Origin of the sequence: Nocardia cerradoensis NBRC 101014, assembly GCF_000308535.1 — a bacterium.
Taxonomy (GTDB): Bacteria; Actinomycetota; Actinomycetes; order Mycobacteriales; family Mycobacteriaceae; genus Nocardia; species Nocardia cerradoensis.
On the sequence record NZ_BAFW01000386.1, the window covers coordinates 1 to 54,313 of the forward strand.

A 54,313-nucleotide genomic window follows, 5' to 3' on the forward strand; every position below is an offset into this window, starting at 1 on the left:
GCTGCGCTGCCCATGAGCGACGTTCCGCCGGGATCGGGGGTGTATGTGGTCACGCAGCCGACGACAGCACCGCCGGTGTTACTGCCGAGTAGTCCGGCGGGCTGGTTCAAGGGTAAGGACCCGTCGGTGTCCGTCGTGGTGCTGGAAGCGAATTGGGTGCGCGACGAGCCGGTTGTCTACATCGGCAAAGCCGACCTCGGTGCTACGGGAAGACGTGGGTTGCGTAAGCGGCTCGACGAGTATCGCCGGCATGGTGCAGGAGAACCTGTCGGTCATACCGGTGGCCGATATATCTGGCAGCTCGCTGACAGTTCCGAACTGTTGGTCGGGTGGCGCGAAGAACCCGACGCGTTGGCGCTTGAGCAGTCGATGATCCAGAGCTTCAAGGCAATGTACGGCGGCAAACGTCCATTCGCCAACCTCCGAGATTGATCCGGAGCCCCAGCGTCAAAACTCCTTGGGCGGTAGCCGACGCCTTGATAGCTACCGTGCCGACCACCGCACGGGCTCCCTCAGCACGACCTGCGCCGTCTGTGGGTCTGTGAGTCGGCTTCCGATCGTCGCACTGGCGAGTTGGTCCGGTAGCAATGCCGAAAACTTCAGTCCTGCAACAGCTCGCGAGTCGACACCTGGTAGTGGAAGCCGATCGACGTCCACAGTCTTCCTCATAGCGGTCCAAACTGCAGGAGTGAGACCGCTGTCGAGCCGGATCGCGAAGTCATCGGGTCGCTGTGCTGGATCGGCAACAGGTGCCAATGCCGCGGCGAGAGTCGCGTTGGCTCGGTAACCGGCCCAGGTCCACCATCGTGTTCCGGATTCTTCCCGGGTGATGAGCGTGGCATCCCGGGCGACAGTGCCGGCCTTCTCCTGCCGATGGCCGGTGAGAGCCGTCTGTGCTCGCCGAGTCAGGGAGACATCAGGGGCGGAGCCGAGCAGGACTTCTCGCATCGCCCGGCACAGTTCGGCGGACAGCCCCCGGATACCGAGGCTCGACCATTTCGCGATCCCCCCGCCTTCGGCCGGCTCGACGAATGCCCGACGCCGCTGCCAGTCGATATAGGTGACCCGCCAACTGCTTCCGGCAAGAAGGAGTAGTCGAGGGCCGGGACGGTCGTCGGTGAGGACGGAGACATCGGTCATTCCGATCTCCTGTCGCCCGGCGAGAATGGTGAATTGTGGTGGTGCGGTGAAGGAAGCCGTCAGCTCGAGGAAGTTCCTTTTTCCGAAGCGGTGCTCAGCCTGGGGACCGATGAACGCCAGTTCCTGATCGCTGTCGAGGTATCCGGCCTCGAGCAGGTAGGTGAAGATGGGTTCCGCGGAACGGTCGAAAGGGGCGAGGCCGTTCCATTCCTGCGACCACAGCCGTTTTCCGATTGTGCCGTGCTGGAGGGTGACGGCGAGCAGCTGCTGGGCGACCAGATGACGTGGTTGTGGGGGAGCGGTCACCGGTTCGACCCAGCCGCGGCTCCACAGCAGCAACAGACCGGCGGCTTGGAGGAGAGCGTCGGTGGTGGTTGTGAGGAACAGGCAGTTGCGGGTGGTGCCGGCGCGGCGGCCGGTACGGCCGATGCGTTGGAGAAATGAAGCAACGGTGGATGGTGAGTCGATTTGGATCACGCGGTCGAGGTCGCCTACGTCGATGCCGAGTTCGAGTGTGGAGGTGGAGACGATCACACAGTCGCGGGCCTCGGCGAAGGCTTGTTCGGAACGGGCGCGTTCGGATGCGGACAGCGAGGCATGGGAGAGGAATACCGTTACGTCGCGTTCTCGCAGTGCCGCGCCGAGTTGTTCGACCTGCCGGCGCGAATCGCAGAACACCAGGCGCTTTTCGCCGCGGTGCAGTGCTGCGATGACCTTCGCGGCGTTGTCGAGCGATCCCACGTAGTCCAGTTCGACCTCGCCGGCCGGTCGGGGCAGGGGAGGGGAATCTGTGGGAAATCGGGACCCCGCAGGTGTGTCCTGGGTTGCCAGTTCTGGAAGGTCAGGCGCGACAACGGTTCCACGTCGCCTGCCCGAGCCTGAGCCTTGGAGCCATGCCAGCAGCCTGTGTGGGTTGCCGACCGTTGCCGACAATCCGATCCGCTGGATCGGCTGTCCGGTGACACGCTGTAAACGTTCCAGTACCGCCAGCAGGTGCCAGCCACGGTCGTCTCCGGCGAACGCGTGGACCTCGTCGACAACGACGGCGCGGACCGACCCCAGCAAGGCCTGATGATCGGTTTTGATCCCGATCAGCATGGCTTCCAACGATTCCGGCGTCGTCAGCAGGATGTCGGGCGGTTCGCGCCGGATCCGGTTGCGCGCCGACTCACTCGTATCCCCGTGCCAGAGTGCGGCGCTTCTGCCGATCCATTGTGCGTAGGTATCGATGCGGGTTACGAGGTTGTTGAGCAGGGCCTTGAGCGGGCACAGATACAGCACCGAAACTCCCGGCCAATTGCCGGCCGCCATCGCGGTCAGTAGCGGGAAGCAGGCCGATTCGGTTTTGCCGCCCGCGGTGGGCGCGAGCAGGATCGCATCGTCTCCGCGCAACAGCGGGTCGATCGAGGCCCGTTGCAGCGGGCGCAGATCCGGCCAACCCAAGGTGTTCACGATGTGGTGGACGAGCACCGTGTCGAGGCGCTCGATCGGATTGGGAGCGGCCTGCTCGATCACAGCTCTAGATCGACATCGTCGGCGCGCGCCAGATTGCGTTCCATATCGGTCAGTTCTGCCGAACCGACGGTGAGCTTGTAGTGCTGGCGCGGATCGAAATCGGGGAACTGGTCGATGCGGTCCAGCACATCACCGACGAGTTTCTTCAGGAACAATCGTGGTGCGACGCCGACGTTTCCGCCGAGTGAGCCGGTGACCGCTCGTGCAAGGTCTGCGATGTAGGCGTCGTCCGCGATCGCGTTGACTCGTTCACCGTTTTCGGCTCCGGAGGCATAGAGTTCGCGGATCGTCTTGCCCAGCGTCACAAGGGAATCCATGGTGAAACCGGGGAGGCGGATCTGTACCGCGCGCGGATTGTCGAAGCGCGGATCCGTGGTGAAGTCGGTGGCGAGCCGTTGCGCGAGCGGTGGCAGCCGCTGCACGCCCTGCTGTCCCTCGTAGAAGGCCGGTGTGCCGGTGATCAGCAGGTACACGCCGGGGAAGCGTCCGGCGTAGACTTCGTCGATCAGCTGCCGCAACGCGTTGAGGGCCTTGTCGCGGGCATCCGAACGCACCCGCTGCAGGGTCTCCACCTCGTCGAGAACGATCAGCAGACCGCGGTGCCCGGAATCGCGCAGCACTGTCAGCAGGCCCTGCAGGAAGCCGAACGCGCCGAAATGATCGAGTTCGCCCCGCACTCCGGCTGCCCGGCGGGCGGCCGCGGCGACGTTCGGTTGTCCGCCCAGCCAGGCGAGTACCGCGCTGGCGGTGGCCTCGTCACCGGCCAGCACCGCCGTGCGGTATCCGCGCAGTGCTGCGGCGAAAGACGGTGCGTGCCTGGATACTTCGACCAGCCGCGCGGTCATGAGGCGGTCGACGGCCTCGGCCAGCTGGTCCTCGGTGGCTCCTTCGGCGAGAGCGTCTTCCTCCAGTGCGTAGAACCAGGCGTCGATCACGTGCCGGAAGGCGCTGGGTGGTGAGCTGGCGGTGGCGAGTCGCTCGGTGAGCCGCCGATACACGGTCTCCAGCTTGTGCAGCGGGGTTTCCGTCTCAGAGATCTGGATCTCGGACACGGCGAAGTTGCGTCGCTTCGCTCGTTCGCCCAGCCAGCGGGAAAAGAACGTTTTACCCGACCCGTATTCGCCACGCACCGCCTTGAATACCGCGCCACCCGAGGCGACGGCGTCGAGTTCGGCGTCCAGCGCGGCCTCGAAGCGATCGAGGCCGGTCGCCAGCAGGTCGAGACCGCTGTCGGGAACCGCGCCGCGCCGCAATGCGTCGATGACCGCTCGTCGCCGGGCCGCACTCACCCCTGTCGGCTGCACGCTACTCACCGGACCAGTTTGGCATCGTGGCGACGGTGCGGACACCTCCCGTGCCGATCATCGCAGTCCGAATTGTTCGTGAAGCAACCCGACGTGCAGGCGCAACGTGCGGCCGTCGGAGTGAGTCTCCAGTACCTGTTGTCCGTCGACGTTGAGGAGCTGGGTCAGCACGGCCGCGAAACTTCTTGCTCGCGAGGGGAGTTCGCCGATCCGCTGCGCGAGCGCGGTGGTCGTCTGCGGGCCGTCGAGTAGTGCGCGGATGGCCTTTTCCAGTTTGCCTGCCGCCGGTTTGCGTGCGAGGGTCTCGAGTTGGGCGGCGAACGTGTCGGAGTTCAACAGGTCCTTGATCAAGGCGTCTGCCGATCCGAGCGCCTGCTGGGCGGGACGATCCGCTTCCGGTACCACCAGATCGAGTGTGATCTGATCGCTGGCCAGCTCCCGTGCCTTCGTACTCGCCCGTTTGGCGCGTTCGGTGACGGCCTTCTGCTCGGGGACATCGAGGGTTTCCTCGGCGTCGTCGATCCACCATTTCGGCTGCTGGCCGCTGCCCAGCTCCTGCCAGTCACCGGGGTCGGACTCGAACGGCAGGAATGCCAGCACGGGAATGGTCATTTCGGCCAGCGATGCCCCACCGTGGTAGCCGGCTTTCTGAGCGGTGTACCGGGAATCGGCATCCCACAGTGCGACGATCGAGGCGCCCGGTTCCGGCCACACCACACGCGGGCCCCGCAGCGCGATCTCGGAGTCATCCAGCCGATCGTGGGCCGACGTGGGCACTCGATGTCGTGCCGAGGCGACTCCGGCGCCGTCGCATGCTCGGCCGTGGCGGTCGATCACGTGTCCGTGGTCGCTGGTGATCAGCACGGCCATATCTCGCGCCGCGGCCGAGGCGACGAGCGCGCGGAGATCACCGACTTCGCGTGTCTGCCAGGCGGCGTCGTCGAGTTTCAGTTCCTTGGCGAGCCGGTCGTCGATGGTGTTGAGCACGACGGCGATATGTTTGTCCGGATTCGCCAGTGCATTCAGCAGGTCGCTGCCGAAGCGATCGCCCGCCGCACTGCGCAGATCGTGTTTGTGGAACACCTCGGCCTGTTTCGCGCCCCAGAACCGATGGGCGGGAAACAGTCTCGCCTCATCCTTCTGGTCGCCCTTCATCAGCGTGCCCGCGAACAATGACGTGCGCGACACCGCGGTGAGACTCGGCAATGCGGCGACCATCGAACGCCGCCGCACATGCTTGTCGCCGGGCAGCGGGTCGTACTCAGCGAAGGATTTGCGAAGCTCACCGGCCAGTTCGGTCGCGATCGCACTGCTCATTCCGTCGATGACGATGAGCATGACGCGCCGTGTGGCGGCCAGCGGGCGGACCACACGGTGCAGGAAGGTCTCGACGGTCAGCATGGAGCCGGGTGCGCTGCCCGAGGCGGTCCATTGTGCGAGGACGGTGGCGAACTCCCGATCGAATTCGCGCCGTACGGCCCGGACTTTCGTCGCGATGTCCTGATAGGCGATCCGCACCGCGGGATCGTCGTCGCCACCCGCCTCGAGCGCGTCCAGGGCGCGGTCGGCCCAAGCGGTGTCGCGCATCTGCCGGTCGATGGCCGCGGCCACGGTGTCGATGGTGGGGTCGGGTGCGGTCGCCAGCCAGCGAGTCAGCCTCTGCGCCATGCGGATTCGCTGGATACGGACGTGGTGATCCGGTGCCAGCTTGTGATTGCGCAGGTCGGTGACGGCTCGGTCGATGCTTTCGAGCCGGCCGCGACCGAGCGCGTTTCCGGCCGCGGTGATTCGCGCCTCCAGGCCGACGGCGAGGATGGGGCTGCTCGACGCCGCTTCGAGTGCGCCGAACTGGCGGGCGATGGCATCGGCGCGGGAAAGGACCGTATCGGTGATCTTGCGAGCCTGTCGGGCGTGCTCGTCGGCTTCGTCTCCCGGATCGGTCTCGGTGCGCGCTCTGGTGAGCAGATCGCTGATGTAGTCCTCGCAGACCGCACCGAAGGAACTGAGCACCGAATCGAGTGCCTCACCCTTGATCGGGAAGCCCTCACCCAGCCACCGTTCGACTCGGCCCCGGGCTTGATAGACCGGATTGTTCGGTGCGGCATGGCGCCACAGCGCCGCGCACAGCAGGCCGTATGCGACGGCTTCATCACCGTGTCCGTTGACGGCCAGTGTCGTCAGGATTCTGCCGGTGGGCCCGGATTGATCTGTCTCGCTGAGGAATTCGATCAAACCGTCACGTTCGGGCCCGCGCAGGTCGAGCAGCAGTTGCGGGTGGCCCGGTCGCTGCGACCAGATGAGTAGGCTGCGCGCATCGATACGGTCGCCGACGTCACCGAGGTCGAGGCGGCGAGCGGCCAGTGCGGCCAATGTCGGTGTGCGAGAGAGGACATCACCGGCCAGTGCGGCCGGCCAGCGCCGCGCGCCGGAGGCATCGAGAAGCGCTTCGCAGACCCAGGTGATACGCCGCAGCATCGGGTCGATCTCTTTGGTGCCAAAGGTCTCCCGGACGATGTCCCACTGGTCCACGACATAGATGTGGGCGCGGTGGACCCGCGCCAGGATGGCCGGGTCGAGGTCGTGTTCCTCGACATCGGTGATCACCACGAGAACTCGCGGCTCCGGATTGATATCTCTGGCGTGCGCCAGAATCTGTTCGTGCACCGCCAGCGGCGAGGGGGCCGCTTCCACCCGCACCGCGCGGCCGTCCGACAGCGCCAGCACCGGGTCGCCGTCCCACACCGGTTCGCCGCGCAGCAGGATTGTGATGTTGCCCTGCGGTGCGGTGAGGATCTCCGTGAGTTTGTGGTTCGCGGCGAGGTATTGGGCGACCGTGGTTCTCGACAGGCGCATGGCCCCCGCTACGGTCGCGGTCATTCCACGACCTTCCAGGTGATTTCGATGGTGGCGTCGGGTTCGAGCCGGGCGAGCCTGCCGAGTTCCTTCTCGACGGACCGGACCGCCTCGCGGGCGGTGGTCCGGTAGATGTTGGTGCGCATGGACCACGTCGTGTCGTCCCGGTCGGCCGGGGTTTCCTGGTCCGTCGGCACCGCGGGATGGCTGGTGTCCGTGGTGAGCTCGATATTGTCGGCTACCACCGGCCGCGGATCGGGCGTCTCCTCCTCACGGCGCTGCTTGTCCTTGACCAGTCTCTCCTTGGACAGCCTGGTCACTTCGGCATTGGTGCGGCGTAGTTTCTCGGCCAGATCGCTCGACCGCTGATCCGCACGTGCGACCGAACGCAGCGAATCCAGCAGCGCCGCACCCTCCGGTCCCAGATGCTGCGCCAGCGCCAGGTTGTCCCACGCGGCATCGGCGAGTGCGGAGATCACCCGGTCCGCGGACTTGATCGAGGTCGCGTAGCGGTCCGGACTGATATCGGCCAGATCGAATCCGGCGAAGGTCTCCACGGTTCGTTTCGCACCCGCCGATCCGCCGCCGGCCTTCGTGAGTTCATTGAGCAACTGGGCCGCACGGCGCGCGATGGCAAGCCGCCCACCGGGTTCGGTGTCGTCGAGCCGCAGGAACTCACTGTGCTGTTCGAGCTGTTCCACCAGTCTGACAGCAGGATCCAGATACTTCGTTGCCGCGGTGGTGATCTGGCGGGCGAACTGTTGCACCAGCCCACCGCGGCGCAGCGTCGGCGCCTTGTCCCCGAAGATCACCTCGAACCGGTTGCGCGCGGCATCCCACTCTGCCTCACCGGGCAGCGGTTGGGTCCGCAGTGCGTCACCGGCTTGGATCTTGGTCAGCTCCGGAGTGTCGATCGGGACGCCCCCGCGCACCCACACCCGATCGTCCATCTCGGCGAACGAGGCGATCACCAGGTTCGCGATATGCGGCTCGAGCCCGCGCTTGTCGGGCAGATCGGTCCAATCGCCCAGGGAAATCACCGACAGATCGCCGGTGATGCCTTCGTTCTGCGCCGTCAAGCGGAAATGATCGGCCCAGCGCCGGGACAGCTCGAAATACGCTTCCTTCTGCTGTCCCAGCCCGAGCGGTTCGGCGATGCGCTTCATCAGCGGCCGATCCTTCGCCGGCACCTCGACCCGCCCGTCACGCGCTTCGGCGGCGCCGCGCACATGGGTGAGGACGAGTTTCGCGTCCGCGGGCTTCACCGCGGTCCCGGTGCCGGTGGCGTCGAGGTCCGGGTGGCCCGGAAGTTGGTGCGCCAGTAGCTTTCCGGCCACATTCCGCAGGGCGTCGTGCAGCGATTGACCGATGGAGACGGTGAGCCCGTCGAGATCCGGCAGCGGATAGAAATGCTGATCGAGCTCGTCGGTGACATCGGCCGGTTTGCGTTCGGCCAGCCCGTACGCCTGTTTGAAGGTGGCGAGCACTTTGTTGCGCAGCGTTTCGCGCTGCGATTCGAGCAGCTGCTTGGCGCTGGCCCGGTTGTCGGGGTTCAGGTGCTGGGCGTACTGGGTGTCGAAGCGATACGGGTCGGCCAGGGCCTTGGTGACGACCACGAGCCGGCGGAAATCCTCCCAGCGAGGTTTCGTCAGATGCGTCGGAAGCCAGGCGACCGCGCGAGGATGGTTGTCGCCCTGCTGTTCCCGCAACCGCCGGATCCGGTCGAGATCGACGATCGGGTTCAGGTTGTTCTCGTCGTAGGGCAGATCGACGATGATGCGCCAACGACCCTCGATCGACGGCTGCATATCGTGATTCGGTAGCGTCTCCTCATCGGCCACATTGCCGAACAGCACCTCCACCACACGATTCGACCCGCGCCACACGAAACGCAGTTCGTCGGAACCGAAACGGTCATTGGCGCGGTCGAGGCCGAACTCGTCGGCGAGCAGATCGCGCGCCATCGCCAACCGGTTGGACGGATTGTCGTTGACCTGCGCGTTGGCGATCACCGACTCCACATCGACACCGGAAAGTTCCAGCCGCACACCCGGATTGGCGTCGCTACCGGTTTCCTTGATCTCCGGGAATCGCGACGCCCACTCCGTGACCATGTCCTTGATGACACCCTCTTCGCGGCCCGGGATCATGGTGGTGATCGAGCCGTGGTTGAGGGCGCCGAGGCGGCGAATGGTCAAGTCGCGCAACGCCGGGACGCTGGGTGCGAGGGCGGCGAGCAGCACGGTGCAGGCCAGCCGATTCTGGCCGACGAACTTCTTGCAGCGGCCGGCCAGCTGGGCGTCGGTGATGCTGTCGCGCCGATTCAGATAGGTGTCGACATCGTCCTCGGTCACCTCGCAGGTGCTGAGCAGGTATGGGCGCAGCCGGGTCTTGTAGAGCTTGTCGGCGGCATCGAACAGCACCTTCTTGTCGGCGACGAACGGGCGGTCACCGCCCTTGGTCAGCTGCTCGTAGAGGTCACCGAGCGGCACGAGGTCGCCGAGGCGCAATTCGTTGCGATGATCGGCGAGCAGCTGTCCCATCAGCTTGAGGCCGGTGCGCGAACGCTGCAGGGCCGCCGAAATGTGGACGAGCGTGTCCAGGAAGGCGGGGGAGAACGGGTAGCTCAAGCGGAAGGCCGCCTCGTCGGCGCCGGTGGTGCTCTCGTCCGAACCGAGCAGCGTGTCCCAGACCTTAGGGCCGAGCTTCTTCGTCTTCTCGAATGCGGCGTTGATCTGCGCGACCGCGTCGTCGTCACGCGGCCTCAGCAGGCGGGAGTGGGCGATCTGCGGCAGGTTGCGATCTTCCAGACTGATCAGGTCGAACCGGCCCGACGCGTGGTTCAACGCATCCTGGATCGCTGATTCCGCGGCACCGGCCAGTTCCTCTCCGACCAACTCACGCAGATCGCGCTGGCGGGCGATGAAGGACACGATCGGGATGGCGCGGCGGGCATCGCCGCCTTCACGGAAGTTGGTGATCTTGCTGGCTTCGCGCGCCACCCGCTTCTCGTCGTGGATGAGACTGGCCAGCCACAGGATCAACTCGTCGAGGAAGAGCACCAGACCGTCGTAGCCGAGCGACTTCGCATGGGCGGCAATGACACTCAGGCCCGCATCGAGTGAGATGAAGCCGGTCTCGTCCTCAGCGGCAAATTTCGTATAACCGGGTAGCAGTGTGGTGACCGCGTCGTGGAACAGTTTCCGGCGCAGCTCGCGCGGCGCGGTCGGATTGACCATATCGAGCTGACTGGAGTCCTCGGCCTCCTCCGCGGTGAGCGCGGTATCGACCTTGTCCGAGGTCCAGAAAGCCGCCGAATCGCCCCACTCGTCGTCGTCCTCCGCGTAATCGCGGTTGAGAGCGTCCAGGAACTGCTGCTCACCCATGGTTTCGCGGAGGTTGCGCAGATCGGTGAACAGGGCGTCGGTGCGATACACCGCGGGAACGTCGGCGTCGGGATGGCGTTTGCGGACGAACTCGACGTACCCGCCGAGCACCCGCTGCTCCATCGTCTTGGCGTCGATCATGTGATACGGCACCATCAGGAACTTCTTGCCGTCCGACAGCAACCACTCGTGCTTGGTGAGCAGCGGGTCGAAATCGGTGCGCGACCGCACGGCCGTATTGCCCGACAGCAGCGCGTACAGCACAGCCATGAAGTGCGATTTACCGGAACCGAACGAGCCGTGTAGGAACGCCGGCTTGGAGGTGTTGCCGTCGAGCGCCGACTTGATCAGCGACAGCGCTTCGTCGAAGTTGCCGACCAGGCGATCGGTGAGAACGTAGTCCTGCACCGCCTTCGCCGACCCTTCTTCGGTCACCGCGTCGGCGAGGGTGAGCACATAGTCCGAGCCGGCGATGTGCTCCTTGATGTCGATGAGGTCGCGCAGCAGCGGGCGCTGATCCATCAGTTCTCCCCGCGCCCGGAATGCGGGTGTCCGTGCGCTGATTCGTTCGGGTTGCACTCCGGGGATATCGACTCGGTCACCGGTGAATGTTAACTTGCGGGCCGAAGTCCTCACGCTGCCTCTGCGCTGGCAGTGACCTGGGGGCCCGTGGTCGTGGTGCTGTCATCCGGCGGTTGAACGCCGTTCCGTCGAGAACGGCGGCTGCGTGTCGTGTACAGCCCGCGCTCGACCGATCACCGCCGCGTTCTCGACTACAGTGCTCAGCCCAGACCGTCGCCTTCGAGAAGACGCGCGGCCGTCGGTCGGACGTCAGTCGTTTATGTCGTCCGATTCCGACCGGTCTTGCAGGTAGTCCGGGCGGCTCGGCCAATCGGGCGGCGTGACCTGTTGCCCAGTCCACGGATCTATCGGTTGGACATCGAAAATTGAGCGATCGACAATTCCTGTGGGATTCCAGAGAGTGCGATTGTTGAACCGCACCTCTGGGGGGTAATCGTGTGAGTCGGCTCCTATGAATAGTATCCATCCGTTCTTGAACGCCAAACGAACCGCGCCGCTTTTGAATAACACGGCAGACACAATTCTTGCGGCGAGGAACTCTTCAATCTGGAGCCGACTCCAATGGTTGATGCCGTGCCTGTTCGGTGAGTCTTTTGCGAGGGTCTTCGCGGACAGCTCGGCATCGTAGCCGATCAGAATGTGAAAGTTGCCGTCGTCAAAGGCGAGTTCGATGTGGTCCGACTGCCAATTAATTCTGGATACAGCGTGGCCACGCAGAGGTTTGAGCAGCCAACGATCATCATGCTCGATGATCGTTCCCGGCCTGTTCTGGCCTTCCATCAATCCTCCAACTCGTCCAATATGTTGCCGATGCTATCCTCCGATGGCGATCCGTCAGGCATTTTCACGTATACTTCGCCATCGTCCAGATCGACTACGATATCGGGATTTCTGCTGCCGCCGTTGCCCCGCCACGCGCCCTGGGCTTTGATTTTGTGGATAGCGTCTCGCACGGCCTGCGGGGGAACCCCGTAATGGGATGCGATCTTATTGACCTTGGTGGTCATCGTCGCGGTGGTGAAGGCGCCTGTCGGGCTGTCGGGGTTGATGTCCTCCGAATCGTCCAGGAAGACTTTCATGGCAATGATGGCAGCGAGTTTGGCGGCATTTTTTCGAGGTCGTCGACCGGCACGGCCTCGAACGCTTTGACGGTGGCGACGGCGCCGATCGCGAGAGTGGTGACGCCGAGTATCTCGACGAGTGCGCTGGAGGAGAAGGCTTCTTCGATTGCTCCGATGGTGGCGGCGACAGCGGCGGTGATGCCTTCGCCGGCGGCTTCGACGCTCATGCCGACGGTGAAGATCGCGAGGGCGACACCGGCTACGGCGGCCGCGGCCACGCCGGCTTCGAGCCAGTTGATCTTGTTGGCGGTCTCGTGTCCGAAAGAGACTGTGGCAGCGTGGTACTGGCCAGTAGGTGCGGAAATGTTCTGGGCGCCGGTGACTACGTTGTCAGCGCTGCTTTTGAGTGTGGTGAAGTGCTCTTGGAGCTGTTGCCGGTGGGCTGCGTCGTCCATTCCGTCGAACAGCCCTGAGATGGCCGCGATGCTGGCCGAGGCTCCGGTGACGGTTTGGTGGGTGGCGAAGGTGTTCCAGGTGGTGTGCGCTTTATCGAGTTTCGCCGCGTTGCCGTTGGGAAGTTTGTGGAACTTGTTGAGAACTGCGACAACGAGTTTGTCGAAGAAGGCTTTCACGCCACCGTGGTCATCGAATCCGCGGCCCCCGTCGGCAGGGACTGAGCTCGACCCGGACAGGTCGACCGTGTATTCACCGACCTGGCGGATGTCGGGCCGGGGCGGGGGAGGGTTGGATTTGTTGGCGATGCCCCAGTTGTAGCCATGAGCGTAGAGAACCGCGCCGTAGTTGGTGAGGGCATTGGCGAGGCTTGCGGATGCCTGCAGGGTGTGTAGGGCGGATTTGTCGTAGGCCTCGCCCCACTGCTTGCAGCCGTTCGCGTCACCGGCCATTCCTTTGCAGTCGCCTTTGACGGCTTCGTGGACTGGTTTATCTGCTTTGCGCAGTTCTGCGGCGAGATCCTGGCATTTCTTGGCGGCGTCGTAGTAGGTCTGCCAGTCGACGATCATCTATTGCCCACTTCGCAGCATCCGGCCGTTGAGTTCCAGGGCACGGGTGTAGGCCGCGTGCGCCTGCTTTGCGGAGTCGCTCATCTCGCGGACACCGTCGACGAGTTCTTGTGCCCCGCTCACCCATTCGCGGTGTGCGTCGTCGTAGGCGCGGGCCGCCACGCCTTCCCAGCCTGTGCCCTGCAGAGCGGTGACGCGTTGTTCGATATCGGTGAGGTGGTCGGCGATGAAGCCGGCGAGCCCGGCCAGGCGGGAGACGATCTGGTCGAGGTGGTCGAGGTCGACCGAGAATTGCGAACCCATGCTACGACCAGTTCAACTTGGGGATACCGAGCGCGTCGGCACTGGCCTGGTCGACGGTGGCGAATGTCTCGGCGGTGACGCCGAGCTTCTCGGCCATTGTGGTCAGCGCCGCGAAGATCTGTCGCCCACCGTCGTGGACCTCGTCCCAGCCATCGGAGAATTCGTCGGCGTAGTCTCCGGTCCAGCTGCCGTTCAAAAGTTCGGCGACATCCTTGGCCGCGGAATCCAAAGCGCCGGAAAGGGTATCGGCCAATCCGTAGATGTAGGTTCCGACATTGCGTACTTGCTCTGGGACAACCAAAAATTGGCCGGGACCTGGAGCGTTTCCCCCACTCTCACTCATGCCGTCATGCTAAGCGATCAGCCGACTGGCCGTCCAACGTAGGTCCAGGTGCGGCTCTGCCACCGTTGCAGGACTCTCGGTGTGTCGTCGCAGGTGACCCAGCGGGGCGGTAAGCAACTCACCGATCGCCGGGTCACAGGAGCAGGGGAGGCGGCACTGCCCACTCGGTTGTTGGTGACAGTGCGGCGGTGTCTGAAGCGTGGCGTCGCTGCCCCGGGCAAGTCGGATTAGGCTGCCTGCTATTCCGGCTTTCAGCCGAAACTCGGAATAAGAGGACCGCTATTCCGAGTTTCGGAGGAGCTACGGCAGACGCAGGTCGGCCCCGGCACGAGCGCCGCGTGGTCCCGTGGCACCAGTACCCGGAGAATCGAATTGGCCGACCTGACGGCCGCTCACTACGAACTCATGCGGGACGACCCGAGGGACGGCGACTACAGCGCAGCCGCCATGATCGTGGCGCCGTCGATCGCCATGCCCGTTCCTCACCTCGGAAGACGTCTCGGACCGGTTCCAGCTCAGCACGAGCAGTGCTTACGCCGCCATCGATCGGCTGCACGGGGCGGGAGTCCTGCGCCCGCTGACGAATCGGAAGAGGGAACAGGTATGGGGAGCCGGTCTCGTCCTCGACAAACTGGACGCGCTCGGCGCACGAATCAAGAAGGCGGCGACCTGAGCCGTTGTTCACGGAGCCGGCCGCTGCGGGGCACTCGCGGCGAATTATGGTTTGTCTCCTCGTTCCGGCAGCATGACGGCCAGAATCAGCACGGCCAGTGGCAGACCGATCGCAACGACGAGTCCGAGAGTGATCACTGTTCGCGCCCCGTTCCTGGGGTGGAGGCCGGCAGCTTGGGATACTTCCGTGTGCCCGTGATGAGATCGGTGACCTGGGTGATCGCCCACCACGGCGAGTCGACCTCGAGAGTGTCGAGGTGCGGGATCACGACCGCGTCCGCGGCGTGTTCATAGGCGTGTTGGGCGGCGATTAGTGCGGCCAGGACGGCGAGGGCGTCGGTGTGCACGGTGTAGACGACTTCCAGTCGGTGCTGCCGAGTCAGTGTCTCGTATGTGTCCGGGTCATGGTCGCTGTGCAGCAGAACAATCGCTCGCCGTGACGTGCTCGGTTCTTTCAAAGTGCTTGTCCCTCCGCGTATCGACGTGCCGCGATCGAACGGCACAGGCTCGGGCTGGTGGTCAGTGGTGGCCTTCGATGTACTGAGCTGCGAGGCGGAATCGCGCGCAGTTGTGGGTGGCGTGGTCGGCCATCACATGCGTCGCGTGCGCGCGCCCGCGGATGGGAGCGGTGCTCTTGCACGCTGCCGGAGGGCTGAGGTGACGGAGGCCGGCCGCGACGCGCTCCAGGAGGTCGATATTCCTTGTGTGCCAAAGCCGCAACGTGGCCGCCATCGACTGGTTGTGTGTGCGCCGGGTGGGGAGTTTCGGTAGTTGCTGGCCTGAGTGATCATCGGCCGTGTCGGTGCCAGTGGTGGTCGGACCCATGCCGGTCGGTTCACGGTCACTGATTTCAATTGCGGGTCTGGGCATTTCGGTCGGCTCCGGTTCTGTGGCGAAGATCGAACGACACCTTCGCTGGTCTGCGATGATTGGTTTCAGCTTTGCCCTGTTGACGCATTCGAAGGACTCACCGAACTCGTACGGAGCTCGTACTGTGGCGGTACTGCAGCGGAGGGGAGAACGCCGAGAGATGACGATCGTTACCTGGACGGGGCTCGAGGTTGCGGCGTTGAGAGCAGCGTTGCGGGACACGCAGGTTCAGTTTGCCGACCGGATCGGATGCTCTGTCGAGGCGGTTGGCAAGTGGGAACGTAGAGGCTCCGACATCACGTTGGGCGCGAAGTATTCGGAGTGCATGGACACCGCATGCGAGAGGCTCGATGATGAGCAGAGGACGCGGTTCGACGCCGGTCTGCAGGCGCCGATCGACGTCCAGCACGCCGTCGGCACCAAAGGTTCTCCGCCGAGCGGTGCATCGGTTGGACGCGGCGCGCAGGAGGTCGATAACGTGAGGCGACGTGATTTCGCGACTGCGATTATCGGTCTTCCTGCTCTCGCTGCGGGCGTTGCGAACTCGGACCCAACTGCGACACGAGCCGAAGTCCCAGACCTTATGTGCAGCACCCGGGTGGCCCCGGAACTCGTCGACTACTTCCGTTCTCAACTGTCGGGGCACTACACCGCGGACATGTATCTCGGCCCGCTGTATCTCATTCCGACGGTGCGGGCGCAGACGGAGCTGATCGGCTGCCTCGTCGACACGGCTGATACGACGGTGCGGCACGGCCTACTGGAAGTCGGCACTGCGTACGCCGCCCTGCTCGGCTGGCTGTATCAGGACGCAGGCAACCTCGCGACCTCCGCGAAGTGGCGAGACGCCACCTTGTCTTTTGCCCACCGTTGCGGAAACCCTGAGCTCATCTCGTACGCCCTGTCGAATATGGCAATGCTTGCCTTGGACGGTGGTGAGGGACGCACTGTCGTCGATTTCGCGCGGGCTGCTCGTGCGGCTGAGTCGAAGCTGTCCCCGAAGGTTCGCGTAATGGCACTCCAGCATGAGGCACAGGGCCACGCCATGCTCGGCGACCGTGTGACAGCGGAGCGTTTGTTGGATGATGCAGTGCCTCTGATCGACCGCATCGATGATGCGCACCCGTGGGGAAACTCCTGCCGGCGAACCCCGCACCATATGCAGGTGCAACGGGCAACCTGCTATGGGCGCACCGGCACCCGGCGAGATGCCGTGGACGCGGCGACCCTGTGGGACGAGATCATGGACTCCATGCCAGAGTCCGCGCGTCGGGACAATGCCGTGTTCCGGGCCCGGCAGTCGGCTGTGCTGGCCAGGGTGCCAGATCCCGATCGCGCTGTATGGGCAGCAGCGGAGGCGGCGGAGGTGGTGAAAATCACCGGGTCCGCAAGGCTCCGTTGCGAATTGAAGGAAGTTGTCGCTCACGCTCGCGGATGGGCCGACACCTCAGCAGGACGAGAGCTGCGGGCTCTCGTAGGGTCGGTCGCATGACCGAACTGCCAACCCCGTTGACCGACAGCGAGATTGCCGTTCGCCTCGAAGCTCTGCCCGGTTGGGCGCGCGACGGAGACGAGATCACACGTACTTTCGCGCACACCTACCACGAGTGTGTGCACCTGGCGGTGTACGTTGCAGCGAAGGCTCGGGAAGTGGGGCACCATCCCGACATGCTGATCACGTGGCAGCGGATCGAGTTTCGGATCACGACTCACGATGTAGGGCGGAAGCTGACCGCATTGGACTTCGAACTCGCGCGGGATATCGATCGGATCGCGGAAGCTGCGGGTGCCACGTCGGCGGATGAGACGAGATGACCTCGATGGCGAGGTACATCGCGGGAGTCTCTCCAGGTGTGCGATCGCTTTGAGGTACCTCAGTTTCCGAGTGTGCGTCAAAGCGACCGCCGGGGTTTAGGGGAACAGCACCCTTCTTCGATTCTGCACCATCAGTAGCTCAACCATCGCGATCGGCTGAGGTTAACGCTCCAGGCACCACACCGCAGATGTTATCCGCAGCGCCCTCCCCTTCCCGAAGGTGCGAGCTCAGAGCGAACTGATTAGCTGACTTGCCAGGACAGTTGACAGTCTGTACGGGCAGGTCTGCAGGAAGACGGCACTGCGTCCGCTGCCCTGCTGACTGTTCAGGGCGCATGCCTCACGAGTTCAGCAAGCAGGGGTTCCGGCACCTCAAGACAGTTGACTGGTGTCGCGGTGATTGAGCCGCAACCGGAGGTAGAAAGGAGTGAAATCGGAGGTGTTCACTGCAGAGTATGCCATCATAGATACATGGCATCCGCTGACCACATCATCGAACATGCGCTTCCGCCGGTGCGATGGGCCAAGCTTACAGTGTATTATGAGCCGATTGTATTCCAAATAGGGATGATTTCGAACCTTTCACAAAAGTGGCGGGGAAAAAATTACAAGGCCATTCGTCAGCATCCACCGCAAACTCGTCCGGAGGAGTTGCCCTCTGTCGACCCTTTCCGGACTCCATGGCCAATGCCGGCGGTGGAGCAGGCTGGTGAGTCACTGAATCCAGCTCTTTCGTACCAATTTGATCAGATCTCTCTATCTTGGAAATTTCCCTCTGAAGAAATATCTCAAGATAACCGCTATCCAGGATTCGATTCGCTTTCCGAGGAGCTCTTGTCGAGGTTTGGAGATCTCGTCAACTTTGTTAACGAGCAAACTGACGACAGTGTTCGGGTCCAGGGCGCTCGATGCTTCTATACAAACACTCTCGGAAGCGTCGAATCTGTCGAATGGGCGATGGGTTCCCTGTCTAATTGGGAAATGGGTATCGGTTCGCCGAGCCGTAAGAACCTCGGGCTTGAGTATCTGGGCGTTAGCATGCATCGGACCGATGTGAATTCTAATCTGAAGACTAGGCGTTCAGGGTGGGTGAACCTGGATGAGGGAGAGAATCAGCCTGGAGAAATTGATATAACTGCGCTGGTACTTCCAGATGATGGGTTCATATCAGAGGAGGGGGACCCAGTTTCCATAGCGAAGATGTTGTTAATCGACGCCCACGAATATCAAGCGTCTCTGTTTGATGCTAGCTTCAGTGATGAGATGAAGAAGTCTTGGGGCCTGTCATGAGTGCGTCTTCATCGAATTTCACTGCATCATTGGAATTGAAACGGCCGCGAATCTCTTCGCACTCTGCAGAGTTGCGTAACTGGAGCCGCTGGGGAGAATCGGCATGGTCTATGGGGACGTTGAAGAACCACAGGCATGTGAAGTCCCTTACTCGGGATACTTTGGCGACCAACAGAGAATATGGGCTGACAGCGATTGACGCATTAGGTCAAATCCAAGGCCTTCTTTCAAGGAAGCTGATAGATATATCTGTTGCGGGACGTGGAAAGAGTCTGGTGGACTTTCTCTTCACCCCGAATACGATACGTGCCTCTGTAACATCAGTGGATGACGATCTCATTTTCTATTGGACGGCTTTATCGATGTCTATCGAGATAGACGTTTTGTCATACGGTGGGTATTGGTGGTCGGTCAAGGAAATTGCGACGGAAAGCTACTCGGATGAGGGTGAAGTTCTTCCTATTGACCAGCTGCAATACAGTTTGAATCATTTCTCAAAAGAAGTCGAGGCTGCTAACCCGGAGTGGCGGAATCTTATGTGAATATTTGACTAACGGTGAAAGCGGTCTTATGTCGGTAAACCCGCGTGAACGACTGTATCGTCGCGTGATTAAAAATTCAGAATTCCTGACAAAAGATGCCATAACTGGCAAGGAAAAGCCTACTCCCGCTGCGTTCAGTTACAAGGATAGAGATAAACTAGACGGACTTTCGGTGTATGTAGAATATCTTCTTTCCGATCTATCTATTCGCCCCGTCGATCTCTGCGATTGGGATAAGTATGGAATTGCACGTTTTTCGGCTTCTGTAATTATCGACAGTGGAGGCGTTATTGAACTTTGCGAAGATAGCGATGACCCTATACTAGGAAAAGCTCATGCGGCGATCCCGTTCCGGGAAGATTGGACTCGGCGTATTTGGCGGGAAATTCGATCCAAAATATTATCAAGCTGTGAGTATTTCCCAAATGAGTTGGGGGTAGAGTATGAGAACTACAAGTGATGTAGGCCCGTGAGACTGGTAGTACTTGGGGCAGGCGTGAGCTGATGGGCAGGGCTTACCCTGCCCTCGGCATCATGCACAAGTGACTGACTTCCCCGCGGGCGCACGGTCGGCCGGGGCGTCTGGCCTGCCGTCTACAGAGACAGGCTTATCCAGCTCCCACTGTCTTCGGTGCATCCTTCGCTGCTGCGCGTCGACCGCGGACTGGCTGGGGGCGCCAATTCCGTAGGTCGTCGTCGGTCAGTCCGTGTTCGGCCTGTCGTTCTCGGCGGTCGCCGCTCAGGAATTCGGCTGGCGAGATGCCGAAGTCTGGGTCGATGTCGTTGTGCCACTGGTCCAGCCATGGTTGGAGTTCCAGCAGGCCGGCCAGGAATGGGGTGATTTCCTCTGTCGACAGGCTGTGTTCGGCGAGGTGGATTGCGATTGCCATCGCCTGTTCGCGGTGGTCCCAGCCGGCCCAGCCGTAGAGGTCCGGGGTGACGACATTGGTTGCGCCGTAGGAGATGAAGCGTTCCTTCGGGACATCCAGTTTGCCGCGTGCCTGCCAGAAGGATGTGCGCAGGAAGTCGGCATTCGTGTACTTCGGGGGGACGGGGATGGACTTGCTGAACTCGTTCTTCTCGTGACCATCCGGCATCGTGTCCTCTTGGCGCTGCATATCCCAGACGTGCTCCCAGTCTTGCCGCTTCTTCAGGCCGGAGGGCTTGTAGCGCAGGGCGGAGATGAACGGGACGTGCTGGTCGGTGATCAGGTCTGCGACCACCTGTGCAAGGTCGGTGCGGGGGGAGTGCAGGGCGGCAACCGACACGAAATCGTCATCGGTCGCCAGAACGTCGGTCAGGCGGGGAAGGGTGAGAATCCGGGGCTGGCCGTTGTCATCTGACCAGAGTCCGCGGGACTCCATCCGGCTGAGTAGCCACGAACGAAGAGCCTTGTGTTGTAGTGAATCCCAGCCTTCGGTGGCCCAACGACGTTTGTATTGGGGCCGCTCGATCATTCCGATGGCTCGGCTGGACTCGATGATTTCAATGCGGCGTTGGACCGTCCGGCGATAGCCCTCCGGCCAATGAGTCGGGATTTCGGTTATCGGAGTTGAATCGTGACGATCGAACCAGACGGTAGATACCTCACCGGCACCAACGAGGCGTGCCAGGACAATCTCAAAGGCCCGTTCTCCCAAGGAGATCTCGGGGACATCAGCTTCGTCGGCGCACACCTCCTCGTCCAGGAGGTTGTAGAGGTTGTAAGTCTTCCAGTCGAGCTCTTCCTGAAGCGCGATCATGCGTCGTCGCAGTGATTCAAAACGGTCGCGCAAATCTACCAATTTGGCTGCGGTGGGTGTCGCCTCGGTCTGGGTTATAAGGTCGAGACTCGTCAACTGTGTGGCAAGTTCGTCCAATTTCTTCGCCAGTGAGCTTGGGGCTCCAGCAGGGATGGGGAAATCTGCGAGATTGGTTCCTGTGAACTCGAAGAATCTCTCCCATTCATCGTGCATGAATCCACCGGTGCCAGACTGGCTGCCTTTGTCGTGGCTCACCATCTTGAGCCAGAAGCAGGCGGTGGAGCTGTTGAGTAGTCCGAGTAGACGCAGGTGCTCCTCCTCGCTCGCTGCCTCCGGCAACTTGATTACTGGTGCGGTTCGGATGAAGACTTTCTCACCACGATCTAGAACAAAGTGATTGTGTGTTGCCACGAAAGGGAATGCAATCGACAGTGGGATTCGGTAACGATTGCTGAAGAACATCGAGTATTCGAACCATTTTAGCGATCGTTCGATTTGTGTCTTACCGAACGCGGATCGGATTCGAAGCAGTGTGCGATATGGCCATAGGGTCTCAATATCTCGTCGAGAGGACTCGGCCTTCAAGGTGTCTGGGTTGTAAGGCCATAGCGATTGAATTGGGTTTTGGATGGCGAAGTCTCGGACTTCACTTCCTTCGACCAGTGGCTTTTGATGGTCCGGACTGATCCCTTTCCGGCGCAATGCCCCTTCGCCCAACATGTAAGCGTTGTCTTCGCGGGTGACGGCCCCTGTGCCGATGTCGGCACCTATCTGGCCAAGTGTTGTTACGGATGAATTTGCCAGTTGGTCAATCATCTCTAGTCCGCTATCAGCAAGTACCCATGGGTGCTTGCCGAAATGCGATTGGCGGTCAAGGTCGTCGACAGTCACCCACTGGCTCTTGCTGGAGATACTGTCTATCTGATCAATTATTGATCTCCATACCAGCCCGTCCGCTGGACTTATTGGAGATTTCGGTTCGCCTTGGACACTGCGGACAGTGCGAACATGTGTCGCTCGATTGTTTCCGGATCGTCGTGTCCCGATAAGGATAACAGTCGGAGTTCCATGGCCCGGTATGTAAGCTCCTGACGTATCGATAATCTCGGTAAGCTCAACCTTGTTGGCGAAGAACTCCTCGATTAGCTTGATTCCAAACTCACGTTTCAAGAATGAGTTTGCAGTGATTTGCCCGACACGACCGAAACCATCGCCAGTGGAATTTCCCAACTTGGCTAGCTCGAAAAATCTCTGCGCGAATGGCACTGATAGGGCGTACGCTCCGGCGCAGGCGTCGTACAGTTCGCGATAGATCGCATTGAGGTTTTTATCTTTCACCGTAATATACGGCGGATTTCCCACCACTACGTGATACGTCCCCGGCTTCAGAATCCCCGGGTAATCTTGCACATCCTCGGTGGCATAGGAGAATTCGGCTAGCGGATCTGCATGCTCGCCGTCCAGAGCGAGTTCAAGCTGGCGAGCTTTGATCAGTGAGTCACCAACCGCCAGGTTAATGGGCCACTCGTATCCTGCGGCAGTAGCGAGGTTACGAATTCTTGCCGCCGCCATGGCCGCGACCAGAAGCCGGAAGCGCGCGATGGCGATCGCGAACGGGTTGATGTCAACACCGTGCACGGAATCGAGTGCGGCCCGTACGCGTTCGTGACGATCCTTGGCGGGTTTTCCCTCGGCCCAGAGTTTGGTCAGTCGTTTGAACGCACCAAGAACGAAGTGCCCAGACCCACAGGTCGGATCGATGAGTTTTATTCCCTCGTAACCGAATTCGCCGATCGCGGGCGTGAGCGTTCGATCCAGAATGAACTCTTCGACGAACTCCGGCGTCTGCAGCAGGGCGTAGTTCTTTCGGATGTCCTCGGACAGGTCCTGGTAGAGGTCACCGAGGAAGCGGGTGTCCCAGCCGTTGATGCCTTCATCATCGAGTGGGTCGGTGAAGTCATGGATCAGCACACCGGATTCGTCGCGCTCACGCCAGAATTCGATGAGTTCGCGCGCACCGTCGTGAGACAGCGGGATTTGGTAAAGGCCGTTGTGTGCCGGATCGAACAGGAGTTTTCCGGCCTGCCCGGCGCCGAGTTCGGCGAAGGCGCGGTGCAGCCAGCCGCGGTAGGTGGGGTCGGGGTCGGATTCGACGTAGGCCTCGTAGCGGGCCTGGGCGAGTTCGCGGCGGTCGTCGGTGGGGCCGGTGAGGTAGGGCTCGGCGATGAGTTCGTTGTCTTCGCAGAAGCGGACGAAGACGGTGCCGAGGATCCACGCGACCGCTACCTGGGTGACTCGTTCCTTCAGCCAGGCGCTTTCGGTGGCGGCGGTGCGCTTGAGTTTGAATGCCGTCGAATATTCGTCGTGCAGACGGCTTTTCACCTCATCCAGTACGCGCAGCTGCTGGTGGAGATCGGTCTCGGCCGCGCTGACCTGTTTCTTGAGGTCGGACAGTAGGGCGGCGCGGTCGATCATTGCTGGGCTCCTGATTCGGTTGTGGCGGGGGCGCGATGCTTGTTGCTGGTCCACGACTGCGGTAGCGGGATCCACTCGTTGAGGGCGGATTGGTAGGGCACGGCAGTGGGACCCAGATGCGGTGGGCGGGACGGGTCGGCTTGCGGGCACAGCAGCCAGAGGGTTCCGGCGCCGCGGCGGGATCGTTCGGCGAGGCGGGCCAGGACACCCATGGCGTCGTAGCGGGCGAACAGCAGGGTGTCGTGCAACAGCAGCGGTCCGTCGGTGCGGATCGAGGCGCCCAGTTCCTTTTCGACTCGGCCCCACGCGGTGCGGGCGTATTCGGAGAACTTCAGTGCGGCCTTGCTGCCCGATTCGGCGATATCGGCGCGCAGGATCGTCGACCAGGTGGGTTTGCGGCCCGGTGGCACGAGGTCGTGCATATTCGCCAGGAACAGCGCGGTCACCGAGATGGGGTTCGCGCCGAACCGGTCGCGCAGCTCGCGGATGGCGTCCGGCGTGGAGTGCGGGGGAGCGGTGGGGCAGGTGAGCACACGGAAACCCTCGCGGATCGCGGCACCGGCCAGAAGTTCTTCCGCCCGTGCGGCTTTCGCCAGATCGGGATCGTCGGAGTAGGTGTCGGCGAACTGTGAAGTGGTGGCCGTGGACCAGCGCGGGGTGTGAGCGGTGTAGCTGCTGGCGCGGTCGAGATGTTTCGGGATGTAGCGCGGTTCCCGGGTGTCGGCGTTGGTGGCGACGACCAGGTCGAAACCCGCGTCGCACAGTGCCTTGGTCAATTCCGGGGTCGGCAGTTTGCGGTCGCTGCCGGCGATGACGAGTTCGGGGAAGCGGGCGAGAATTCGCTCGAACACGGTTTCTGCGCGCAGTCCGGCCTGCTTCTCGCGGGGCAGGTCGGAGGGGACGTAGAGGCCGGCCTGGGTGAGGCGAATTGCGCGCTCCAGCGGCAGATCACGCGGGTAGATCTCGAGACGCGGGGTGACCGCGGCCGTGCGTGAGGACGCCGCGGCCAGCTGCACCAGGCGGCGCTCGTCGATGGTGGAGCGGCCCGGCGGGCGTTCGACCGTGACGAGCCGTTCCAGCACCACCGCGGCGGTGGGGACCGATTCATGCCGGGCCAGTACGTCGGCTGCCTCACCGAGTTTCAGCGCATAGTTGGTGAGCGCCCGCGCACCCGGAGTATCCGGGTCGGTGTCGTCGCCGACCTCCAACGCCAGGACGACGACGGGATCTAGGCCCTTCTCGCGTTTCTGTGCGACCAGGATCGCCGCCTCGTCGGGGACGAACTGTTCGACCTCGGTGATCACGCGCACTGCGGCCAAACCGAGTGCGCGACGGTCGTTTCGATCGAGCAGGCGGGTGCCCAGCCTGGTCACCAGAGCATCGGCGACCTCGGTGGCGGCCGCGACCCGGCCGAATCCCTCGAGCAGTTCCAGCACCTGTGTACGCAGGTTCTGGACCGCGGGGTCCTTCTTCCAGAGCTGGCGCTGGGCGCGCAGCAGTCGCCCGACCGGGCCGACGTCGAGGTCCAGACTCTGTGCCACCGCGGTCTGGGTGGGCCACATGTCCAGCTCCGGCAGGTCGCCGGAACCCGGAATGCGGAGCAGGCGCGCCACCGCGTTGACCTTGTCGGAGTTCGACTCGTCCTTGTTGAGCTCCGGAACGAACCGCGCGGCGAGAGTGTCCAGGCTCAGGGTGCGCATCAGCCCGGCCGTCGACTCCGCTCGAGCGGCACTGATTTCCGCCTTCGCTTCCTTGCGGGCCTCTGGTGTGAGCGGCGCCGGCTCCTGTTTGCCGAGTCGCTTGGCCCACTCCTTCACCCGTTCCTGAATTTCGCGCCGGGCGCGCACACCCAGGCCGGGGGCGTTGATCAGGCGGGTGCGGCCGTAGTCCAGCAGTTCACCGACTGTCGTGACGCCCAGACCGTAAAGGAACTGTTCGGATGCGGCGGTCAGACCGGCCTGGGACAGGTGCGTGTCGCGGGTCGCCTGCTCGGCGATCAGCAACCGCTGCTGCTCCGGGGTGGTGTCGTCGACATCATCGACCACCGGATGGTCGCTGAGCGGACGCGAGGGCACCGAGCGGGACATGTCGAGGAAGATCTTGCGCCAGGCGTCGCGCATCGGTTTCAGCTCCGGAAACCGTTGCGCCACATCGCGATGCAGGGCCTTGCGGAAGAACGCCACCAGGTCCTCGCGCACTGCCGCGTCGAATGCCTCGGCCGCCACCTGCGGGTACGGAAACTCCTTGGCGTCCAGTTGCCGCGGCAGCACACTTCCGTCGCCCCAGCGCGGGAGTTCGCCCGACGCCATCTCGTGCAGTGTCACCGCGAGGGCGTATCGCTCGGCGTGTGCGTCGTAGGACGAACGCAGCAGGGTGCCGATGAACGGGTCCAGATAGCCGTCGGTCCCCGCGTCGGCGTGCTTGGCGGGATAGCCGGCCAGGGAGAAGTCGATGAGGACCAGTTCGCGAGTTCGATTGGGGCGCACCCGGATCGCGATATTGTCCGGCTTGATGTCCCGATGCCAGACGCCCTCGCCCTCGAGGAAATCGACGGCGCCGAACAGGTAGTCGCTGTAGGTTTCGAGGCGGCCGAGCTGGAGCCGGCCGTTGTCGCGGAGCTCACGAGCCACCGTCTCCTCGGTGCGGCCGTCCGTGTTGTTGTCGAGGCCCTGTTCATTGCCGACATATTCGAGTACCAGGGCGGTGCGGCCGGCGAGCATGATCATGCCCGGATCGACGAGGTTGATCACGCCGGAATGGCGGCGGATGCCGCGCAGGACGGCGGCTTCGCGTTCGAGGACCTCCGTGCGCTCCGGCGCCAGCGCGATCTTCAGCACTACATAGGCTTTCGTGCCGCGCTGTTTGTCCTCGGTCTGCAGATCGCGCACCAGCAGTGCGCGGCTCGTGGAACCGGTGCCGAGACGGCGGCGCACCAGCCACCGGCCGGCGAGAACATCGCCCGGTACGGCTTCCAGAGGGTCCTTGTCGGGCTCGGCGTCCGGCTCGTCCGGGGTGGTGAGCGCGTCCTCGACGTCTTCGAGCAAGTCGAGGAACTCGTCCATCGACGACAGCCGCTTGCTCGGCTGATACGCCGTCGCGGTCGCGACGAGCAGATCGATATCGGGCGCCAAGTTGTCGACCAGTGCACTGGGCCGCAGATCCTTGCCGGCCTCGAACTGGGCCAGCAGCTCGGCCTGACTGCCCGCCGGCGGCTTGCCGGTCACCAGCAGATAGGTCAGCATTCCGAGCCCGTAGACATCCATCGCGATCGGATCGGGGGCGACCGCCTGCAACTCGGGAGCCAGGTACACATCGGCAGACGAACCCAGATGCTGTGCCGACAGCGCTGTGGGGGCATGTCTGGTCATGGTGGCGCCCGTGCCCTGGGAGCGCTGGGTCGCGGTCTGCCAGTCCGAAATCTGGAGTCGCGGATTGCTCCACCGCTGCGCGTCACCACTACCCGGCCGCGGCAGGACGTGAATCGATCGTGCGGCCAGCGCGCGATGGAACAGCCGGGCACCATGCGCGGACCGCAGAGTTTCCGCGAGCTGGCGGACCAGTTCGATCCGATCGGACAGGTCGAGCAGGTGTCCGAAGCGCAGCAGATATTCGTCCAGATGCAGGGTCTCGGGGTGGTACCGGAAGATCAGGGCCGGGCCGGCGGAATGGCCGGACGGGTCGAACAGTTCCAGGCGCACCACACCGGGGTGGGTGAAGCGGCGTAGCACCGACGCCTCACGGCGGGCGGCATCATCGACCGAACGGCGCTGCGCTTCATCAGCGCCGCGCTCGCGCAAGTAGATGCGCACCCGCGCGGGCTCGCGTAGCTCGGTGTGAGTGCCCAGATAGTCCTGCCAGGTGGCACCCGCATCGAACGGTTTACGTTCCAAACGGTAAGGGCCGACCGTGAATTCGGCGTCGCTGCGCCGGATTCCGATCTGCTCGAGCGCGTGCTTGATCGACTTCGAGCGCTGCACGTCGATGCGGTGCCGGGCATCGCGCACCGGGCGCTCGAGTCGGTCGATCAGCTCGCGCACCGTGTGCGTGTTCGCGCGATCGCCCTCCGGCAGCTCGAACCGCAGGTTCGGATTGGTCAGACAGACGGCGTTGCCGACAAAGACCCGCACCCCGTGAGATGCGAGCAGCCCGGCAAGCTCCTTGCTCTTCTGATTGGCCAGATGCAGGGGGCTGCGGTGATACCGGGTTCCGCCGCGCTGGAGTTCCTGTACCCAGTCACCGTTGCGGCTGTGTAGCCGGCCGCTCCAATCTTTCAACTCGATTAGATGCACACCGTTGGGTGCGACGACCAGCAGGTCGACCTCGCGGATATGCCCGGTCGAGGCGGTGAAGGTGAAATTCGACCACGCGAGCCACGGATCGACATCCGGCAACTGCGTCCGGATCGCTTCCAGCCCCCGGCGCTCGTGCTCGAAGCTCGACTCGGTGACGGCCGTCCACCGACTCTCCATACGCGCGCAGTCCTGTTCTCGTCGTCAACCAGCCACCGACCCCCCACCACGGCGGTAGGTTCGTGACGCCCACGGCTGCCGAATGCCTACCGACCGGACGAAGAGCCGCCGGTCCGTTCTCGCCTGTGGTCGCAACATTAGCGCTTGCACATCGTCGAGAATCGGGGACGGCGGTCGTCCGGCCGGTCGGAATCTCCGACGCGGGTGATCGCAGTGGTGGATCGTCGGTGAGGGCGAATATGTTTCGGGGGTTGGGTGCTCGATGGCGGGGCATGCGTGGCTAATCGGTCGAATTTGCTCGGTGTCGGGGCGGACGCGTGGGGGTACCGCCCCGGCATCGATCGCCCGGTCAGTGAGACCGTCGCGCCGCCGGAGAACAGGGAGTCGGCCTCGGTCAGGAGCAATCTCCCGGTTCGCCCTTCTTCACCACCGACAGGACGGCGTCGCCCTCACCGATCGGGACGCCGGGGGCAGGGGTCTGTGCAACCACAACCCAGTTGCGGTCGAGTACCTGCATTCGGCCGGCTCCGGTCGCATCCCTGCTTCGAGAGAAGAACACTCCGGCTTTTTGGATGAGGTTCTGTGCGGCCTGCAAATTCATGCACACCACATTCGGCATCGGCACCGTCGCGGCTTGCGTTGCCGTCGGCGCGCTCGAGGGTGCCAGTGCCTGGGGTGCTTCGGTCGACGGTGCCGGCTGGGTCGTCGTCGGCACCGGGACAGTTGTCTTCGTGTCGGCGATTTTCGGCTGCGTGGTCGACGTTTCCGTGGCTCCGCATGCGGTTGCTGCCCCGATGGCAGCGATAGCGAGGTATGTAGCGATTCTCTTCATCCATGGTCCTTTGGGCGCGAAGTGTGTCTCGAGTCGCCAAAATGTCGGTGAGGGGGTGCGGCGTGTTAGCTGCACATCGGAAAAGACGCGATGGGGATGACGCGCGTGAGGCTGCGTGCTCGGTACCGGGGCGGGCGCGTGGGTGCTCGCCCCGGCGCCGATCACCCGGTCAGCGCAGCGAAACCGTTGCGCCGCCGGAGAACATGGAGTCGTGCAGGACGATCCGGTCCGGTTGAGAATCGGCTGGCAGATCGAAGACGACCTTCGCGGTAATCGTGTTGCCCGGGTTGATGTTTGCGTACATGCTCGTGTCGGCTTCCAGGTTGATCGCGGCCGCGGTGTCGTTGCTGAACTTGCGGTCCTGGGTGTCGTAGAGGTCCTGGTTGCCGGGGGAGAAGCCGTACGGCACCTTCGAGGTGTTGAGTACGGTCATCGTGACGATCGTGTACGCGCCCTGGGCGGTGCGGTGCAGGTAGGGGTTGTCGCCCACTTCCTTGATGCCGGTCTGCACGTCGGTGACGACGAATTCGAATTTGCCGTCGCGAACCGGAGTGTTGATGCCCGGCGGCGGGGCCTTCGTGGCAGGTCCCGCCGCGTTGCCGGCGGCAGTGGTCGTGCCGTGTTGGGAGCCGGCCGAATCCTTACCGCTGATGCCGGCGAGGCATCCGCCGACACCGCACAGCAGCACGATGCCGACCACCACGATCAGTAATGCCTTCGGCAACTTGGACTTCTTCTGCTGCACCACGTACTGCGGCGGCACCTGCGGGTACGGTCCGGGCTGGTAGGTCATGCGGCGGTCCTATTCGGGAGTCCAGGTGCAGCCTTCGACAAAGCCTTGTACAACATGGTTTCAACTCCTGAGTAGTGCCGATGAGGATCAGAGTTCGTACTGCGGGCAGTACGCCTCGATGGCGGCATCGAGGAAGATGTACGGGTACTTCACGGCGCCGCGGGACTTCTCGGCGATGAGGATCTGGTTGTGCGCCGAATTGCCGTAGGCCCGAAGCCAATTGCATTCGGCCTGGGCGAGACGGATCGACGCGTCCTGGCCGCTGCAGGTGTCGTCGTCTTCGGCATAGTCGCGCAGGAAGCGCCGGTCGGCGGAGCTGCGAGGCCCGCAGCTGCTCCCACTGGATCCGGAGGCGGAACCCGTGTCCGGCGTTGCGGAGGAGGCCGGTGCGGCGGCGGTGAGCACGGCGGCGGTGGCGCCGGCGGCGAGCAGGGACGAGATGATGCGGGCGTTCATGATGCTTCCTGACGGTGAATTCGGCTGAGGCCGTGATGGTTCGGACGGCGGCCGGGTTCGGCCGTCGCCTGAGGCGGATGTGGATCTCGGACAGAGGCAGCGTCAGCTGTTGTCCGCAAGCAGGTAGTGGATCAACCAGATCGGCGCCCACAGCCCGCATGTGATCAGCGTGAGTACCAAGTGCAATCCGTGGGGGAAGGAGCGTTTGACGACGACCTGGCCCATGCCGGGGTGGAATTGCTGCACCATCAGCATCGGCGGGACAGGTTGCGAAACACCTTGGGGTACAGAGGTGTATGGGAGGCCGAGAGCGAGCGGATCGAGCTGTTTGCTCGGCGGATATGGCATCGGCTGTGCCGGGGGATGGTGAGGGTGGTACTCGACGAGATCTCCGGCGCTCGGGGGATAGGGAGGCATCTCCACCGGCGGATAGGCATTTTCCCGAGCCGATAGCCGTGCAGTCGGTGGGTTGCCGGGTTCCCGGACGTCGGCCGGTCTGTCGGGTTCTTGATTCATATCGAAGTCCTGGTGCCGGGCGCCCGGCGATCCGGACGGCGTGTGTCGCATGGCTGGTGGGTGCCGCCTGGTTGCGGGATCCCGGATGTCTGAGTGCGCAGTTCCCCAGCGGCCGGCAGTTGGTTTCAACGTTCGTTCCTGACAATGATGCAAACAGTAGAATAGGCTGAAAACATTGTCAATGATGGTTTGGAGATTGATTTTTGCTCAACCGTCCCGCAGGGTGTGAGCAGATCCGCGAGAGGAGGGGTATGCCGAAGCCCGTATCGAAGGTGAGTGCTGCGGAGATCTCGCGGCTCGCCGGCGTCACCCGTGCCACCGTCAGCAACTGGCGGCGCCGTCACGACGACTTCCCCGATCCGATCGCCGGTAACGAGACCCGGCCGCTGTTCGATCTGCACGCGGTGCGTAAGTGGCTGGCGGAGCACAACATCGAAGCCGCGCAGTCTCCCGACGCCGAACTGCGAACACTGGTGCGGTCCCGGGCGACGCCTGACGCGATCACCCGGGTGATGCAGACGCTGCGTCGTGAGGGGGACGAATGGTCGGCGCCGGGCGCGGACGATCCGGAGCTCGCCGCCGAGATCGCCTCGGCGCTGCAACTGGCCGAGACCGCCGACGGCATTCGCACCGCACTCGACATCCTGTCCGAACGTGCGATGGACGACGCAGCCTCGACCGGTGTGTACGTCACGCCGGTCGCCGTGGCGTCGACGATGGCAGCGTTGACGCGTTCGGCGACCACCCCGAACGTTCACAGTGTGTTCGACCCTGCCTGCGGCAGTGGGTCGCTTCTGCTGGCGGCGGCCCACGAAGGCGCCCGCGAACTGTACGGACAGGATGTGGTGCCGGTCCAGGCGGAACGTGCGCGACTACTGATCGAGGCGGAAACAACGGTCGAACCAGAGGTCCGGGCCGGCGACAGCCTGACGTCCGACGCGTTTTCCGGCGTGCGAGTCGATGCGGTGCTGTGTAATCCGCCCTACGGCCTGCGCGATTGGGGCTCCGGCGAACTCGCTTTCGACACCCGCTGGGACTACGGACTGCCGCCGCGCGGCGAGCCCGAACTGGCCTGGGTACAACACGCGATCGCCCATCTGCGGCCAGGAGGGATCGCGGTGCTGTTACTGCCGCCCTCGGTCGCGACGCGGGCGGCCGGACGCAAGATCCGGTCCAATTTGGTGCGGACCGGCGCTTTGCGTGCCGTGATCGGTTTGGCGCCCGGAGTTGCCCAGCCCCGGCACGTCGGCTTGCAAATCTGGGTGGTGCGTCGACCCGAACCCGATGTGGCGGTGCCCGATTCGATGCTGTTCATCGACACCACCGGGGTCGCGGTGCGCACCGACGGTGACCGTGCGGACCGGGACACCGTGGTCGAGATGTGGCGCACCTTCGACAGCGAAAAACCGGACTCCGCAGCGGAATCCGGGATTTCGGCCGTGGTCCGGTTGGTCGATCTGCTCGACGATGAAGTCGATCTCACGCCCGCCCGATATGTGCGGTCGGCGCTGGATTCGAGCGCCATATCGGAGCAAGTCGCCACCTCGCTCGACGAATTGAGCAGAGCAGCTTCGGAGTTGGACACGGCTGTGACGACCGTGCCTGCCTGGTCGGAATCCACCGGAAAGTCGTGGCGCTTCGTTACCGTCGCGCATCTGGCCACCCATGGTCAGTTGCAGTGGTTTCGGGCCGCACCGCAAGGAACCGAGTCGCCGGTCGGTGACCGTCGGCGGGTGCTGACCGCTCTGGACGTCGCCACGGGAAACCGTGCCTCGGGCACCGTGGACATGGTGCCGGCCGATCCTGTCGAGGTGCACGAGGGCGATGTGCTCATGCCGGCGGTGCGCGGTGACCGCCGCGGCGGCCGCAGCGCTCGGGTCGCCACATCGGAGGACGCCGGCGCCGTGCTGGGTCCCCATGTGCACGCGCTGCGCGTCGACCGCGACCGTCTCGATCCATGGTTCCTGGCAGGTTTCCTCACCGGCGCGGAAAACATCTCGGCCACAAGAACATCCACGGTGCGATTCGACGCGAGCCGCCTGCGCATACCCGTACTCTCGCTGGACGAACAGCGCCGATACGGCACCTTGTTCCGGCAACTGTTCCTGCTGCGCAGCGCTGCCCGCCGGGCATCCGACGCCGCCGAAGAAGCCGCCGAACTCATCACCACCGGGCTCACTGCAGCCGCCCTCGAACCGGGTACGGGGCTCGGACAGGGGCGCGACCTGTGAAAGATCCAGCCGCACACGAATACTCGGAGCTGCGGACGGCGCTACTCGAACACCCCGTTGTGGCACCACCGCCCCTCGCCACCGAAACCGTTGCGCACGAAACCATTTCGGTGGAAGACCTGGTGGCGGCCGATGCTCTGAGCGTGTACGAGGCGCCACCCACGGTCGGCCTCGGCGACGGGAACGTGCCGATGTTGTCCGCGAAAGACGTTCGTCTGCGGCGGGCCGCGTCGCGAACGGGTGATGGTTCGGTAGCGGGTGCTGTCGTTGTCAGTGCCGGGGACGTCGCGGTCGTGATGGGCGCGGAGCCCGCCGTCCACGTCTGTGTCGAAGACGGGGTACTGCTGGGAGCCGGAATCCATTTGGTGCGCGGCCAGGCGACGATCATCGACCCCGATTTTCTCGCTGGAGTTCTGCTGGCCGCGGTCGAAGACGGACCCCTCGACCTGTATCGGGTACCGGTGCCGCGGGTGCCGCTCGCCGAACAACGTCGTATCGGGGCCGCATTCCGGCAACTGTGGGAGATGGAGGAGGCGTGGCAGCGTCGGCGCGGCACGATCGAGCAGTTGGTAGGAACCGGTGTCCGGGGCTTGGCGTCGGGCGAGCTGCGACCGGCTACCGTCGACGAGTAAGTTGACGTGTCCGCTGTTCAGTATTCACGGAGGTAGCGGTGGAACGACCGCAGATCGACGGCGGCCGGTACGAATTGGTCCGGGAGATCGGCGCCGGTGGGATGGGGCAGGTCTTCGAGGGGTACGACAGCCACCTCAAACGCCGGATCGCGGTGAAACTCACCCACGCCAATCTCGACCAGGACCCCAACTGGACGAAGCGATTTCTGCGCGAAGCCGAACTGATGGCCCAGCTCAGCCATCCCGGAATGCCCGCGATCCACGACGCCGGCATTTCACCGGGACCGCCCGAACGTCCTTATCTGGTCATGGAATTCATCGAAGGCGTGACCCTGGACGAACTGCTCGCCCGCCGGGGGCCGCTTCCGGTCGGAGTGGTGGCGGCGCTCGGAGCACAGGCGGCTGCGGTATTGGCGGCGACGCATCGCAATCGGATCTACCACCGCGATCTGAAGCCGTCCAACCTGATGCTGTGCGCCGACGGGACGGTGAAAGTGCTCGATTTCGGCCTCGCCGTCACCACCGACACCGATATGACGCGCTACACCAACACCGGAAACACTCTCGGCACACCGGCATTCATGGCTCCGGAGCAGGTCGAAGGGCGAGCGGTGGTGGCGCAAACCGACCTGTATGCCCTCGGGCTGGTGCTGCACGAGCTACTCACCGGTGACCGGGTGATGACCGGCAGCTCGCCATACGTGGTGTGGCAGAACCAAGTTCACTCGGCGCCGGCAGAAATTCGCCGCGAACGACCAGAGGTTCCGGTCGATATGGCGCGGTTGATCATGAGCATGCTCGCCAAGTCGCCCGATCGTCGGCCGGAGGATGCGGTGACCGTGCATACGGTGCTGATGCGGCACGGGAACGGGATCGGCGAACTGCCGGAAGTGGGTGATTTCCATGGTCCGGCACGGATGTACGCGGAAGCGGTGAGCGCGGCCGTCGCGTCGCCGACGGTCATGGCGTCGACCAAGATCATCGCTTCCGAGGAGAAAGTGGCTCCGCCCCCGCGTAGTTCGGATTCAGCCGCTCCGATATCGAGCGGGCTATCCGTCGTGCACGCGACCTCGCCGCGGAATCTCGCTATACACCGGCGATAGCCGGCTTGGAAACCCTTGTGGAACAGGCAGTATCACAGCTCGGCGCACGAGATGCCGACGTGGTCGAGGCGCGCCTGAATCTTGCTGCGCTCCGATTCGACAGTAATGATTTCGTCGGCGCCGCCGAACTTTTCCGCACGCTCATCGACGACCTCACCGCTGAACGCGGTCCCTACGACGAGCAAGTCATGCACTGCCAGCGGCAGTTGGCCGCCTGTGATGTGCAGACGGGGGACATCGACGCCGCGCTGACCCGATTGCGGAGATTGCACGGGCAGATGTCGGTTCGGTACGGGGAGCAGGATCGGCGCGTGGTCGATCTGGTCGACCAGATCAGGTACATCGAGCGCAGCCGGTAGAGCCGCGGGCCGGACTGTGCCCGAGTGGTCGCTGTCTCTCGGTGCGCTGGCCCTGAGCTGGCAGCTGCGGTGCCGGCGAGAGCCACTGGGGTCAGTGCATCGCAGATCCGGACGCAACGCTCGGGTCGGTAGCAGACCGCGGGTTATGTTGCTCTAACCCCTTGTCGGATCCGGGCGGCGCTTGATTGAGTGGTGTGAGCCCGGATCTTTTCCGGGAGCTGCCATTGGGGAGGTAGTGGGATGGATCCGGTGACGGTGATCGTCGCGGCGTTGTCCGTCGGCGCAGCGAAAGGGCTCGGAGACACGGCGTCGACAGCCGTTGCCGACGCCTACCGCGGATTGAAGAGTCTGTTGGTCAGGGTCTTCGGCGGGGACTCGAAAGCCGAGCTGGTACTGACCGAGCACGAGTCGGACCCGGATACGTGGCAGGCGCCAATGACCAAGCTGCTCACCGACACCGGTGCGGTCGTGGACGAGCAGGTGCTGGCTGCGGCCCGGAAGGTGCTTGAGTTGGCCGATTCCTCGGGCAGTCGAGCAGGCAAGTACGTGATCGATGTGCGTGGGGCTAATATCGGTGCCATCGGCGACAGGAATCAGCAGTACAACGTCTTCGGTTCTCGATCGGGCGACTGACCCGGGTCTCGGTGATCGAAATGTGGTTTCGAGGTCGTCACGCGCACGGGAAGGACGACCGGGCCAATGCCAGAATTGTTGCTGGAAATGCGAATATCGGCGCCGTCGGAGACGGCAATACACAAACGAATTTTTATTTCGATCTCACCGGTTCGGCGCGGGCCGGTTCGAACCGGAAACTTCCCCGGAGCGCACGGTGGGCGTCCCTGGCCTTCGTCACCGTCCTGGTTGTTTTCGGAGCAATCCTTTGGAATCCCGCTGAGCCTTCGCAAGGAGAAGTCGAACCGGTCACGATCTCGGTGAGAACCGATCCGGCCCTGCAGACCGGCACCGACGGAATGTTTGCGCTTCCGAATGATGTGCCGTCGAAGCCCGCTGCGATCACACCGGCCGATATCGCGAATTTGATCAAGTCTCAGGGCGGTGCCAAAATCGATAATTATCGAGCCGAACTGATACTGGTCGGGAACAGTGACAGCACGGCTGTGGTAACCGGCCTACGCGTCCACACAGTCAGGTATGACCCCAACCCGTTGGGCGGCACCGAGATCGACGTCTCATCACAAGGAGAGGGGCAGCCGATCCAAGGGTGCGGGTTTGTCGATCCGCAGGCCGATTCGGAAGTCGACTCCTTATCGGACCAGGTCGCATACTGTTGGGAGGGGCACGGCGGAAAGTACTTTGCCGAACATTACGTGTCACTCGGGCGAGGGGAGCCTGCTGTCTTCGATATCGAAGTCGGATGGTCGGGTGCCGATGGGCCCGCGTATCCGTCTGTGTACCGAAAAGTGCCGAATAAGGTCAGTGGGTTCGGTGACGGGTGGATCCGGCAGGCTCCGATCGGCGTGTACGAATGGGAATTCTATGTCGACGTTACGGTAGGCGGAAAACCCAGCTCGATTGTGGTGGACGACAATGGAGCGCCGTTCAAACTGGCGACATCTGCGCCCGCTTACTCTGCTGAGTACGGCCTGAGGTACTCCACGGATGGTTCGTCCATCGCTCGCAAGTGAGCCAGGCCGCGGGGCGTCGACGAGGTCTACCCTCGGCCCGAAACCGTTCCCCGCGATTCGAATGCCTCCGCGAATCGCGGGTGTGCCCTGATCTGCGTCCACCCGAGATCAGCGATGGGCCTGAACGATACGAATGTCGTCGAGCGGCGGTAGAGCAGGTATGCGGCTATGAGCCCGAACAGTCCCCATCCCGGGAAGACGGCCAGTACAAGGGGCACGGGTAGGTGGGCGGAGGTCGTTGTTTGGGTGGCTGCGAGGATGACGAGGATGGCGGCGAGGCCCAGTAGAACGATCGCATGGCCGGTGTACTGGCAAAGCTGCCTTGTGCGTTTGCATTTCGTACAGATCGGCCAGGTTCCCTCGAGAACGGTGGATGGTGGGTTGACCTCGACCCATCTGAAAGTGGCGATGCGGTAGAAGCCTCGTAGCAGAAATCGAACCTCATACGCAGCGGTACGCTGTACCCATTGTTGTTCTGCGGAACGCTGGACCGTCTTCGGCCTGAAGTCGAAGTCCTTGTCGCGCTGTTCGATTGCGACTTCGCCGTGACGGGTGCACACGTCGGGTAGCTCGTCGGCCAGTTGCAGGACGAACGTTTCCTGCGGATCGAAATCGGGGTCTTCGGCGAAGTCTTCGCGGAGGCGAATCCGCACTGCGACATCGGTTCCCGTGCGAGGTCGGGTGCTCACTCCAGTCATCCTCCGTTGCGTCGCGGTTGGAAACAACTCTCTGTCCGATTTCTCGGGTGTGGGCCCTTCTGAGCACGTGGCCTGGGCCCGCCGGGTGGGTGTCATCCGCTGCACGATCGAACTGCGGCAACGGCGACACATCTGACGAGTGGCCGGGAACCCGTGCCGTTTGGAGGTCGGGCGGCTGTCTGCACCGTAGTTGGGTCTTGCCCCGGCATCGGTGCCAGCGCCGCACGTGTCACCCCACAGTTCGATCCCGATCCCATACCTGGGTATGACATGAAACGAGAACCCTGCCAATAGCTTTGGTGTATCGAAGTTGCCACACCGACCCACCACGCTGAGTAGTGCCCGCCGGATCTCCAGTCGAGACGGGCATCGAGGGCGGGCTGAGGTGGTATCCGCGCCTGGCTCTCAGGGAGAACTATGACGACACCGGCCTTGGTTCCACACTCACGCCCGCGGCGCACCGGAGCCGACGGTGATTACGCCCGACTACTGCGTCGTGTGTCCGACGCGGGCTTGATGGACCGCCGTCCCGGCTACTACGTCATCCGGCTCAGCCTCGTGGGGGTTGCCTTCGTGGCCGGCTTGGTGGCGTTCGTTCTGGTCGGCGACTCGTGGTGGACGCTGATGGTCGCGGCGTTCATGGCCGTCACGTTCGCTCAGGTCGCGCTCGTTATGCATGATGTCGCACATCGTCAGGTCTTTCGGCTTCGGCGTCCCACCGAGATCTTGGGTCGGGTTGTCGGGAATGCGGGTATCGGGCTGGGGTACGGGTGGTGGCAGGACAAGCACACTCGGCATCACGCCAACCCGAATCATGAGGAGCTCGATCCCGATGTCGCGCCCGACATTCTGGTGTGGTCGCAGCGGCAGGCGCGCGATAGTCGTGGGCTGCCTCGGCTGATCGGGCGGGCGCAGGCGTTTCTGTTCTTCCCGCTGCTCCTGTTGGAGGGGCTGAATTTGCACGTAGCCGGGGTGCGTGCGCTTCGGAACCGGGCAGCCAAACATCGCCTGTTGGAGGGGGCGCTGCTCCTCGGCCACTTCGTTGTATATCTGGGCGCACTGTTCGCAATTCTGCCCGCCGACAAAGCTTTTGCGTTCTTCGCTGTGCATCAGGCGCTGTTCGGTCTCTACATGGGGTGCATCTTCGCGCCGAACCACAAAGGGATGCCGACTTTCACTGGGGACGACCGGCCCGACTACCTGCGTCGGCAGGTGCTGACCTCGCGCAATGTACGTGGCGGCGCGTTGACCGATATCGCCCTCGGCGGGCTGAACTATCAGATCGAGCACCACTTGTTCCCGAGCATGCCTACTCCGAACTTGCGGCATGCCCAAGTCATCGTTCGCGAGTACTGTGCCGAAATCGGCGTGCCGTATCACGAGACCGGGCTGGTCGCCTCGTACCGCGAGGCGCTGAGGCACCTGCATGATGTCGGTGTGCCGTTGCGTGCCGGAGGTCCACGCCAGGCACGGGATGAACCGATCGACGGGTCTACAGCGGGACGCTAGGCCGATTCGAACGCCCGTCCCTTAGCGCTACGTCCTCGCCTCACCGCGTGAGGCACCCGCAGCACGGCACCTAGCGACACCGCGTCACGGCGCTAAGTCAGCGGAGCTGTGCTGCCACGGAGAAGTGGTCGTGTCCTCCATCCACAGCATCGAGCAGCGAGGGAGGGGTGTGAACTGATCGTGCAAACCTCGCCGAATTTTGCAGTTTTCTCGCATTCTCGTCGAGGTTTGCACGGAAAATTCAGCCCCAATGCCCAGCCGGCACCGCGCGGGCCGCGTTCCAGCCAACTTCGTGAAGTCGCCACCGTTCGCGCTATCCACCAAGCGCACAATGGGCCGTGCGAGGATCGGAGCATCCAACCACGGGAGATGTGATGACCACACTGGAACAGGCGGTGGAACTCGGTCGCGCCGAGAAGGGGCTTGCCGTCGTCTCCACCCTCAGATCCGATCAGACCATTCAGTCGACGCTGGTCAATGTCGGGTTGTTGGCTCATCCGTCGACGGGTGCGCCGGTTCTGGGGTTCGTGACCTACGGCAAGGTGAAGCTCGCGAATCTCCGCGTTCGGCCGCAGGTGAGCGCCACCTTCCGGCAAGGGTGGGCGTGGGCGACGGTGGAGGGGCGGGGGCAGATCGTCGGACCCGACGATCCGCAGCCGTGGATCGACGCCGAGGGGTTGCGCCGGCTGCTGCGTGATGTGTTCACGGCCGCCGGCGGTGAACACGACGACTGGGATGAGTACGACCGCGTGATGGCGGCGGAGCGCCGCGCGGCGGTCCTGGTCGAACCGACCCGGGTGTACAGCAACGGCAGCTAGTTTCGACGAAAGGGATTGGGCCATGCGGATACTGAGAACGCCCGACGAGCGCTTCGTGGGACTGCCCGACTTCCCGTTCGAACCGCATTACGTCGAAGTGCCGGCGGGTGACGAGACCACGTTGCGGGTGCACTACCTCGATGAAGGGCCGCCCGAGGGTGAGGTCGTGCTGCTGTTGCACGGTGAACCGTCGTGGTCGTATCTGTATCGGCGGATGATTCCGGTCCTGGTCTCGGCGGGGCTACGGGCGGTCGCGATCGATCTCGTCGGATTCGGCCGCAGTGACAAGCCGGCGGACCGCGCCGACTACACCTATCAGGCGCATGTCGACTGGACCTGGGCGGCGATCGAAGCCATCGGCCTCGACCGAATCACTCTCGTATGCCAGGACTGGGGCGGATTGATCGGGCTGCGCCTGGTCGGTGAACATCCAGAGCGTTTCGCGCGCGTGGTCGCGGCGAATACGTTCTTGCCGACCGGTGATCGCCATCCCGGCGAGGCGTTCCTCGCCTGGCAGCGCTTCAGCCAGGACACCCCCGACTTCCGAGCCGGGAAGATCGTCAACGGCGCCTGCCAGACCGAGCTCTCTCCCGAGGTGATCGCCGCCTACGACGCTCCCTTCCCCGACGACACCTACACGCAGGGCGCCCGCCAGTTCCCGCTCCTGGTTCCGACCAGTCCGGACGATCCTGCAGCGCCCGCGAACCGAGCCGCGTGGGCAGTCCTGGAGACGTTCGAGCGACCGTTTCTGTGCGCGTTCTCGGACTCGGATCCGATCACGCGCGGCGGCGACAAGGTGCTGTCGTCGAAAATCCTTGGCGCCGCGGCCCATTCGCCGGTGACTATCACCTCGGCCGGGCATTTCCTGCAGGAGGACAAGGGCGAAGAACTCGCTGCGGTCGTCGTCGACTTCGTCCGTGCGACGCCGCTGGACAAGTCGCCTGCTTGAGGTAGCGGGATCGGTGGCGTACCCGACTCGACCGCTGCCGCTGTCCGCTTGCAACCGATGGCCGCGGTCGGGGCGCCGGGCTCGTCTACTGGCGTGCGGTGCAGTCGCAGGACATCGCATTGCCGGGATAGACCTCGAGCGTGCTGGTGCCCGAGCTGTGCGATCGCGTCGATGCCATCGACGAAAAGCGCTGGCCGACACAACCGTACGAGGTTGATGCCGGTGGGATGCGAGTCCTGCGCCTCTGCGGTCGTCGAAACGCGCCATGAACGATGCGTTCCATCCTAGGTTCGGCCGAAGACGACGCGGGCCGAAACCGATTGCGCCGCACACGATCCGGGCAAACTGCCGACCGCCGCGCGATCCGGCTGGCGGTGTACCTTCGCATGCCGGAGGAGGTGGCGGCATTGCGGCGCGGAAACCGGTTCTGACCCGGTCCCCCGAACGGCTCGCCACATCCGGCGACCCCCGGGTCGACCGGCTGAGGACTCACACCCTCGCGGCCGCCAGCGCGCCTGCTCGATCCGCGATCGGCGTCGAACCGACGACCCCGGCCGTGCGTTCCGTGGGACCGTGTGGACCCAGGGCCGTGCTGTCCGTGGGACCCGTGTCGAGTCCAGTCACGCAGTCCGCGGGACTGTGTCGACCCCGGACGCACAGTCGGTGGGACTGTGTCGAGCCCGATCGCACAGTCCGCAGGGCAGATCGATCGACCGGGCCGCATCCCACCAGATCCGGACGGTGTCCGAGCCGCGGTCGTTCGGCCTGCACACGATCCGAGGCGGAAAAGACAAGTTTCCTTGACATCAGATGTCAAACATCCTTAACATTTGTTTCGTGGTCGGCGATCAGCAGGAGCATCGGGTACGTACGCGGCGGCGCGAGTGCAGGATGACCCAGGCGCAGTTGGCGACGACGGTCGGCGTCAGCCGGCAGACCGTGATCTCGATCGAACAGGGCGACTACGCGCCGAGTGTCTATCTCGCATTGCGGATCGCTCGTGCCCTGGGAACGACGGTGGAAGACATTTTCTGGACCGAGGATCTGGAGGGGACATGGCCAAAACCACTGCATTCGAAGACATCTTCCTAGCGCCCGACGAGCCGGCCTGGGGAGACGAGCGTGCTCGCGAGGAGTTCTACCGGGGCTCGACCATGGCGCTGTGCGCGACGATCTACGGCTGCTATGCGATCGCGATCGTCGCCGCGGCGATGGATGCCAAGTGGGTATCGCTCCTGATCTTCGTGTTACCCAGCCTTACATCGCTGCTGCTGCTCCGCTATTGCGCACGACGCGGCATCGATATGGGAACCCTGCTGAAAAACTTTCCGCTGCGGCGCAAACGGATTGCCTATGCCACGACGTATCCATTGATCGCCGCATGGCTGATCGTTTTCCTGTGGCGCACGTTGCCGTCGGATTCGTTGCCGCAGAGTCTGTTGGGCGCGGTGGTGGGTGGTGCGATCGGAGCGGGAGTCGCTGTAGTCATCGGCACACTCTTTCGACGCCGCTCCGCAGCGGAGAATCTGCCCGAGGACGACAGCTTCGACTAGCGATCCGTCCGGAGCTGCGGCTGTCAGCGCGGAAGATCAAGTGCCGCAGCGCGATAACGACCCGGGGGAGTGCTGTACTCGCGCTTGAATGCCTTGGCGAAGGCGAATTCGGAGGTGTACCCGACTCGTTGGGCCACAGTGTGCAACGGGGTGTCGTCGGAGCGGAGTAAGCGGCCGGCGAGGGTCATGCGCCACCAGGTCAGATAAGCGAGTGGGGACCGGCCGACCGTGGCGGTGAAGCGGCGGGAGAAGGCGGCGCGCGATAGACCGCCGAGGGCGCCGAGTTCTTCTACAGTCCAAGGCTTTTCGGGGCTGGTGTGTATGGCGCGCAGCGCGGTGGCGACGGGGCGATCGGCCAATGCGGCGGCCCAGCCGTTACGAGGGGTGCCGTCGTCTTCGGTGTCCAACCACCAGGCGCGCAGAATGTAGAGCAGCAATGTGTCGAGCAGAGACGTGACGATTGCGTCCGAACCGGGCTGGGACTCCTCGAGTTCGGTGCCGAGTAGTTCGACCGCCGCGCGCAGGGAACGGTGCGCGCCGACTCGGGGGCGCAGATGGACCACGTCGGGCAGATCGGTGAGTAGGGGATGGGCGCGCCGGCGGTCGAGTTGATATGCGCCGCAGAGCAATAACGTGACGGGCGCGCCCGGTGTGTGCGGGTCGGGTGCCGGTGGTGGCCAGGATCCGTCGGGCAGCGGATTCACCGCTCGAAGCGGCGCGGACGGATCGCTGGCCAGTGCGTGGCCCCGGCCGTGCGGCAGAAAGACGATATCGCCGGGGCCGAGCGGAGTGGGCTCACGGTTCTCGATGATCAACCATGCCGAACCTTGCAGCACGACATGGAAGCCTGTGCCGTCCGACGCGGGGAAACGCATTCCCCACGGGGCCGACTTGTGCTGGCGCGAGGAGTGCGGACGCCCGGTTCGCATCGTCGCGACGGCATCGCTGAGTACGTCCAAGCCCATATCCGCATGGTAGCCGCAATCCTCACATCGAGACGAACGGACATTTTCGCGAGACTTTCACGCATAGATCATCTCTCCGCTGGTGAATAGCGTCAGTGACATGACAACCGACGCGATTACCGCACGCACCGTCGTCTTCCACGAACTCGGTGACCCCGAGGTCTTGACCATCGAAAATCTCGACCTGCCGGCGCTCGGACCGAAGGAGGTACTCATCCGCATCGAAGCGCTCGGACTCAACCGGGCGGAGGCCTTATTCCGGGCAGGCACCTACTACTACCTGCCGACGCTTCCGGGATCCCGGCTCGGCTACGAATCCTCCGGAGTGATCGAGGCCGTCGGCGATGACGTCACCGAATACGCTGTGGGAGACAAGGTCTCGACCGGCCCGAATATCGAGATGAGCTCGGCCGGAGTCTATGCCGAGCGGGTGGTGCTGCCGGTGGAGTCGGTGGTCCCACGCCCGGAGGGCCTCGACGCGGTCACCGGTGCGGCCACCTGGCTGACCTACTCCACCGCCTACGGCGGCATGATCGAAACCGGGGGCCTGCGTCCGGGCGACCACGTCCTGATCACCGCGGCGTCCAGTGGCGTCGGTATCGCGGCACTACAGACCGCCGCCCGCATCGGCGCCATCCCCATCGCGGTCACCCGAACGGGCGAGAAGAGCCGATACCTGCTCGACAACGGGGCGGCGCACGTCATCGCCTCGGCCGATACCGATGTCGTGGCCGAGATCCGACGCGTCACCGACGGCGTCGGCGCGCAGGTGATCTTCGACGCCGTCGGCGGGCCCGGCCTGGCCGAATTGAGCACGGCCGCAGCGCATAACGGCACGGTCGTCGTCTACGGCTGGCTCGACCAGCGCCCGATGGCCATGCCCATGAACTGGCCGCTGCGCATTCTCGGTTACGCCAACATGGAACTGTCGGTCACCGCCGACGGCCGTCGGCGGATCAACCACTGGATCGCCTCCGGCATCCGCGACGGTGTGTTCCACCCGCACGTCGGCGCGGTCTTCGACGGCCTCGACAGCATCCGCGACGCGCACCGGCTGATGGAGTCCAGCACCCACACCGGCAAGATCGTCGTCAAACTCTGAGAAGCCGTTCTTTTCGCCCCGCCGCCGGATTTCCCCGGCAACCGTCATCAGGTCGCCCGGAAGCACCCTCGGCCTCCGCAAAACTGGTGCGATGTCTGCCCGCAGCCCTTTGAATTGCGGGCTGGACGCCACACCGGGATTGGTCGATCGTCGTAGGGGTGGGCGGAGGGAACACTGCACGAGAGCAACGCCGGTTCGGCCTTCGCGCATGGTGGTTGGGCGGTGCTCTCGTGCTCGTCGCGGCGGTGGTCTTCCGCGGCTGGTGGTGGGAGCTGTGCGTGCGGTGGTCGCGTGGCCCGCTGCCCGAAGCGAATCTTCTGCTCGGACATTCGGTTCTTTTCTGGGGTCGTCTCGGGAAAAGTCTTCAGTTCGTAGCCGGTCTGCCAGTGATCTTCGATCTGATCGGCGCTGCCGCGTTGAACGAATTCGGTAGACGGCACGTGAAGCGTCTGAGTAGAGCGAAAAACAGAATCGCGGCAACCCGCGACGCGGCCCGGTTACTCGAACGCCTGCGCGCACTGGAGTGTCGCGTGAAGTCGGACCTTACGGTTGGGCAACGAGGACGCGACAACCCGGAGTACGAGTCGCTGCTGGCTTCGCTGGTCGAGACGTTCGACGGCGAGCTCATGTGTGCATCGTGCAAACCTGCCATGCCCCCGGTCTCGGAGGTCGACGGCATCGTGGTCGTCGGGCCGGACCCGTGTGTATACAAATGGGAATGTGGGCATGGCCAAAAGGTTTTCGAGAGCCGGGTCGAAGCGGCTTTCATCGACACGCTGGCCGGAAGCGACAAAACTGCGTGGCGTAGTGCCGAATACGTCGACCGGCGGGTGGAGCGAATCGGCTCGGTCCTGCTGGGAGTCCTCGTCCTCGTCGCCCCGACTTATCTCATTGCCAAGTGGACGGTGGGATCGCACCTGCCAGGGCTCATGGTGGCGATCGCGATCGGGATGGTGATACTCGCACCGTTGACGTACCTGACCACGGAACCCGATAAACGTCACCGTGCCGGGGCTGTTCTGGCTTGGCTCTGGGCGGCTGTGTGCTGGCTCCCGGTCCCGATAACTCGTTCGATCGTCTGGGTCATGCACCGCGAACATCCGGCGCATCCTCTTCGCTGGATTGCTTTGGTTCTGTTCATCTTCGGCTCCCTGCTCGACCTGCTGGCCAGCTAGGTCGAAGGTTTACGGCGGCCGGTCCGGTCCTCGGTGTCGCAATGACGCGAACGACGTCGTAATCGGGGAAAAACCCACGACTGAAACCGCGCTCGTAGTAGCCGGGGTAGATGTTTACGTGAACGAAAGGGGACGGAAGTACCAGTTGCCGATTTGGAACTTCGAATCAAAGCCCGGCGGCGAGCGGCAGGAGCCGCACCGACCTGGGCTGCCCCGGCTGCACTGCCGCGCGTGCCGAACACGCCGTGGAAACGTCGGTGGCCCACTGATCGTCTCTGACGAGGTGCCGGGCCAAGGGGCCACTGTCGAAGAAGTCGCCGCTCGATATCACAGACGGGCGCGGCGAGACGGCACGAGTCTCGACCGGACAGCACGCGCCCGTCCCTCACTGGATCGCTGATGTGGCTCCACCGGTATCCGGATATGGCACGGCGCGTTCTGGCTGGCGAATCTGCCGGGGACAGTGTGGATTCGGTGGCGCACCCCGATTGCTGTCTCGGAGTAGCCTCGTTGCGGGATGGCAGGCGAAAGGCGAAATGGATGTCCAGCGGGATTGGGAATATGTTCAGCGTCTACGGGCGAATGACCGCCCTGCCCGGGCGGCGTGACGAGTTGATCGCGGTGCTGCTCGCCGGATTTCGCGCGGGCGGTGACGACAGCGGCCTGCTCCACTACAGCATCAACACCGCATTCGACGACCCGGACACGATCTGGCTGACCCAGCTGTGGCGGGATAAGGAAGCACACGACGTCACCACCCGGTCCGAGCCGGTCGCGGCGGTCTCCCGCCAGGTTCCGCCGCTCCTTGCTCAGCAGCCCGAAGGAGGTTACGGCCACGCCGTCCATGTCGGCGGTCGAATCGCCGAGGGGTGATCGTTGTCGCCACGGCCTCGTCGACGGACCGAATGCTGTTCCGATGCAGAAGGTTTGGATCGAATACGAAGACTCGAGGGGGCCAGCTGCTGTGTTGAGCTGGGATGAGTTCGGTTCAGCTCTGGCCGCGGAGTTGGCGGGGCTGCCTGTTGGCGCGCTGATGGTGATCGAGGAAAGAGGTGAGTTCGGTCGCTACGTTCAGTTCGTTCACATGGACGACAACCTGTATGCCGAGCTGATGAGTGACCGGAATCCCGCCGTCACGCAGGCGCAGACACCTGAGCAATGTCAGCTGATTGCTGGACTCGGATGGCGGGAGCCCGGAACTAGCCCGGAAAGTGATTCGAATTGGTGGACGGCGCTGAAGTGTCCGATCCGCACGGCGGACTATCGTCGCCTGGCCACGATGGTGGTCTCAGGCCTGCGGGATGGGCTGGGAATGTCGAGCCCGGGAGACCTGACCTATCGAGCATGGAACTCTCTTGAAGGCAATCTTCCATTGGAAGTGTCCGGTCTGGATATCGCCCGGGCTCCCGAACCGCCGCTAGCGCGGGGCGCGGCGTGGCCACCAAGCGCTGACTACTCCCCGTTGACCTCCCTCTGTTCGGTCGGTCCGTCAGCACTTCGGGGGGAGGACGCCTCGGACGAATCGGCCGATAACTCTGCGTCGAGTGCCCTTGCACCCGAGGGTATTTGGGAGCCGCCCCCGCTTCCTGGCGACTCTTCCTCGGTCGGCGGTAGTCTCACCGACTGTCGTGGCTCTTCGGACTACCTCAGGTCGCCACCGTTCAACCCGCCTGCGCCGCCGGCCGACCTGTCGGAAATGACGTCGTCGGAACTCGTTGAGTTCGTCCGATGGATCCGGAACCTGGCGTGGGGCTGGAACATCTACGACATCGGGAGCGTGATCACTGCTGCCGGACTCATCGACCTCGTGGACCTGAACCCGGACGGTATTGCGTTTACCAGCAACTACAGCACCGGACGTTTCTATCTCGACTTCTGCGGCGAGAGGGTCGCGTACTTCGACGCTCCCGTCGCCAACCTTCCGGACTTCGAACACGATGGCACCCGCCTCCGCAATGCCATGGCGCGGATGACTGATGCACTGACCGCCGAATACGGTAAGCCAATGGAACTCCCCGCACCGGTCGGTCTCGAGAGGTACGGGCCTTACATGGAGTGGGTGGGCGCCGAAAACACGGTGACGTTGTCGCGTGACGCGCTATCCGTGCGGGCGGTGTTCCGACTCAACGAAGGGGCGACGGTCGTGTGCGGCGAGGACGAGCATGCGCGCCGGGTCGCCCTCTTCGGCAGACCGCTGACCGGTGACGACTTACGTCTCCGGTGGACGGACAGCGGCTCTTCGTAGTAGTTCGTCGGTATGGCCGATCTGGTCCCGAATGCCACACAGCGTGGCCCCATCCAGGGAATAATCGGGGAAGTCGTTGCGTGACAAGGCATGTGAATGACGGGGGTGGTGTGATGAACGACTATCTGTCTCTACTTCCATCGACTTTGCAGTGGATTTCCAGGCAACTCGACTCGGTGTCGCCGATACCGTGGCCGCTGTGGATCGGTGGGTTGTTTCCGGTCTACGTGGCCGTCGTATCGGTGTTGCTCTGGTTTCTGCGCGGTTCGGTGTGGCCGGTTCAGTGCGCTTATCCGCGGACGAGCAAGGGGCGACCGTGCCGCAATTGGGTGCCGGGCGAGTGGATGCGTTGTCGTCACCACAATCGCCGTGTCAGATATCGGTACGGGCACGAGGTGGTGAAACTGCAACGCTGGCAGACCCTGACCAGGGGAAACAAGATCGTGGATCGGCCGGAGGTCGGCGTGGGAGCACTGAGGCTGCGCCCTGCGAACGCGACGCTGCTGTACGAGAGAGGTTACGCCAGACCACCTTTGGCGGTGGTCCGGTTGCTGCCGGACAAGCTCCGTGCCGGGCTGCGACGGCTCGGTGAGGCGCGCTGGAGCAAGCCGGCGCAGCCTGAGGAAGCTGCGCGGCCCGACCACCAGTCCTACGAATTGATCGCCACGGAACGGCGGACCGATATCGCGAAGGGGCTGAATCAGGTGGTCCGGGCAACTCAGTTCGCGACGGTCGCCTTCTGTGTCGCCATCGTGTTCACCATCGTCGCGACTGTGCTCCGAGACACCGCCCAAACCGTTCTCCAATATGTGGCGACGCTGGGATTCGTATTGGCCTGGGCTGCAACCAGTGCGGGAGTTTACGGGCGAAGCGAAACCTGGCTCAAAGGCGCGTGCCTCAAGTCTCTGAAGTGGTGGGCGGGTATCTTCGTCCCGGTGGGGCTATTGAATCTTGCCTTCACGGTCATGAACAAATCCCCCGCATAGCGCCGCAAATCCAGGGAACGGCTGCCCCGGGCGACGCGGGGTGCTGTGCCAGGAAGTGTCCTGTCGACCGTCTGTCGAGTCGCCGTCTGCCACCAGGCGGGGCCCCCACCCCGGCCAGACCGTCGACCTCAGGAATCAGCGCGTGTCTCTCGGCGATGGATCCGTGCGTGCGGAGGTGGGGCGGAGGTGACGGTCGCAGACGTTCGTTCTGAGACATTCGAGGGTGCAGCTCACCGAGCAATTCACGACTAAAACCGCCCATTCGTGGTAGCCGGACGGTATGGCCACGCACGTGAACGAAAGGGAACGGAAGTACCAGTTGCCGATCACGGGTGGGGTGCCGCTGGATGATATGCCCGGTATGACCCTGGACCCGCTGACCGAGGAGCAGGTGCTGGACGCCGTCTACCACGACACCGCGGATCTGCGGTTGGCGCACAAGGGAATCACGCTTCGGCGCCGGACCGGTGGGGACGATGCGGGGTGGCATGTGAAGGTGCCGCTGGGGGAGGATACCCGTGAAGAGATTCAGGTCCCGCTGGGGCGCGGGGGCAAGTCGGCGCCGCAGGAGCTGACCGACATGCTCGCGGGGATCACCAGGGGCCGGCCGCTCGCGCCGGTCGCGCATATTCGGACGAAACGGCGGAAATGGCGGCTGCTGGACGATCGGGGCGACGTCGCGGCGGAGATCGTCGCCGACAGCGTGTCGGGTCAGACGCTCGGCGAGTCGTCGTCGGTGATGTCGTGGGAGGAGATCGAGGTCGAGTTGACCGGCGGTGGTCCGGATGTGTTCGACAGCGTCGAGAAGAGACTGGGTAAGCCCTCGGACGCGCCGCCGAAGGCGCTGCGCGTCCTCGGTGTCCGCACGACGCAGCGTCCACCCGAGCGGGGTCTGCAGGGCTATATGCGCAAGCAGGCGGACAAGATGATCGAGCAGGACATCCTGATTCGGCGCCACAGCCCCGACTCGATACACCAGATGCGGGTCGCCGGTCGCCGCCTGCGCAGCATCCTGCAGGCCTTCAAGGGCTCGCGGGATCTGCGCAACGAGTTGAAGTGGCTGTCCGGCGTCCTCGGCGATATGCGTGACCTCGAGGTTCTGCACGACCACCTGGTCGCGGAGGTCAGGGCCTTGCCGGACGAACTGGTGATCGGCGAGGTGCGCCGGCGGCTGACCGAGTCGTTCGTCCCACGCCGATCGGCGGCCCGCACCGACGTGCTCGAGGCGATGAACAGTGAACGATATTTCGCGCTGCTGGACTGCCTGGAAACCAGCCACCGACTCCCGCTGAACCGCAAGAAGGGCAAGGGGCTGCGCAAGACCCGTCGCCGCGTCGACCGCGCCGTCGACGCCATCGGCCGGCTCGGCACCGATCGCGGCCTGCACGAGGTGCGCAAGGCGGCGAAACGCACCCGCTACGCGGCCGAGGCGACCGGCAAGAAGAAGCTGGCCCGCCGCATGAAGAAGTTGCAGAAGTCCCTCGGCGTCCACCAGGACGCGGTCGTCGCGCGCGCCGAAGTACGCAATCTCGGCGTCCAGGCACACCTGGCGGGTGAGAACGCCTTCACCTACGGCTTGCTGTACGGCAGGGAGGTACAGCGCGCCGAGAAGGTGCGGCAATCGCTGCGGCTCGGAGAGTGACAGGTCCGAAAACTAGGCGCATCAGACGTCGGGGTCCGCGAAGCGTGCGATGGCGCGGGCAATCGCGTCGCTCATGGCGGGGCTACCGGTGTGGCCGGAGTCGTCGATGACGTGCAGGCGGGCGTCGGGCCAGACTTTCGCCAGTTCCCAGGCGGTTTCCAGGGGCGCGCTGAGATCGAGGCGGCCGTGGATCAGTTCACCGGGGATTCCGGCCAGCCGCCCGGCCTCGCGCAGCAGCACACCTTCGTCGAGCCACGCCGCATGGGCGAAGTAGTGGGTGCAGATCCGGACGAAGGTGAGCATCGCGGTGTCGGGCTTGGCGCTGTATTGCCCTGGGCGGCCGAGGGATTCGTGAGCGATCACCGCGTCCTCCCAGCGACGCCACTCGATCGCGGCACTGCGGCGGATCTCCGGGTCCGGGTGTTCGAGTAGCTGCCGGTAACCGTCGACCAGGTCACCGTCGCCGGGCAGCCCGGCCCGGAATCGCTCCCATTCGACGGGCAGCAGCCGTGCGACACCCTTGTACAGCCAGTCGATTTCGCGTCGGCGGGTGGTGGTGATGCCGACCAGCACGATCCCGGTGACCCGCTCCGGGTATCGCTCGGCGTAGGCGAGGATGAGCGTCGATCCCCACGACCCGCCGTACAGCAGCCAGCGGTCGATGCCGAGATGGATGCGCAGCCGCTCCATGTCCGCGATGAGGTGCTCGGTGGTGTTCACCGCCATGTCGGTGTCCGGGTCGGCGGCGCTCGGAACGCTCCGGCCGCAACCGCGCTGGTCGAACTGCACGATCCGGAAAATGTTCGGGTCGAACGACTTTCGTGGTCCGGGACTGCTGCCGCTGCCCGGCCCGCCGTGTACCACCAGTACCGGCCGGCCCGCGGGATTGCCGCTGGTGCACCAGTACACCCGATTTCCCTGGCCGACCTCGAGCAGGCCGTCGGCGTACGGGTCGATCGGGGGAAAGGTCGTCGGCACGGTTGCCGAGGTTAGCGGAACAGCGGTCTCGGCGTCGACGACTCAGTCCGGGATCAGGGCGTACACCTGCACGACGAATTCCTGTGTCGTGCCGGAAGGGTCGGCGATGTAGAAACCGCGGCGCGACAACGACTTCCGTTCCAGCGGCATGCGGGTTCTGCCGCCGGAGACGATGTTCGAGAGGACGCGCTGGTCGTAGTTGGCCCGGACGTCGACCATCACGCTGAACTTGATCACTTCGGTGCCGGGACCGGTCCGCCAGAGCAGTTCTTCCGCCTCCGCCGGCACGGACGCGAACGAGAAGTTGTCACTCGCTCGCGCCTTCTGATTGCGCCGAGGCTGTGGATCCGACCGGACTTCGGCGACCAAGACCTCTCGCATCGCTGCCCTCCCTGTATGTCTTGTGCCGCTTCGGGGATGTCCTCGAATCTTAGCGGCTGCGGCTGTCCGATCGCCGGTTCGTGATGTCATCGGTGTCGTGGGACCGCCCGAGGGCGGATGAGTGTCCCGGATTCGTACTCCTCCATCGCGTGCGCCAGCCAGCCCGCCGTACGCGCGACCGCGAAGATGATTTCGCCCGCACCGGGGATCATGCCGAATACCGCGGCGAGAACGCCCAGTCCGAAATCGCTGTTGATCGCGGGCAGGCGCCGATGCCGCAGTTCGGCCGAAATCGCCTCGGCCACAAGCAGAGCCGTATGCTGCGGTGCGAGCGCTCGGATCGCATCCACCAGGTAGGTGCCGCGGGCGTCGCCGGAACGGTAGACGGCGTGGCCGGCGCCGGGAATGCGTTCACCGCGACGCAGACGCTCGTCCAACGCCTCGGGTACGGAGCGCGGGTCGGTGATGTCGGCGAGCATCCGCTCCACCGCCAGCGAGGCGCCGCCGTGCATCGGACCACCGAGAACCCCGAGGCCGCAGCCGATGACGGCGTACGGGTCGGCGTGCGCCGAGGCCGCGATCCGGGCCGCGAAGGTGGAGGACGCCAGCTCGTGATCGGCCAGCAGAACCATTGCCGCGCACAGTATTCGCAGCTCGTCATCATCGGCGGGTGCGGAGGCGGACAGTCGTGACCAGAGCATCGCGGCGGCGGAGCGGCCGACCGGGACGGACAGTTGCGGGAGGGCCTCGATCATGCCGGCGATCACGGTGCGGGCGATGGTGACCACGGTCGCGCGGTCGCGGTGGAAACGCAGCGGATCGCCGACGGCCAAGGTGGTCACGATGAGTTGCAGCCGGTCGATCGGGAGCAGGCCCCCGGGCAGGCCGGCCTGTGTCGCGCGCGCGGCTGCCACCGCCTTCTCGGAAGATTCCCAGGGTCCGCTGTCGACGAGGTCGCCGTCCCACAACCATTCGGCGACTGCCTCGAAGCTGTGCGATGCGGCCAGTTCGACGGCGTCGCGACCGCGGAAATACGGCCGGTCGGTGCCGAGGGTGGTGATGCGGGAGACGATATCGATTTCGGTCGGCGCGGGTTTGCGGCGCGGTTTACCCCGCCTGGCCAGCTCCTCGATCTCCGCCGGATCGAACAGGCTGCGCCGACGGGCCGGGTCGTAGCGGCGTTTCAGCACGCCCCGGCTGACGTAGGCGTAGAGGGTCGCGGGCTTCACCCCGAGCCGTTCGGTGGCCTCGGCGGTGTCCATCCACTCCATGGGTTGACCATAATCAATATTGATTACGGCTGTGCAGCGGCGCACAGTTCACTCATGCATCTGGTAGCGCAATTCGAGTTGCAAGCCAAGGCTTGCGACAAGCTCGGTTCACCGCTGTACGGCTCCCTGCTGCGCGATATCGCGCGCGATATCGATGATCGCGGACCCTGCGCCGCGGTTCTAAAGGGCTACGAGGACATCGACTTCGATTCCGCGGTGCCGTTGCGCTTGCTCGCCGGCGTGCACGCGCTGGTATTGTCCGGCGCCGCAACCGATCTCGCCCCTTTCTATCCCAGCTCGGGAGCCTCGGTGCGCGCCCACGATCCCGCCGGTGCGTGGGATCCGTTCCGGCAGGTCGTGGCCGATCGGGCCGAGTGGATTCGCGACTGGCTGACTCGTCCGCCGCAGACCAACGAGGTCGGGCGGGCCGTTCCGCTGCTGGCCGGGCTGCTCGCCGCGGTCGATGCGACGCCCCTGCCGATCCGGTTGCTCGAGCTGGGCGCCAGCGGCGGACTCAACCTGCGCGCCGACCATTTCCGCTGGGACAGTGGCGATATCGGCTGGGGGCCGCAGGATTCACCGGTCACGATCGCGGACGCGTGGCGAGGGCCGATCCCGCAATGGCTGGCCGGTGCGGTGCGACGCCATCCGCAGGTCACGGTCGTCGAGCGACGCGGGTGCGATCCGACGCCGCTGGATCCGTTGTCGCCGGGCGATGCACTCGCATTGCGCGCCTATGTCTGGCCGGATCAGCAGGCGCGTGCGGCCCGGCTCGACGGAGCGTTGCGACTGGCGGAGAAGATCCCCGTCGATATCGCCGTGACCGGGGCCCGCGAATTCCTCGCCGGAATCGATGTGGAGCCCGGCACGCTGACCGTCGTCTGGCATTCGGTGATGCGCCAATACGTCGGCAAGGGCGAATGGCGAGCGGTCACCGCCGAACTGGACCGGCTGGCCGCGGCCTCGCGCGCTGACGCCGGATTCGCCTGTGTCGCTTTCGAACCCCAGAACAACGCCGACGATCGCTACGGATTCCGGCTCACCGTGCGGATAGGCAGGAACGACCCGGTGATACTCGCCCGTGCGATGCCGCACGGTGTACCCACGTTCGCCTATCCCCTTGACGATCCCGGAAACACTCTAATCGGAGATCTGTAAGTCGCCTCGAGCTTGCCGAAGGGCGGCACCGAGCGCGGTCCGGAGATCACCCTGAATCCCTGCGGCCTCGAACCGGGCGTACCACGCTCGGTCGATGTCGGAGACGGCGGCGCGAGCGGCTCGGACGGCGCGCTCACCCTTCTCGGTCAGAACGATCAGCCGTGCCCGACGATCCGACGGATCGGGTTGTCGTGCAAGGTAACCCAGATCTACCAGGTCGGCGACGAGTTCGCCCATCGATTGGTGGGTGATACCGGCGCGCGCGGCCAGGGTGGTGAGGCGGGTGCCCTCCGAATCGATGTTGTAGAAGACCGGGTGGTGGGCGGCGGTGATGTCGGGATAGCCGGCGGCGTGCAGATTCGTCACGAGTTCGTCGACGATGGACGCGCTGATCCCGCGCAACAGCGCGACGAGCGGCTGATTCACCTGTTGCCTCCTTCGGGACGTGCCCTGGACAGTAAGCAGGCTACCTGCCTATAATTTGCGCAGGTAGCCTGCGCAATGAGGTGGTTGTCATGCGTAAATCCAATGCCGCTGCCGGCACTCTGGTCTTCTTCGTGCTCACCCCGGGGACCGTCGCGGGTCTCATCCCGTGGTGGATTTCGCGCTGGGACTTCCATCACCTCTGGCTCGCCGCGCGCATCCTGGGCGTTCTCGTGATCGGAGTGGGGCTGATACCGCTGATCGGTGCGTTCATCGAATTCGCCCGTGCCGCAGGAACACCCGCACCGCTCGCGCCCACCGAGACGCTGGTCGTGAGTGGATTCAATCGCTATGTCCGAAATCCGATGTACCTCGGTGTCGTCATGATCATCGCCGGTCAATCGTTGCTGTTCGGCCAGATTGCGCTGCTGCTCTACGCTGCTCTCGTCTGGGCGGTGACGGCTCTGTTCGTCGTCACCTACGAGCAGCCGACTCTTGCGGCGCGGTA

General features: G+C 64.1%; 47 protein-coding genes. 25 read left to right on the plus strand and 22 right to left on the minus strand.

Going from position 1 to position 54,313, the window contains the following annotated elements:
• A partial coding sequence (locus ON23_RS39545) for a hypothetical protein (RefSeq protein WP_039783848.1) occupies nucleotides 1-432 on the plus strand: 432 nt, incomplete at its 5' end.
• A 51-nt stretch (nucleotides 433-483) separates the two neighbouring features.
• Here the strand turns inward: ON23_RS39545 and ON23_RS34270 are convergent.
• From ON23_RS34270 to ON23_RS34315, 10 genes are all read right to left on the minus strand, one after another.
• The gene (locus tag ON23_RS34270) at nucleotides 484-2,655 is read right to left on the minus strand and encodes a DEAD/DEAH box helicase (protein WP_039783850.1); all 2,172 of its coding nucleotides are present in this window, start codon (nucleotides 2,653-2,655) and stop codon (nucleotides 484-486) included.
• Complete coding sequence (gene brxD, locus ON23_RS34275; RefSeq protein ID WP_218001148.1) at nucleotides 2,652-3,959, minus strand: BREX system ATP-binding protein BrxD; 1,308 nt, start codon at nucleotides 3,957-3,959, stop codon at nucleotides 2,652-2,654. The genes ON23_RS34270 and brxD overlap by 4 nt, the downstream gene beginning before the upstream one ends.
• A 57-nt stretch (nucleotides 3,960-4,016) precedes the next feature.
• Nucleotides 4,017-6,836 (minus strand): BREX-2 system phosphatase PglZ, encoded by a 2,820-nt coding sequence (gene pglZ / locus ON23_RS34280; RefSeq protein WP_039783853.1) that lies wholly within the window; start codon nucleotides 6,834-6,836, stop codon nucleotides 4,017-4,019.
• A complete protein-coding gene (gene pglY, locus ON23_RS34285) occupies nucleotides 6,833-10,834 on the minus strand; it encodes a BREX-2 system ATPase PglY (RefSeq protein WP_245556276.1) in 4,002 nt (1,333 codons plus the stop codon). Before pglY ends, pglZ begins: the two co-directional genes overlap by 4 nt.
• A 195-nt stretch (nucleotides 10,835-11,029) precedes the next feature.
• Nucleotides 11,030-11,560, minus strand: coding sequence for a hypothetical protein (locus ON23_RS34290; protein WP_039783859.1), 531 nt, complete (start codon nucleotides 11,558-11,560; stop codon nucleotides 11,030-11,032).
• Nucleotides 11,560-11,859, minus strand: a complete 300-nt coding sequence (locus ON23_RS34295; RefSeq protein ID WP_039783861.1) for a hypothetical protein — start codon at nucleotides 11,857-11,859, stop codon at nucleotides 11,560-11,562. The genes ON23_RS34290 and ON23_RS34295 overlap by 1 nt, the downstream gene beginning before the upstream one ends.
• On the minus strand, nucleotides 11,856-12,863 hold the full coding sequence (locus tag ON23_RS34300; protein WP_039783863.1) for a hypothetical protein: 1,008 nt from the start codon (nucleotides 12,861-12,863) through the stop codon (nucleotides 11,856-11,858). The genes ON23_RS34295 and ON23_RS34300 overlap by 4 nt, the downstream gene beginning before the upstream one ends.
• The gene (locus ON23_RS34305) at nucleotides 12,864-13,166 is read right to left on the minus strand and encodes a WXG100 family type VII secretion target (RefSeq protein WP_039783865.1); all 303 of its coding nucleotides are present in this window, start codon (nucleotides 13,164-13,166) and stop codon (nucleotides 12,864-12,866) included.
• 1 nt (nucleotide 13,167) lies between these two features.
• Nucleotides 13,168-13,509 (minus strand): WXG100 family type VII secretion target, encoded by a 342-nt coding sequence (locus ON23_RS34310; protein ID WP_039783868.1) that lies wholly within the window; start codon nucleotides 13,507-13,509, stop codon nucleotides 13,168-13,170.
• An 806-nt stretch (nucleotides 13,510-14,315) separates the two neighbouring features.
• Nucleotides 14,316-14,639, minus strand: coding sequence for a hypothetical protein (locus ON23_RS34315; protein ID WP_039783870.1), 324 nt, complete (start codon nucleotides 14,637-14,639; stop codon nucleotides 14,316-14,318).
• 353 nt (nucleotides 14,640-14,992) lie between these two features.
• Between ON23_RS34315 and ON23_RS37325 the strand changes: the two genes are divergently transcribed.
• The 5 genes from ON23_RS37325 to ON23_RS38350 all read left to right on the plus strand — a co-directional run bounded on the left by ON23_RS37325 (nucleotide 14,993) and on the right by ON23_RS38350 (nucleotide 19,158).
• Nucleotides 14,993-16,543 carry a helix-turn-helix domain-containing protein gene (locus tag ON23_RS37325; RefSeq protein WP_143860023.1) on the plus strand — a complete coding sequence of 517 codons (1,551 nt, stop codon included), beginning with the start codon at nucleotides 14,993-14,995 and terminating at the stop codon, nucleotides 16,541-16,543.
• Entirely contained in the window at nucleotides 16,540-16,866 is a 327-nt protein-coding gene (locus ON23_RS34330; protein ID WP_039783872.1) for a 4a-hydroxytetrahydrobiopterin dehydratase, read from the plus strand. The genes ON23_RS37325 and ON23_RS34330 overlap by 4 nt, the downstream gene beginning before the upstream one ends.
• 471 nt (nucleotides 16,867-17,337) lie before the next feature.
• Nucleotides 17,338-18,156 (plus strand): hypothetical protein, encoded by an 819-nt coding sequence (locus tag ON23_RS38340; RefSeq protein ID WP_143860025.1) that lies wholly within the window; start codon nucleotides 17,338-17,340, stop codon nucleotides 18,154-18,156.
• Nucleotides 18,153-18,698: a hypothetical protein gene (locus ON23_RS38345; RefSeq protein ID WP_143860027.1), complete on the plus strand. Its 546-nt coding sequence runs from the start codon at nucleotides 18,153-18,155 to the stop codon at nucleotides 18,696-18,698. The genes ON23_RS38340 and ON23_RS38345 overlap by 4 nt, the downstream gene beginning before the upstream one ends.
• Nucleotides 18,699-18,762: 64 nt before the next feature.
• Entirely contained in the window at nucleotides 18,763-19,158 is a 396-nt protein-coding gene (locus ON23_RS38350) for a hypothetical protein (protein ID WP_143860029.1), read from the plus strand.
• Between the two features lie 148 nt (nucleotides 19,159-19,306).
• Here ON23_RS38350 and pglX read toward each other — a convergent pair whose 3' ends face one another.
• From pglX to ON23_RS38355, 6 genes are all read right to left on the minus strand, one after another.
• Nucleotides 19,307-22,915 (minus strand): BREX-2 system adenine-specific DNA-methyltransferase PglX, encoded by a 3,609-nt coding sequence (gene pglX / locus ON23_RS34335; protein ID WP_039783874.1) that lies wholly within the window; start codon nucleotides 22,913-22,915, stop codon nucleotides 19,307-19,309.
• Complete coding sequence (gene pglW / locus ON23_RS34340; protein WP_039783876.1) at nucleotides 22,912-27,384, minus strand: BREX system serine/threonine kinase PglW; 4,473 nt, start codon at nucleotides 27,382-27,384, stop codon at nucleotides 22,912-22,914. The genes pglX and pglW overlap by 4 nt, the downstream gene beginning before the upstream one ends.
• Nucleotides 27,385-27,778: 394 nt before the next feature.
• The gene (locus tag ON23_RS34345) at nucleotides 27,779-28,216 is read right to left on the minus strand and encodes a PASTA domain-containing protein (protein WP_039783878.1); all 438 of its coding nucleotides are present in this window, start codon (nucleotides 28,214-28,216) and stop codon (nucleotides 27,779-27,781) included.
• A 169-nt stretch (nucleotides 28,217-28,385) separates the two neighbouring features.
• Complete coding sequence (locus ON23_RS34350; RefSeq protein WP_039783880.1) at nucleotides 28,386-29,009, minus strand: DUF4352 domain-containing protein; 624 nt, start codon at nucleotides 29,007-29,009, stop codon at nucleotides 28,386-28,388.
• Between the two features lie 87 nt (nucleotides 29,010-29,096).
• A complete protein-coding gene (locus ON23_RS34355) occupies nucleotides 29,097-29,465 on the minus strand; it encodes a DUF732 domain-containing protein (RefSeq protein WP_039783882.1) in 369 nt (122 codons plus the stop codon).
• A 102-nt stretch (nucleotides 29,466-29,567) separates the two neighbouring features.
• Complete coding sequence (locus ON23_RS38355; RefSeq protein ID WP_143860031.1) at nucleotides 29,568-29,981, minus strand: hypothetical protein; 414 nt, start codon at nucleotides 29,979-29,981, stop codon at nucleotides 29,568-29,570.
• 251 nt (nucleotides 29,982-30,232) lie between these two features.
• Between ON23_RS38355 and ON23_RS34360 the strand changes: the two genes are divergently transcribed.
• The 6 genes from ON23_RS34360 (at nucleotide 30,233) to ON23_RS34390 (ending at nucleotide 35,952) form a co-directional block, all read left to right on the plus strand.
• Complete coding sequence (locus tag ON23_RS34360; RefSeq protein WP_086007059.1) at nucleotides 30,233-32,212, plus strand: N-6 DNA methylase; 1,980 nt, start codon at nucleotides 30,233-30,235, stop codon at nucleotides 32,210-32,212.
• Nucleotides 32,209-32,844 carry a hypothetical protein gene (locus ON23_RS38360; RefSeq protein WP_094025932.1) on the plus strand — a complete coding sequence of 212 codons (636 nt, stop codon included), beginning with the start codon at nucleotides 32,209-32,211 and terminating at the stop codon, nucleotides 32,842-32,844. The genes ON23_RS34360 and ON23_RS38360 overlap by 4 nt, the downstream gene beginning before the upstream one ends.
• A gap of 38 nt (nucleotides 32,845-32,882) precedes the next feature.
• Nucleotides 32,883-33,947: a serine/threonine-protein kinase gene (locus tag ON23_RS34375; RefSeq protein WP_051043745.1), complete on the plus strand. Its 1,065-nt coding sequence runs from the start codon at nucleotides 32,883-32,885 to the stop codon at nucleotides 33,945-33,947.
• A 17-nt stretch (nucleotides 33,948-33,964) separates the two neighbouring features.
• Nucleotides 33,965-34,306, plus strand: a complete 342-nt coding sequence (locus ON23_RS34380; RefSeq protein WP_094025933.1) for a hypothetical protein — start codon at nucleotides 33,965-33,967, stop codon at nucleotides 34,304-34,306.
• A gap of 240 nt (nucleotides 34,307-34,546) precedes the next feature.
• Complete coding sequence (locus ON23_RS34385; protein ID WP_039783894.1) at nucleotides 34,547-34,939, plus strand: Het-E N-terminal domain-containing protein; 393 nt, start codon at nucleotides 34,547-34,549, stop codon at nucleotides 34,937-34,939.
• Nucleotides 34,940-34,950: 11 nt separating this feature from the next.
• Entirely contained in the window at nucleotides 34,951-35,952 is a 1,002-nt protein-coding gene (locus ON23_RS34390; RefSeq protein ID WP_143860033.1) for a hypothetical protein, read from the plus strand.
• A 26-nt stretch (nucleotides 35,953-35,978) separates the two neighbouring features.
• Here the strand turns inward: ON23_RS34390 and ON23_RS34395 are convergent, their stop codons facing one another.
• Nucleotides 35,979-36,641 carry a hypothetical protein gene (locus tag ON23_RS34395; RefSeq protein WP_143860035.1) on the minus strand — a complete coding sequence of 221 codons (663 nt, stop codon included), beginning with the start codon at nucleotides 36,639-36,641 and terminating at the stop codon, nucleotides 35,979-35,981.
• A 426-nt stretch (nucleotides 36,642-37,067) separates the two neighbouring features.
• Here ON23_RS34395 and ON23_RS34400 point away from each other — a divergent pair, with 426 nt between their 5' ends.
• From ON23_RS34400 to ON23_RS34420, 5 genes are all read left to right on the plus strand, one after another.
• Nucleotides 37,068-38,159 carry a fatty acid desaturase family protein gene (locus tag ON23_RS34400; protein ID WP_051043746.1) on the plus strand — a complete coding sequence of 364 codons (1,092 nt, stop codon included), beginning with the start codon at nucleotides 37,068-37,070 and terminating at the stop codon, nucleotides 38,157-38,159.
• A gap of 374 nt (nucleotides 38,160-38,533) precedes the next feature.
• Nucleotides 38,534-38,977: a TIGR03618 family F420-dependent PPOX class oxidoreductase gene (locus ON23_RS34405; protein WP_039783901.1), complete on the plus strand. Its 444-nt coding sequence runs from the start codon at nucleotides 38,534-38,536 to the stop codon at nucleotides 38,975-38,977.
• Nucleotides 38,978-38,999: 22 nt separating this feature from the next.
• On the plus strand, nucleotides 39,000-39,926 hold the full coding sequence (locus ON23_RS34410) for a haloalkane dehalogenase (protein ID WP_039783903.1): 927 nt from the start codon (nucleotides 39,000-39,002) through the stop codon (nucleotides 39,924-39,926).
• 810 nt (nucleotides 39,927-40,736) lie between these two features.
• Entirely contained in the window at nucleotides 40,737-41,018 is a 282-nt protein-coding gene (locus ON23_RS34415; RefSeq protein WP_051043747.1) for a helix-turn-helix transcriptional regulator, read from the plus strand.
• Nucleotides 40,982-41,479 (plus strand): hypothetical protein, encoded by a 498-nt coding sequence (locus ON23_RS34420; protein ID WP_157170377.1) that lies wholly within the window; start codon nucleotides 40,982-40,984, stop codon nucleotides 41,477-41,479. Before ON23_RS34415 ends, ON23_RS34420 begins: the two co-directional genes overlap by 37 nt.
• Nucleotides 41,480-41,502: 23 nt before the next feature.
• Here the strand turns inward: ON23_RS34420 and ON23_RS34425 are convergent, their stop codons facing one another.
• Nucleotides 41,503-42,444 (minus strand): AraC family transcriptional regulator, encoded by a 942-nt coding sequence (locus tag ON23_RS34425; RefSeq protein WP_210743524.1) that lies wholly within the window; start codon nucleotides 42,442-42,444, stop codon nucleotides 41,503-41,505.
• Nucleotides 42,445-42,544: 100 nt separating this feature from the next.
• On the opposite strand from ON23_RS34425, the gene ON23_RS34430 reads away from it, so the two are divergent.
• The 6 genes from ON23_RS34430 (at nucleotide 42,545) to ON23_RS34455 (ending at nucleotide 49,594) form a co-directional block, all read left to right on the plus strand.
• Nucleotides 42,545-43,546: a zinc-dependent alcohol dehydrogenase family protein gene (locus ON23_RS34430; RefSeq protein WP_039783906.1), complete on the plus strand. Its 1,002-nt coding sequence runs from the start codon at nucleotides 42,545-42,547 to the stop codon at nucleotides 43,544-43,546.
• 230 nt (nucleotides 43,547-43,776) lie between these two features.
• Nucleotides 43,777-44,721 (plus strand): hypothetical protein, encoded by a 945-nt coding sequence (locus ON23_RS34435; RefSeq protein ID WP_157170378.1) that lies wholly within the window; start codon nucleotides 43,777-43,779, stop codon nucleotides 44,719-44,721.
• Nucleotides 44,722-45,261: 540 nt separating this feature from the next.
• Nucleotides 45,262-45,594 carry a putative quinol monooxygenase gene (locus ON23_RS34440; protein ID WP_083904421.1) on the plus strand — a complete coding sequence of 111 codons (333 nt, stop codon included), beginning with the start codon at nucleotides 45,262-45,264 and terminating at the stop codon, nucleotides 45,592-45,594.
• 43 nt (nucleotides 45,595-45,637) lie between these two features.
• Complete coding sequence (locus ON23_RS38365) at nucleotides 45,638-46,966, plus strand: DUF6301 family protein (RefSeq protein ID WP_143860040.1); 1,329 nt, start codon at nucleotides 45,638-45,640, stop codon at nucleotides 46,964-46,966.
• A gap of 113 nt (nucleotides 46,967-47,079) precedes the next feature.
• Nucleotides 47,080-47,952 (plus strand): hypothetical protein, encoded by an 873-nt coding sequence (locus tag ON23_RS34450; protein WP_143860042.1) that lies wholly within the window; start codon nucleotides 47,080-47,082, stop codon nucleotides 47,950-47,952.
• Between the two features lie 280 nt (nucleotides 47,953-48,232).
• Nucleotides 48,233-49,594, plus strand: a complete 1,362-nt coding sequence (locus ON23_RS34455; protein WP_039783917.1) for a CYTH and CHAD domain-containing protein — start codon at nucleotides 48,233-48,235, stop codon at nucleotides 49,592-49,594.
• Between the two features lie 21 nt (nucleotides 49,595-49,615).
• Here ON23_RS34455 and pip read toward each other — a convergent pair whose 3' ends face one another.
• The 3 genes from pip to ON23_RS34470 all read right to left on the minus strand — a co-directional run bounded on the left by pip (nucleotide 49,616) and on the right by ON23_RS34470 (nucleotide 52,224).
• Nucleotides 49,616-50,572, minus strand: a complete 957-nt coding sequence (gene pip / locus ON23_RS34460; protein ID WP_039783919.1) for a prolyl aminopeptidase — start codon at nucleotides 50,570-50,572, stop codon at nucleotides 49,616-49,618.
• Between the two features lie 42 nt (nucleotides 50,573-50,614).
• Nucleotides 50,615-50,953 carry a hypothetical protein gene (locus ON23_RS34465; RefSeq protein ID WP_036500106.1) on the minus strand — a complete coding sequence of 113 codons (339 nt, stop codon included), beginning with the start codon at nucleotides 50,951-50,953 and terminating at the stop codon, nucleotides 50,615-50,617.
• Between the two features lie 86 nt (nucleotides 50,954-51,039).
• On the minus strand, nucleotides 51,040-52,224 hold the full coding sequence (locus ON23_RS34470; protein WP_039783924.1) for a citrate synthase: 1,185 nt from the start codon (nucleotides 52,222-52,224) through the stop codon (nucleotides 51,040-51,042).
• A 54-nt stretch (nucleotides 52,225-52,278) separates the two neighbouring features.
• Between ON23_RS34470 and ON23_RS34475 the strand changes: the two genes are divergently transcribed.
• Nucleotides 52,279-53,382 (plus strand): DUF2332 domain-containing protein, encoded by a 1,104-nt coding sequence (locus tag ON23_RS34475; protein WP_039783927.1) that lies wholly within the window; start codon nucleotides 52,279-52,281, stop codon nucleotides 53,380-53,382.
• On the opposite strand, the gene ON23_RS34480 is transcribed toward ON23_RS34475, so the two are convergent.
• Entirely contained in the window at nucleotides 53,365-53,808 is a 444-nt protein-coding gene (locus tag ON23_RS34480; RefSeq protein ID WP_051043748.1) for a MarR family winged helix-turn-helix transcriptional regulator, read from the minus strand. The genes ON23_RS34475 and ON23_RS34480 overlap by 18 nt on opposite strands.
• An 89-nt stretch (nucleotides 53,809-53,897) precedes the next feature.
• Between ON23_RS34480 and ON23_RS34485 the strand changes: the two genes are divergently transcribed.
• A partial coding sequence (locus tag ON23_RS34485; RefSeq protein WP_039783929.1) for a methyltransferase family protein occupies nucleotides 53,898-54,313 on the plus strand: 416 nt, incomplete at its 3' end.

What these genes read in the sequence shown, in the direction of transcription:
- ON23_RS38340 (WP_143860025.1), top strand. Translation starts at nt 17,338, where the DNA reads ATGGCATCCGCTGACCACATCATCGAACATGCGCTTCCGCCGGTGCGA.
- ON23_RS34420 (WP_157170377.1), top strand. Translation starts at nt 40,982, where the DNA reads ATGGCCAAAACCACTGCATTCGAAGACATCTTCCTAGCGCCCGACGAG.
- ON23_RS34440 (WP_083904421.1), top strand. Translation starts at nt 45,262, where the DNA reads ATGTCCAGCGGGATTGGGAATATGTTCAGCGTCTACGGGCGAATGACC.
- ON23_RS34415 (WP_051043747.1), top strand. Translation starts at nt 40,737, where the DNA reads ATGTCAAACATCCTTAACATTTGTTTCGTGGTCGGCGATCAGCAGGAG.
- ON23_RS38355 (WP_143860031.1), bottom strand. Translation starts at nt 29,981, where the DNA reads ATGAATCAAGAACCCGACAGACCGGCCGACGTCCGGGAACCCGGCAAC.
- ON23_RS34305 (WP_039783865.1), bottom strand. Translation starts at nt 13,166, where the DNA reads ATGGGTTCGCAATTCTCGGTCGACCTCGACCACCTCGACCAGATCGTC.
- ON23_RS34410 (WP_039783903.1), top strand. Translation starts at nt 39,000, where the DNA reads ATGCGGATACTGAGAACGCCCGACGAGCGCTTCGTGGGACTGCCCGAC.
- ON23_RS38365 (WP_143860040.1), top strand. Translation starts at nt 45,638, where the DNA reads ATGCAGAAGGTTTGGATCGAATACGAAGACTCGAGGGGGCCAGCTGCT.
- ON23_RS34345 (WP_039783878.1), bottom strand. Translation starts at nt 28,216, where the DNA reads ATGAAGAGAATCGCTACATACCTCGCTATCGCTGCCATCGGGGCAGCA.
- pglZ (WP_039783853.1), bottom strand. Translation starts at nt 6,836, where the DNA reads ATGACCGCGACCGTAGCGGGGGCCATGCGCCTGTCGAGAACCACGGTC.
- ON23_RS34470 (WP_039783924.1), bottom strand. Translation starts at nt 52,224, where the DNA reads ATGGAGTGGATGGACACCGCCGAGGCCACCGAACGGCTCGGGGTGAAG.
- ON23_RS34455 (WP_039783917.1), top strand. Translation starts at nt 48,233, where the DNA reads ATGGCCACGCACGTGAACGAAAGGGAACGGAAGTACCAGTTGCCGATC.
- ON23_RS34475 (WP_039783927.1), top strand. Translation starts at nt 52,279, where the DNA reads ATGCATCTGGTAGCGCAATTCGAGTTGCAAGCCAAGGCTTGCGACAAG.
- ON23_RS34355 (WP_039783882.1), bottom strand. Translation starts at nt 29,465, where the DNA reads ATGAACGCCCGCATCATCTCGTCCCTGCTCGCCGCCGGCGCCACCGCC.
- ON23_RS34290 (WP_039783859.1), bottom strand. Translation starts at nt 11,560, where the DNA reads ATGGAAGGCCAGAACAGGCCGGGAACGATCATCGAGCATGATGATCGT.
- ON23_RS34360 (WP_086007059.1), top strand. Translation starts at nt 30,233, where the DNA reads ATGCCGAAGCCCGTATCGAAGGTGAGTGCTGCGGAGATCTCGCGGCTC.
- ON23_RS34465 (WP_036500106.1), bottom strand. Translation starts at nt 50,953, where the DNA reads ATGCGAGAGGTCTTGGTCGCCGAAGTCCGGTCGGATCCACAGCCTCGG.
- ON23_RS34425 (WP_210743524.1), bottom strand. Translation starts at nt 42,444, where the DNA reads ATGGGCTTGGACGTACTCAGCGATGCCGTCGCGACGATGCGAACCGGG.
- pglX (WP_039783874.1), bottom strand. Translation starts at nt 22,915, where the DNA reads ATGATCGACCGCGCCGCCCTACTGTCCGACCTCAAGAAACAGGTCAGC.
- ON23_RS34405 (WP_039783901.1), top strand. Translation starts at nt 38,534, where the DNA reads ATGACCACACTGGAACAGGCGGTGGAACTCGGTCGCGCCGAGAAGGGG.
- ON23_RS34310 (WP_039783868.1), bottom strand. Translation starts at nt 13,509, where the DNA reads ATGAGTGAGAGTGGGGGAAACGCTCCAGGTCCCGGCCAATTTTTGGTT.
- ON23_RS34295 (WP_039783861.1), bottom strand. Translation starts at nt 11,859, where the DNA reads ATGAAAGTCTTCCTGGACGATTCGGAGGACATCAACCCCGACAGCCCG.
- ON23_RS34330 (WP_039783872.1), top strand. Translation starts at nt 16,540, where the DNA reads ATGACCGAACTGCCAACCCCGTTGACCGACAGCGAGATTGCCGTTCGC.
- ON23_RS34350 (WP_039783880.1), bottom strand. Translation starts at nt 29,009, where the DNA reads ATGACCTACCAGCCCGGACCGTACCCGCAGGTGCCGCCGCAGTACGTG.
- ON23_RS34385 (WP_039783894.1), top strand. Translation starts at nt 34,547, where the DNA reads ATGGATCCGGTGACGGTGATCGTCGCGGCGTTGTCCGTCGGCGCAGCG.
- ON23_RS34400 (WP_051043746.1), top strand. Translation starts at nt 37,068, where the DNA reads ATGACGACACCGGCCTTGGTTCCACACTCACGCCCGCGGCGCACCGGA.
- ON23_RS34430 (WP_039783906.1), top strand. Translation starts at nt 42,545, where the DNA reads ATGACAACCGACGCGATTACCGCACGCACCGTCGTCTTCCACGAACTC.
- ON23_RS34300 (WP_039783863.1), bottom strand. Translation starts at nt 12,863, where the DNA reads ATGATCGTCGACTGGCAGACCTACTACGACGCCGCCAAGAAATGCCAG.
- pglW (WP_039783876.1), bottom strand. Translation starts at nt 27,384, where the DNA reads ATGGAGAGTCGGTGGACGGCCGTCACCGAGTCGAGCTTCGAGCACGAG.
- ON23_RS38345 (WP_143860027.1), top strand. Translation starts at nt 18,153, where the DNA reads ATGAGTGCGTCTTCATCGAATTTCACTGCATCATTGGAATTGAAACGG.
- ON23_RS34450 (WP_143860042.1), top strand. Translation starts at nt 47,080, where the DNA reads ATGAACGACTATCTGTCTCTACTTCCATCGACTTTGCAGTGGATTTCC.